Source organism: Mesoflavibacter profundi, assembly GCF_014764305.1.
GTDB lineage: Bacteria > Bacteroidota > Bacteroidia > Flavobacteriales > Flavobacteriaceae > Mesoflavibacter > Mesoflavibacter profundi.
In genome coordinates this window covers 2,625,857-2,683,527 of sequence record NZ_CP061703.1, presented here as the reverse complement: position 1 = coordinate 2,683,527, position 57,671 = coordinate 2,625,857, and the positions used below count along the sequence as shown (strand labels likewise).

Below are 57,671 nucleotides of genomic sequence, written 5' to 3'. Positions count from 1 at the left end.
TGGCAGAATCACAAGCCGAATATGAAACAAATTTTTACGCTTTTGCAAATAAACACAACATTAAAATAGAAGAAAGTGAAAGCGATTTGGGTAAAAAAATGGAAATTTCTAATCAGGTATTTACTCACTATAACGATATGTATTTGGTTTTTTTCAAAGTCTTTATAAACGAAATTTATCTATGGGACGCAATAAAAACCAATAACATTAATGCCATACAGCAAAACTCTAGCGCATTACTAGATGCATCTAAAGAAGGACTTACTCTATTAGAAACAGAAAAAGGGTTTAAAAATGATAACGCAATAATTTTAGCGACAAAACAAACATTTCAATTTTTTATAGACGAAGCTGAAAATGATATACCAGTTATAGTAGATTTTTTGGTACAAGAAGACCAAATGAAAAAAATACAAGAGCAATTAGAAAAAACACCAGAAAGAAAACGCACAAAAGACCAAATAGATAATTACAACAAAAAAGTAAACGCAATAAATAAGGCTGCAAAAAACTATAATAAAACTAATCAAAGTTTAAACACAAAACGTCAAACAGTATTAAACAAATTAGATGCTACAAAAGAAAAGTTTTTAGAGAGACATATCCCTAAAGACTAAAAAATTATTACTTTTTTATAAATTTGCAAACATTAAATAAATATTAATCACTTCGTAAGAAGTACTAAACAATATAAACACTATGGGAAGAGCTTTTGAATTTAGAAAAGCACGTAAAATGAAACGTTGGTCGGCTATGAGTAAAGCCTTTACACGTATTGGTAAAGATATAGTAATGGCTGTAAAAGAAGGTGGACCAGATCCTGATAGTAATTCAAGACTTAGAGCAGTTATACAAAATGCAAAGTCTGTAAATATGCCTAAAGATAACATAGAACGTGCAATAAAACGTGCTAGTGATAAAAGTCAAGGCGATTATAAAGAAGTTGTTTTTGAAGGTTATGCGCCACATGGAATAGCTATTTTAGTAGAAACTGCAACAGATAATAACACCAGAACGGTAGCAAATATTAGAAGTTATTTTAATAAATGTGATGGAAGTTTAGGTACTTCTGGATCTGTTGTATTTATGTTTGATCATACTTGTAATTTTAGAATTAATGCAGAAGGGTTAGATCCTGAAGAATTAGAATTAGAATTAATAGACTTTGGTGCTGAAGAAGTTTTTGTAGATGATGATGGCATATTAATTTACGCACCTTTTGAAAGCTTTGGTGCAATCCAAGCAGAACTTGAGCGTCGCGAAATTGAAATATTATCTTCTGGTTTTGAGCGTATACCACAAGTCACAAAAAAACTAAATGAAGAACAAGTTGCAGATGTAGAAAAACTTTTAGAAAAAATTGAAGAAGATGATGATGTACAAAACGTTTATCATACAATGGAAGAAACTACAGACTAAATTAAGTCATTTAATACAATTAAAAAGGCTATTCATTTAAAATGAATAGCCTTTTCTCTTTCTATAAACTTACGCTATTAATCAATATTATTTAGAAAGATAAACTGCAGATGCCGAAGCTAAATTATAATCTATAACTGGACTTAAATTTCCACCAGAACCAATATTATTAAATGCTAATATTTTTCCGTTTGCCGCTTCTGCAATAAAAACTGTATTAGTAGTAGCATCGTAAGCAACATCTACAGGATTACCTAATAACGTGCTAGAACCTTCTACTCTAACTTGTTCTGATAAAGCTAAAGTACCTCCGTTTGCTGTATTGTTAAATTTACTACTAAAGTCTGAAATTATATGAAATGCACCATCTGTAGCACTAGTTCCTGTACCACTTGCTACACCAATATCTGTTAATACCATTGTATTACCATCTAAAGCTATACCATGCGTTCTTACAATACCTTCAATAGAGATTGTTTTACTAGCCATTAATGTTTGGTCTGTCGTGTTAGATAAAAAGTTATTAAAAACAGCTAATTGATCTGTCGTGTCTACAATAGCATATAAATCTGCTCCAGAAAAAACAATTCCCCATAATTTAAAATTAGTTGTAATTGTGTTTCTTAATACAAAGTTATTGCTAGTTTTTTGGTAAACAAATAACCTTCCATCTGGCGTGTTAGAATCTCCATCTACATCACTGTTGTCTGCTACTACGTAATAATCTCCATTAACTGCAACTTCTCTTGGACTTTCCATATCTGTTGTACTAGAAATGTCTATAGATGCTGTAGTATTATTTAGTAGCATGTCTACATTGTAAAAACCTTCTAAATTTAAATTGGACCTTGATGCTTGAAAAACAGCATCTGTAGACGCGTCGTAATATACACCATCTGCTGCAGTACTTGTTGTTATTAAGGTTTTAGATTGTACATTAGACATATTGGTTACATCTAATATGGAAATATTACCATCACTATTATTAGAAGTGAATAATCTAACAGACGTTTGATCTTCTTCTTCCATAATAGGTTGAGTGTCATCATCACTACAAGATAAAGTTGTGAATGTTAAAGCACAAATGCTTAATAATTTGAATACATTTTTAGTTTTCATGTTTTTTGTTGTTTATGTTAATACACCTGTACTTACGTAGTTGTTTTAGCATAGGTTTTAAAAAACATGAACTTTAACTATTTTTAACAAAAAACAAAAAGCACTTTTAGTTGTCTAAAAGTGCTTTTATGTAGGTTGTAGTTGTAATGTTTCTTTTTAGGGACATTAAAGTTTACTTTATGTTTCATTTAACTACATTTAATTAATAACAAATTAAATGCCAAACTTTACATTTTCAATACATTATATTAAGACTTAGAATGTATTTTACCTTTAACGCCTTTAAAAAAAGATTTCATATACTTAAAATCTTCTTCAATATTATCTGTTGGATAAAATGGTTCTGATATTTTGTTTTGTTTATTTTCAAAGTCTAAAGTAAACATAATAATAGGTACGTTTGCTTGCTTTGCTATGTAATAAAATCCAGTTCGCCACTTTTCTACTTTACTTCTTGTTCCTTCTGGAGCTAGAGTTAATCTAAATTCATCTTTACCTTCAAATAGTTTTGCGATGGTTTCTACTTTATTTTCTTTATTTTTTCGGTCTACAGGAACGCCACCAACAGCTCTAAAATAATATCCAATAGGCCAAACAAAAAGTTCTTTTTTACCTAAATAATTAGATTTTAAATCTACTACTTTTCTTAGTAATAAGCCGATAATAAAATCGAAGTTACTAGTATGTGGCGCAGATATTAGTACAGCTTTTTTTACTGTATCTTTAGAAAAGTTTGTGTTTCCTACAACTTTCCATCCTAAAATTTTAAAATATATAAATTTTGCTAGCCAGCGCATATTACATTTTTTTATAAAGCGCTTTTAGTACTTCTGGAGTTATTTGTTTTTTCCAATGTTTTCCTAATGCATTTTCCCATAATGGTTCTAAACTTAAGGCTACATTTATCATTATATCAAATTGGTCTTCGGTTAGATTTGCACAAATTCCTTTAGGTAAATTAATGTTATGTTTTGCTTTCATTTGTTTAAAAAGCTTAACACCATCAGGATAATAGTCTTCTAGATGATCAAATACAATACAGTTTCCTATACCGTGTTTAATTCCTAATAAATAGCCTAAACCATAACTCATCGCATGTGCTACTCCAACTTGAGAATATGCAATGCTCATTCCACCATGCCAACTAGCCATCATTAACTTGTCTTGAGCTTCTATTTCGGTTAAATGATCTTCTAAGAAAATTTCTTTACATAACTCGTAAGCCTTTTCTCCATACGATTTACTAAACGCATTTAAATACGTACCATTTAAAGATTCTATGCAATGTACAAAACAATCCATACCTGTATAAAACCATTGATCTTTTGGTACTTCTTTAGTTAATTCTGGATCTAGAATTACTTGATCAAAAGGTGTATAATCACTATTTATACCTAATTTACGTTCTGGTCCAGTTAAAATTGTAGTTCTTGACACTTCTGCTCCTGTTCCAGATATTGTTGGAATTCCAACATGATATATAGCAGGATGTTTTACTAAATCCCATCCTTGATAATCTTTAGATTCTCCATCGTTAGTTAACATAATGGCTACTGCTTTTGCTATATCCATTATGCTTCCTCCACCAATGCCTATTATACCAGAAGGACGTTCTTTATAGTTAAGTATAATTTGTTCTACTAAAGTATCTATTTGTGATGTTTTAGGTTCTTCTTTGGTAGATATATAAATCACCTTATCGTCGTATGCAAGTGGTATACGAGATGTTAACCATGCATTTCCTTTAAATACATCGTCTACAAAAAAGATAAATGGTGCTCTGGTATTTAACCTTTTAGGTTCTAAAATTTCGGCTAATTGGTTAAAACTACCACGTCCAAAAATTATTCTGGACACCATTGGAAAATTTTTAAATTGCATTAACTTAATTGTCTTATTTTGTAAATTTATTATTTATTTAGTTGTTTTTGAAATAATTCTGAAAATAAACCTATATGATAGCCATCTACTAATGCATGATTTGCACTTATAGCAACATTTATTTGTAGGCTATCGTTTACTTTAACAGCTTTACCAAATGCTAATTTTGGTACAGATTCTTTATTACCAGAAACAGGCTCTTTATGTCCTGTGAAATTTACCCAAGGTAACGCAGAACAATGTATACAATCCAATCCGTTTTTTGGTGGATATAATTCGCCAGTTGTTTGTATTCTTTGTTTTTCTAATTCTAAATTATTTAAGAAAAATTCAAGATTTTCGTTGTAATCTATAAATGAAAACCCTAACGTTTTATCCTCTTTTAATATAGTAGCTGAAGCATTAATTGTATCATAACATACAACTTGGTCTTCTAGAATTCTATACTTAAGTTGCTCTACATTATTAATAGCTACCATACATGCATGCAAATACACACCAAAAAAACTATAATTATTTGTTTTAGATTTTTTGTAAGCCTTAGTCACATCAAACGGAATAGTTACACCAAAATACGGATCTTGAAACTTTGTAAAATGATCGTAAAGTTGTTTACGTGACCAAGTATTAATATCTATTGTTTTTAACATTGTAATAATTCTGGTAGTTGTTTTAATGTTTTTAAGGTATGAAACTGTTTGTTTTTACTCTCTTCTAATGTAACTTCTTCATGAGCCCAAGTTGTATGAAATGGGACATGAATTGCTTTTGATTTGATATTTAATAATGGTAAAATATCTGATTTTAACGAATTTCCAATCATTAAAAATTCAGTAGGTTTTATATCTAAATGATTTAATAATTTGGAATAGTTAGCTTCTTTTTTATCACTTAATACCTCTATATGATGAAAATAATCTAATAATCCAGATTTTTCTAATTTACGTTCTTGGTCCAGTAAATCACCTTTTGTTGCAACAATTAGCCTATATTTATTTGATAGTTTTTGCAAAACGTCTTCTACACCATCTAAGAGCGCTACATCTTTATTAATCATGCCTTTACCAATATTTAATATTTTGGTTATCACAGAATTTGAAACCGTACCGTTGGATAATTCTATAGCCATTTCAACCATAGATAATACAAATCCTTTTACACCATAACCATAGGTTGGTAAATTTTTCATTTCCATTTTAAATAGCTCTTGGTCTATTTTATTTGGTGTTTCAAATTGACTTAATAGCTTTGCAAATTCTTCTTCGGCATCTCTAAAATAGGTTTCGTTAACCCAAAGAGTATCATCTGCATCAAAACCAATGACTTTGATAGTATCGTAGTTTATTTCCATAATTTATTTGCGCGCTCTAAATCTTCTGGTGTATCTATTTCTACACCTTCTACTGTAGTTTCGACCATTTTAATACGTTTTCCGTATTCTAAATAACGAAGTTGTTCTAATTTTTCGGCTGCTTCTAAGGTTAACATTGGTAAGTGATAAAAATCCATTAACGCTTGTTTTCTAAATGCGTAAACACCTTTATGTTTGTAATATTTAACGTCTACACTTTCATCACGTGGATATGGTATTGGACTTCTAGAAAAGTATAAAGCCACATTGTTATTATCTATTACAACTTTTACCGTATTTGGATTTTTAATTTCGTCTTGATCTGTAATATGAACCATTAAAGATGCTAAATCTATTTGGTGTTGTGTGTCTTCTTTAAATACTTGAATTAATTTTTTTAAAGAATCTACTTCTGTAAATGGCTCGTCACCTTGTACATTTATAACAACATCTACATCTAGATTTTCTACAGCTTCTGCTATTCTATCACTTCCGCATTCATGCGGTTTTTTACTCATCATAACATGTCCGCCAATATTTTGTATTTCGTCAAAAATTATTTGGCTATCTGTGACTACAATTACATCGTCAAAAAGCGATGTATTTACTGTAGCTTGGTAAGTTCTTGTTATTACAGGTTTTCCGCCTAAATCTTGCATTAATTTACCTGGAAATCTAGATGCACTATAACGTGCAGGTATCATGGCTATGATTTTCATTGTTGTTCTGAAATATTACTATTCAAAAATACGGGTAATATGTTAATTTATAATTGAATTTTAGGATTAATTTTCTTCAAAAAAATCGTCTTTAAATCCTATCAAATATAATTTTTCTTTTGCTCTTGTGACTGCTGTGTATAACCAACGTAGATAATCTTTATCTATCCCGTTTGGTAAATACGGTTGTTCGACAAAAACTGTGTTCCATTGTCCTCCTTGAGATTTATGACAAGTAATGGCATAAGAAAACTTTACTTGAAGTGCGTTAAAGTGTTTATTCCCTTTTATTTTTAAAAATTTTTTATAGTTACTTGTTTCGTCTTCAAAATCTTTTTGGACTTCTTGATATAACTTATTGGAATCTTCGTAAGATAAAGATGGTGATTCTGCTGTGATAGTATCTAAAAGTAGTACTGTTTCAAATGGTCTCATTTTAGGGTAATCGACCATTCTTACTTTTACTTCTGCAAATTTAAAACCATATAACTCTTGAAAGCTAAAAATCTCTAAGACTTCTATAATATCTCCGTTAGCAATAAAACCAGCTTCTGTAGTAGGTTTAATCCAAAAGTAGTTGTTTTTAACTACCATAAGATAATCGCCAGTTGCAAGCTCGTTTTCACTAAATAAAATACGACTTCGTATTTGCTGATTATATAGGTTGGCACGCTTGTTACTTCGCACAATTATGCTCGTATCTTCATAACCTAATGTACTGTAAGCATCGTTAATAGCATCCATAATTTCATAACCATCAACCAATCTTACAATGTCTTTAAAAGGTTTTAAATTAAACTGAAACGTATCAAAAAACTCGCTAGCAATTGCTTCTCTTAACAAGGTTGCGTTTTCTAATATACCCGAATCTTCGCCTTGACGTGTGACTTCATCTAGCTCCATTTTTGTAACACTTTTGTTGTAATTAAGGTTTAAAGTGTTTTCATTTAAAGCTGGACTTATGTCTAATTTTACAGGCGGTAATTGGGCTGTATCACCAATTAACAACAGTTTACATTTATGTCCTTGATACACGTATTGCATCAAATCGTCTAGTAAAGATCCATTTTCATATAATTTAGAATCGTTTGGCGTATCTGGTATCATAGACGCTTCATCTACAATAAAAATGGTGTTTTTATGCTTATTTGGTTGTAATACAAAACTAACGCCGCCACCTTTACTCTTTTTTGGAAAATATATTTTTTTATGTATTGTAAAGGCTTCTTTTTTGGAATAATTTGCGATTACTTTTGCTGCTCTACCAGTTGGCGCCATTAAAACAGCACTTTTTTTGGCTTTCCATAAATTGGTAACAATTGTCCCTATAATAGTGGTTTTTCCTGTACCTGCATATCCTTTTAACAAAAAGACACCATTATTGCGATCGTTAAAAATAAATTCAGAAAGTTGTAAAAGTAAAATATCTTGTTTTGTGGTTGGTTTAAACGGAAATTGCTGTTTTATAAGGGAATAAAATTCTGAACTAGTCATTAATAAACAAGATTTAAAAACTTTTTCTCAAATATATAAATCATTTTTAGCTACAATGGTTTTTACGAACAAAAAAAAATTGTAGATTTGTCACTGACCTTAATTTATATTTAATAAAAACACTATGCTAAATTTAATTTTAATTATTATTGGTGCCATTCTTTTAACTGTTGCTATAGTTTGGCTTATTGACAAATTTGTTCCAGCAAAAGCAAAACCTATTATTACAATTGCGCTTTGGGCATTAATTATCTTTTTAGGTTATTTAACTTTTGATTCTGTTTATGGAGAAATTAAATTTAATCAACTTAAAGAAAAGCGTTTCGCTGCTGCAATTGAAAAATTAAAAGATATTAGAGATGCACAGTTAGCACACAGAGAAGTAAAAGGACAATTTACTAAAAGCTATGATTCTTTAATTAAATTTATCGAAAATGGTCAATTTACAATTATAGAAAGACGCGATTCTAGTGTTGTGGATGAAGAAAGAACAAAAGCTTACGGTGGTGTAGAAATGTTTAAAGATATTGTAATTACAGATACTATTGGATTTGTTCCTGTTAAAGATAGTTTATTTAAAAACTCTTCGCGTTACAAAACAATGATGAATGTACCAAACGCTAAAGAAGGTACTAAATTTACCTTAAACGCTGGTGTATTAGAAGATGGAGATAGTAAAATACCTGTTTTTGAAGCTTTTGTTAAAAAAGACGATTTATTATTTGATCAACCTAAAGATTTAGTAAAAAAGGAAAACCAAGTATTATCTGTAGAAGGTGTTAACGGTGATGCGTTACGTGTAGGATCTATGGATGAGGTTAAAACAGTAGGAAACTGGCCAAAAACATATGGCAGTAACGAATAATACAAATACAAGTTTTAATAATAAAGAACTGTCCATTCAACTAAGTTTGAGTGGACTTTCTTTTTGTATCCTAAATACAAATAACAGTACAGTAGAAACATTATTCACGACTACTTACAACAAAAAAAATCCAACTACTGTATTAGATACTGTTGTAGATGTATTTAACACACAAAAAGAACTACAACAATCTTTTGATAAGATAACAGTAATCCATGAAAACGAATGGTCTACGCTAGTGCCAAAACCATTATTTGATAAAGAACATATTGCAGATTATTTAAAGTTTAATACAAAAATTTTAAAAACAGATTTTATCACTTTTGATGAAATCTCGCAGAATGAAAGTATAAATGTTTATGTTCCGTTTACAAACATAAATAATTACCTGTTTGACAAATTTGGAAGCTTTACATACAAGCACTACTCTACTATTTTAATAGAACATATCTTAACCCAAGAAAAGCACAATAAATCACCAAAAGTATATGCAAATATTAATGCAAATACTTTTGAAATAGTTGTAGTTACTAACGGAAAACTAGTTTTATATAATACGTTTAATTATCAATCTAAAGAAGATTTTATCTACTATACCTTGTTTGTATACGAGCAACTACAACTTAATCCTGATGTTATAGAAATTGTATTTTTAGGCGAAATAGATAAAACAAGTCCATTATATACCATAGCCTATAATTACATCAGGCATGTAGGTTTTGGAAAGAGATTTGATAACTTTCAATTTAAAAATCCTATAGAGAATTTACACAGTAATTTTACACTTTTAAAAAGTTTACAATGCGAATAATTTCTGGTCAATATAAAGGAAGAAGACTAACAGCACCTAAAAATTTACCTGTAAGGCCAACTACAGATATGGCTAAAGAAGCTTTATTTAACATCCTTAATAATCAATATTATTTTGATGAAATTTCAGTATTAGATTTATTTGCTGGTACAGGTAATATCAGTTACGAATTTGCATCACGAGGCACAAACAACATTACCTGTGTTGATCAAAATTATGGTTGTATAAAATACATAAATGAAACTGCTGAAAGTTTTGAGATGCCAATTAGCACTATAAAAAGTGATGTGTTTAGCTTTTTAGAAAATCATAAACAACCTTATACTATTATTTTTGCAGATCCACCTTACGACTTTCCTTTAGAAGAATTTGCAAAAATCCCAGAATTAGTCTTTCAGAATAACTTATTAGAAGAAGATGGACTATTAATTATAGAACACTCTAAACATACCGATTTATCAGGTTTAGCGCAGTATTCTCATTCCAAAAGTTATGGCGGAAATATGTTTAGTTTTTTTGAACTAACAGATGAATAAATCATTATCAATTACATTATAAATAAAAAAACCACCTTAAAAAAGGTGGTTTCTTTATAAAATAGTAAATCTATAAGCCGGATTCTGTACGCAAAAGCGTCCTTATCATTTATCTGAATGTGCTGTTACCAACACACTTTAGCTACCTACCCTTTAACATCGCACGTGCAGCACTCAAACGTTAATATACATGGTATTGCACCTTATAGAGTTTACCTGATTTCACTACAGCATGACCTGTACATTCTTTCTGTTGCACTTTTCCTCACCTTTCGGCGGATGGCTGTTAACCACTATAATTGCACTATGGTGTCCGGACTTTCCTCTTTATTACAATAAAGCGATAAGGCGATTTACTTTTGCAAAAATACAATTATCAGTGAACAAATAACTATAACACATGGTAATTAGTTTTTAGTTTTTAGAAAAATTAAATACTCCTTAAACTAAATCATTCATACTTACAAACTTTCAACTTTGAACTTTGAACTTTGAACCAATGTTGTTAATAACTCAAAATAAATTGAAGTATTAAAATTCCTATTTATTAAGCTATTTTTTAAATTTGTAAACAATTTATTGTCTATGGAACATTTTGTAGTATCAGCCAGAAAATACAGACCGCAAACCTTTAAGGATGTTGTTGGTCAGTCTGCTATTACAAACACTTTACTTAACGCCATAGAACATAATCATTTAGCGCAAGCCTTATTATTTACTGGTCCACGTGGTGTTGGTAAAACAACTTGTGCGCGTATTTTGGCAAAAATGATTAATAGTGAAGGCAATGAAAACTCTGAAGAAGATTACGCCTTTAATATTTTTGAGCTAGATGCAGCTTCCAACAACTCGGTTGATGATATAAGAAACTTAACAGATCAAGTTCGTATTCCGCCTCAAGTTGGTAAGTATAAAGTCTATATTATTGATGAGGTACATATGTTATCTCAAGCCGCTTTTAATGCCTTTTTAAAGACTTTAGAAGAGCCACCAAAACATTGTATTTTTATTTTAGCAACTACTGAAAAACATAAAATAATCCCTACTATTTTATCGCGTTGTCAAATTTTTGATTTTAAACGTATTACAGTTAAAGATGCTAAAGAGTATTTAAAATACATTGCAGAAGAGCAAGGTGTAAATGCAGAAGATGATGCGCTACATATCATCGCTCAAAAAGCAGATGGCGCTATGCGTGATGCACTTTCAATTTTTGATCGTGTAGTTAGTTTTTCTGGTAAAGATTTAACAAGACAAGCCGTTACCGAAAATTTAAACGTATTAGATTACGAAACTTACTTTGAAAGTACAGACCTAATTTTGGAGAATAAAATTCCAGAGTTATTACTTCAATTTAATAAAACGTTATCTAAAGGATTTGACGGACATCATTATATCGCTGGTCTTGCGTCGCATTTTAGAGATTTATTGGTTTGTAAAAATCCTGCGACTATAGAACTGTTAGAAGTTGGAGAAGACACTAAAAAGAAGTACGAAAATCAATCTGCAAAAGCAAGTCAGCAGTTTTTAATACAAGCTATTAATCTGGCAAACGACTGTGATTTAAAATATAAAAGCAGTAAAAACCAACGACTTCTGGTCGAACTTACTTTAATGCAACTTGCCTCTATCACTTTTGATGGAGAAAAAAAAAATAGCAGACGTTACATAATTCCGCCAAGTTATTTTAAGAAAAAAGGAATTACGCCAATACCTGTTACAAAACCAAATCCAAAAACTACATCTACAGAAACTGCTTTAAAAGTTAACCCAGAATTTCAGCAAAAAAAAGAGCCTGAAAAACCTAAAATTATTTTAGAAAACGGAATTGCTTCTGGTAAAAAAAGAACTTCTGGACTGTCTTTAAAAAGTATTAGAGCAAAAAAAGAACACGAAATAAAACAACTGGATGTTGTTGTTGATGAAGAAAATCTTCCTAAAGAACCTTTTTCTCAAGAAGAATTATCTGCAACTTGGAATGCTTTTGTAAATATTATTGAAAAAGAAGGTAAATTTAATCTTGCTTCCATTTTATCTATAGATAAACCAACTTTAGCAAATGATGGTGTTACTATACAATTAACTTTTCCTAACTCTACAAATAAGGTAGAAGTTGAAAGGCAATCTTTTGATTTAATGTCTTACTTACGTAAAAATTTAAATAATTACGATATAAATTTAGACATTACTGTAAATGAAGAGATGGAAAAAAAATATGCCTACACGCCTATTGAAAAATATGAAAAGTTGAAAGAAAAAAACCCAAATCTAGAATTACTTCGTAAAACTTTTGATTTAGATATTTAATCTATAACTTTATGATTATGAATAAGTTTACAGCATTAATTTTAGGTATTATTATTTGTTTATTAAGTTGCGACGGACGCGAGAAGGTTAAAAGAAAACCAATAGAAACTTTAAAAGAAAAAAACATGATAGAGTCGTTTTCTACCAGAGAAAGCTACTATCCTAAAACCTACTCTGAAGTTAAAACAGATACCATTTTAAGTAATGGTTACACCGTAAAAGTAAACACTTTTACAGATATGACATCTTCGTTTTTAAAACAATTTAAGCACGATGCTATAAACTATAAGTATCATTATCGAGATTTTAAAGCAGAAATAGTTGCAAGCCATAACTCTATTATTTTTAACGACGTAATAGATAAAGATTATATTTTAAAACACGATAAATCTGTAGCGTATTTTTTAAAATCTTCAATTTTAAAAAGTGTTTGGGTAAATCAAGAACAAACCGTAAAACAAGACAAATTAGTCGTAAATATTCTATTTACACAACCTAATTCTAATACCAATAAAATGTTTGAACTTGTAATAGAACCAAACGGACAATATAAATTGATAAATATCTCAGATTTAAATCAAAATTATTTAACAGCTTAATTAAAAAACATGCTTGGATTAAAATTACCAACAGATCCACGATGGGTTAATATTGTAGAAAAAAATATAGAAGAAATTCTTACAGATCATGCCTTTTGCGAGCAAAAAGCAACAAGTACTGCAATTTCTTTAATTGTAAGTTTTCCTGAATACACAGATCTTGTTCAAGAAATGACAGCTTTAGTAAAAGAAGAAATTAGTCATTTTAAGATGGTACACGATAAAATATTAGAACGAGGTTGGACATTAGGACGAGATAGAAAAGATGATTATGTTATTCAACTTTTAAAGTTTTTTCCAAAAGGCGGAAGTAGAACAGACCAATTAGTACATAGATTACTATATGCTGCATTAATAGAAGCTAGAAGTTGCGAGCGTTTTAGATTATTATCTGAAGAATTACAAGACAAAGAACTTGCAGAGTTCTACAGAAAATTAATGGTAAGTGAAGCCAATCACTACACAATGTTTTTGGGCTTTGCTAGACAATACGGTAATCGTGAAGAAGTAGATAAAAAATGGAAACAACTACTTGATTATGAAGCCGAAATTATGAAAAACTTAGGTACAAAAGAAACTGTACACGGTTAAATAAAAAAAGCCTTTTCTAAAATTTAGAAAAGGCTTTTTAACACTTACTATTTATTGAATATATATTTAGAATTTTACTCCAAATCCTATTTGCATTGTATTTCCTTTAGCTTCTACACCTAATTCATCATCAAATAAATTTACAAATCCATATTTGTATCTAAAGTCTAAGAAAAATTCGTCTGTAATCATAAAATCTACACCAGCTACACCAGAATAAGTAAAGTTTTTTACACCATCTTCATATTCGTGCGCCTTTAAACTAGCTTGTGGACCAACAGCAAAAGCAAAATTATTAGTAATATTAAACTTAAATAATACAGGAAGTTGGATATAGTTAATACGTAATTCTTCTTGTTTAGATCCTTCGGCAGAAAATTGAATTTCTGGAGCTAAATCAATTACGTTAGATAACTTGTATTCTCCAAAAAAACCAATCATAAAACCATTTCTATGTGTGTGAGGTAAATAATCATATTGATCTTCAAAATCTAAATCTGAAATATTAAAACCAGCTCTTACACCATAAACGGAGTTTTGAGAAAATCCATAAAATGAAGCTAAAATAAATGCAAAGAAAAGGATAGTTTTTTTCATATGTTTTAAAAAATTAATAGGTTGGGTTTAGTTTTAAATTCTAATAGTAAATATAGATATTATAATTTAATATGGTATAATAAACAGACGAAGTGTATTATTTTAACTTTGTATGGCTTTTTACAGTCTCATTATATATACTTTTTATAATTCCGTCTGCCAATCCTATTTTTGGCACAAAGATATCTTTTGCGCCGCTCCACTTCATTGCAGATAAATAAATACGTGTTGCTGGAATAATTACATCTGCTCTATCTTGGTTTAAATCTAACTGAGAAATACGTTCTTCGTAAGAATAGGTTTGTAGCATGTTATAATAGGACGTTAAGTAAAAATACGATAACGGTTTACCTAAAGCTTTACCAGAAATTTTGAAAATTTTATTAATGTTTCCTCCAGATCCAATCACATCTATTTTTTCAAATTGTGCTGTTTCTGTTTTAATCCATTGCTCTAATTCTTGCCAAGCTTCTTTTTTAACAACATCGTTTAGTAATCGGACAGTACCAATTTTAAAGGATTTTGACGATATTTTTATACCTTTATCGATTACAGAAAACTCAGTACTTCCGCCACCAACATCTACATATAGATAAGTTTTATTTTCGTCTATATAACTTTGAAGGTCTGTTGCTGCTATTATTGCAGCTTCTTCTTCTCCTCCAATTATATCTATTTTTATACCGGTTTCTTCTAAAACTAAATCTGCAATTTGTTGACCATTTTTTGCTTCTCGCATTGCAGATGTTGCACAGGCTTTATATCTAACCACATTATGCGTTTGCATTAGTAAACTAAACGCTTGCATGGTTTTAAGCATACGGTCTTTATTAGTTTTTGAAATTTTTTCTTTTATAAAAACATCTGCACCTAAACGTATTGGTACACGTACCAACGAACTTTTTTTAAATCTTGCTGGTTTACCTTTTTCTTCTATTATGTTAGATATTAAAAGTCTTACAGCGTTAGATCCTATGTCTATTGCAGCGTATTTTTGTATGGTTAGCATAGTTTAATTTAGTTTGTCTTTAAGATAATCGTAAGTTGCAAATTGTGACCTTAATTTAGGTTGATTGTTTTTACGATAGTGATTTTTTTGTGACTTATCTAATAGCCTTGCTTTTACATTATCATTCCAACAAATATCAAAAAAATCTAACAATTCTTTTTTAATATCGTCTTGGTAAATTGGACATGATACTTCTACTCTATTTTCTATATTTCTGGTCATCCAATCTGCAGATGAGATGTAAACTTTTGTGTCGTTATTATTACAAAACACATAAAGTCTTGTATGTTCTAAAAACTTATCTACAATACTAATAACTTCTATGTTTTCGCTTACGCCTTTTACACCTGGAACTAGACAACAAATACCTCTTACAATCATTTGTATTTTGACACCAGCTTGACTTGCTTCATAAAGTTTATCTACCATTTTATAGCTAGATATACTATTCATCTTTAATTTTATAAACGCTGGCTTACCGTTTTTTACATTTTCAATTTCGGTATCTATTAATTTAAATAGCTTGCTTTTTGTGTAATGCGGTGAAGTAATAATGTGTTTATGTCTGTAAATTTTATAGTTAACTTCAAAAAAGTTAAACACCTTATTTATATCTTTTAATATTTTTTGATTAGCAGTAAATAAGGTGAAATCTGTATAGACTCTTGCTGTAGATTCGTTAAAATTACCTGTACTAATAAACCCATAACGTTTTAATTTTTTATCTTCTTCTCGTTCTATCACACACATTTTACTGTGTACTTTTAGTCCTTGAACTCCAAAAATTAAATTTACACCTTCGCGCTGCATTTGTTCAGCATAAGCAATATTAGCTTCTTCATCAAAACGTGCTTGTATCTCCATAGAAACAGTAACACGTTTACCATTTTTTGCAGCATTTATTAAAGAACTTGCCACGTGCGAAATTTGCGCTAATCTATAAATTGTAATTTTTATGGTTTTTACTTTAGGATCTAAAGCAGCTTCACGTAAAAACTTTACTACGTAAGAAAACGTATGATATGGTGCGTATTGTAAATAATCTTTTTCTGCAATAGATTTAAAGATACTTCCTTGAAGACTTAATCCTTTTACTTGTAAAGGTGTGATTTTATCATAAAGCAAATCTTGTCTTCCTAGACTAGGAAAATCCATGTAATCTCTTCTATTGTGATATCTTCCACCAGGAATTTTACTATCTGTATTATCAATACCCATTTTAGACATTAAAAACTCTAAAGTTTGCTTATCGATTGTCTTGTCGTAGACAAATCTAACTGGTTCTCCTACTTGTCTATCTTTAACACTATCACTAATTTTTTCCATGAAACTTTTTGACAAATCGCTGTCTAAATCAAGCTCTGCATCTCTTGTAATTTTTATCATATGTGCAGAAATATGCTTATAGTTAAAGATATTAAATATATCATCTAAAAACAGCCTTAACATATCGTCTAACATGATAATATAGTGCTTGTTATCTTCTTTAGGAAGCACAATAAAACGCTGCATATTTTTAGAAATTTCTATCAATGCATACTGGTTAGTTTCATCTTCCATTTGCATATTTATCGCTAAATATGCTGCACTATCTTTTAAGTTAGGTAATTCTATATCTGGATCTAAGACTATAGTTACAAGTGCTGGACTTACCTTTTCTAAGAAATATTGTTTTAAAAATTGCTTTTGGGCTTTGTTTACTTTATTTTCTTTTATAATAAAGATGTTTTCTGCCTCTAACTGCTTTTGAATTTTATTTAAAATCTTAAGACTTTCGGTTTGATGGTCTATTACTGTTTTAGTAATTATATCTAGTAAATCTGCTGCTTTTATACCGCCTAATTGACTTTTACCTGCTTTTCCTACATAATCTATACGCTTTACAGTAGCATATCTTACTTTAAAAAACTCGTCTAAATTATTAGAAAAAATCCCAAGAAATCTTAATCTTTCGATTAAAGGAACAGACTCGTCTGCTGCTTCTTGTAATACACGATGATTAAATTGTAACCAGCTTAACTCTCTATTAATATACTTATTATCAATAATATGATTATTCATCTTTAGCTTTATTTTACACAAATATATTTATAGATTGTCTATTTTAACAGTTTAGGGAATACTATTTTTTGGGTTTTACCATTTTTAACTTTTTGCCAACAATTTTGCTCAAATTCTATTTGAACAAATCCAGAAGTAGTTACATTTTCTATATACTTATCACCTAAGATGTTAGATAATTCTGTGATTGCAAAATTATGTCCAAAAATCGTTAATACATTAACAGAATTATTACAATTTTTTATTTGATTTAAAACAGATTCTCCAGAAAAATCATAGAGCTCTTTTTTTAAACAGAATGAAACTTCGGTTAACTGTAAATTTTCGATAAAAAGTTGTGCTGTTGTCTTTGCTCTATTTGCTGTACTTGATAAAATTAAATCTGGAATTAAAAAATTAGTTTTCAAATAATTAGACATTAATTTTACATCATTAATTCCGCGCTGTTTTAATGGACGATCATGATCAGGTAAATTATGTTTCCAAGACGACTTTGCGTGCCTAAAAAACTGAATGGTTTTGTTCGTTTTCATCGTTAAAGTGTATATTTTTTAGATTAATAGAAATACAGTTTCCGTTTATCGATTTTAATCGTGCTATATCATATTTATTTGATTATAAAGTAATTTCATATTTCATTTGTATAGCTATTAATTATGTATCCTGAATCTAAAACAATTTAAACTAAGAACCTACTAAGCCTTTCCCTTAAGCTTGACTGTAGCACATTAAAATGTAATTTTTAATATAAAATTAAAAAATGAAACAGTAAACATGTTATGAGAACTTTATTCCAAGTAATACTTTCTCAGGTCGTTTTAAAATTAATTCTAATGGATTTATTTTCTGTTTTAAATATAAATGAATTTGCTATAAACTAATTTTCAATATTTTGAAAAATTTGAAACTAACTATAAATTATAAAAAAGCTATAATCTTTTTAGCTTTAATTTTAAGTGCAACCTTTAGTTTTGCACAGGTAAAAAAAAGTTTTTCACTTAGATACCAAAGTAGTATTAACGGAGATGTAATTGTTGTTGGTAACAACACTATTTCTAGAACTGCTACAGGTAATTACAATGGTGAAGATGGTAACCACGACTTTGCAGACAATGTTTATGTAGATATTGATAACGACAATACAACATTTAACTCTAGTAGTGCAAATATTGTTAATCCAAAACCAGACGATCCTTGTTTAGCAGTAGACAAAGTACTTTTATATTGGGCTGCAGCAGATAAAGGAAATATTAATAATAACGTTGAAGCAGATAACCAACCAAACTGGAACTATAACCAAGTTAAATTAATGCTTCCAGGACAAACTACTTATTCTACAATAACTGCAGATCAAGTAATTTTTAGAGGAAGAAATGAAAATCCGCATTTTATAAACGATGCATATATCTGCGTTAAAGACATTACTTCTAGTGTTTTAAATAACAACAATTCTTTTGGTAAATATCAAGTTGCTAATGTAGAAGGTAAACAGGGTTATTTAGTTAGTCATGATGGTAATAATACAGGTACTTCTGGTGGTTGGCAAATTGTTTTAGTTTATAAAAGTGATAATTTAAAAAGAAAGAATATTTCTTTATTTGATGGTTATGCTAACGTAACTAGTACAAACAATAATTTTGATATTAATTTTAATGGATTTTTAACTGTACCTAATGGTGCAGTTCGATCAGATATAATTATCGGTGCTTTAGAAGGTGACCGTGATCTTGCTGGTGATAGACTACAGATGAGAAACACATCTAATGTCTTTGTAGATTTAGATGCGCCTCTAAGAGACGCAAATAATTTTTTTAATAGTAGAATTACTTTAGGACCAAGTAACGGTAGTAATAACTTTACAGATCGTAATCCTGCAAGTTTAAATACTTTAGGATTTGACTCAGCAATATTTCCTTTAAAAAATCAAGGCAACTCTCTTTTAGACAATAACCAGACATCTACAACATTAAGACTAACCTCTAATCAAGAGACTTATGGTTTATATTTATTAGGATTAGCTGTAGAAGTATACGAGCCTAAACTAGATCCAATATTTTTTAATGCTACTCCAAATAGTGTAATACCAGGAACTACTCCAGAAACAATAACTTATACAGCAACTACAAGTAATACAGGTAACGATAACGCTACAAATATTACTTTTACAACTACTGTTCCTGTTGGATCAGAATTAGTTCAACCTATTGTTGGCTTACCAACAGGTATGACATACACTTATAACAACACAACAAGACAGCTTACTTTTTACGCTGCTAATGGATTACTTGATGTTGGCGATACTTTAAATTTTAACTTTCAAACTACTGTCAATGATCAATGTTATTATTTAGAAAATGGATGTTCTACTGTTTTAAATTCTCAATTAGAAGCTACATATAATGGCGAATTAAACGGAACTTTATTTAATATAGTAAGTTCTAATAGTCTGGATACATGTAATCAAGGTAATAACCTTTTAACAACTGTTGTTGTTAATCCGCCATTACCTGCTACATGGGTAACTGCTCCGTTTGCTCTAGACAGAGTTGTAGATTGTGATGATACAACTGCTTTAAATAATGCCCAAGCATTAAGTCCTATGGCTAGTTGCAGCAATTTAACACCTGTAAAAACATCAGGTAATTTTGTTCCTACAGATGCTAACTGTAATTATACAGGAACTTATACAAATACATGGACTTTTACAGATTCCTGCGGAAACACTATTGCAGATTACACACAAGTTATAACAGTTGTAGATAATACTCCACCAACTTTTACTGCACCTTCAGATATTGAAATTTTTGTTGATAATGCATGTAATTATGATCCTTCTATTTCAAATACTGGAGATGTTACCGATGAAAATGATAATTGTTCTTCAAATAATTTAGAAGCTACATATTCAGATACAATTACAAATGGATCTTGTGAAGGAACTTACACTATTACAAGAACATGGTCTTTAGTTGATAACTGCGGAAATCCTGCTCCAGATCAAACACAAATTATAACTGTTTCTGACAACATATCGCCTGACTTATCGGCGTGTACATCTGTGGTAGATACTAATGTTGACTGTACAGCTAATGATAATCAAACTATCGCTGATCAATGGAATAGTGATAATATTGCTGCGCTTCAAGCTTGTGCTTCGGATAACTGCTCGTCTACTATTTCTGTAACCTCTGATTATGACTTTAATAACTTAAATACCGTTTGTGGTCCTTGTGGTAATATTGCGGTTACTTATACCGTTACTGATGATTGTAACAACACTTCTTCCATTACCGTAACTCTTACTTTTGGTGATGCGTCTGGTCCTGATTTATCGACATGTAATGTTAATGATGCGACTTTAGAATGTAATGGTAACGATAATCAATTAATTGCTGATCAATGGAATAATGATAATATCGCTATGCTACAAGCTTGTGCTAATGATATTGCTGTTACTATTTCTTCTAATTACGACTTTAATAATTTTGATACTACTGCTGTTTGTGGACTTGGTGGTACATTACCTGTAACTTATACGGCTACCGATGCATGTGGTAACACAACCTCGCTTACTGCTACATTAACCCTTTCAGATACAACCGGTCCTGATGTATCGGCGTGTACGTCTGTGGTAGATGCTACTTTAGAATGTGATGGTGCTAACAACAATACCTTAGCTTCTGATTGGAATGCGGCTAATATCGCTGCGCTTGAGACTTGTGCTTCGGATGCTTGTGATGCTGATAATACTTTTACTGTAACCTCTGATTTCGACTTTAATAATTTTGTAAGTTCTTGTGGTTTAGGTGGTACCATTACTGTTAACTATACGGTTAGTGATGATTGTGGTAATAGTTCATCTACTTCGGCTACGTTAACCCTTTCGGATACGACTGGTCCTGATGTATCAGCGTGTACATCTGTTGTGGATGCTACTTTAGAATGTGATGGTGCTAATAACAATACCTTAGCTTCTGATTGGAATGCGGCTAATATCGCTGCGCTTGAGACTTGTGCTTCGGATGCGTGTGATGCTGATAATATCTTTACAGTAACCTCTGATTTCGACTTTAATAATTTTGTAAGTTCTTGTGGTCTTGGTGGTACGATTACTGTTAACTATACGGTTAGTGATGATTGTGGTAATAGTTCGTCTACTTCGGCGACATTAACACTTTCGGATACGACTGGTCCTGATGTATCAGCGTGTACATCTGTTGTGGATACTAATGTTGACTGTACAGCGAATGATAATCAAACTATCGCTGATCAATGGAATAGTGATAATATCGCTGCGCTTCAAGCTTGTGCTTCAGATAACTGCTCGTCTACTATTTCTGTAACCTCTGATTATGACTTTAATAACTTAAATACCGTTTGTGGTCCTTGTGGTAATATTACGGTTACTTATACCGTTACTGACGATTGTAATAACACTTCTTCTATTACTGTAACGCTTACTTTTGGTGATGCGTCTGGTCCTGATTTATCGACATGTAATGTTAATGATGCGACTTTAGAATGTAATGGTAACGATAATCAATTAATTGCTGATCAATGGAATAATGATAATATCGCTATGTTACAAGCTTGTGCTAATGATATTGCTGTTAATATTTCTTCTAATTACGACTTTAATAATTTTGATTCTACTGCTGTTTGTGGACTTGGTGGTATCTTACCTGTAACTTATACGGCTACCGATGCATGTGGTAACACAACCTCGCTTACTGCAACATTAACGCTTTCGGATACGACTGGTCCTGATGTATCAGCGTGTACGTCTGTTGTAGATGCTACTTTAGAATGTGATGGTGCTAACAACAATACCTTAGCTTCTGATTGGAATGCGGCTAATATCGCTGCACTTGAGACTTGTGCTTCGGATGCGTGTGATGCTGATAATATCTTTACAGTAACCTCTGATTTCGACTTTAATAATTTTGTAAGTTCTTGTGGTCTTGGTGGTACCATTACTGTTAACTATACGGTTAGTGATGATTGTGGTAATAGCTCGTCTACTTCGGCAACATTAACACTTTCGGATACAACTGGTCCTGATTTATCAGCGTGTACATCTGTTGTGGATACTAATGTTGACTGTACAGCTAATGATAATCAAACTATCGCTGATCAATGGAATAGTGATAATATCGCTGCGCTTCAAGCTTGTGCTTCAGATAACTGCTCGTCTACTATTTCTGTAACCTCTGATTATGACTTTAATAACTTAAATACCGTTTGTGGTCCTTGTGGTAATATTACGGTTACTTATACCGTTACTGACGATTGTAACAACGCTTCTTCTATTACCGTAACGCTTGCTTTTGGTGATGCATCTGGTCCTGATTTATCGACATGTAATGTTAATGATGCGACTTTAGAATGTAATGGTAACGATAATCAATTAATTGCTGATCAATGGAATAATGATAATATCGCTATGTTACAAGCTTGTGCTAATGATATTGCTGTTACTATTTCTTCTAATTACGACTTTAATAATTTTGATTCTACTGCTGTTTGTGGACTTGGTGGTACATTACCTGTAACTTATACGGCTACCGATGCGTGTGGTAACACAACCTCGCTTACTGCAACATTAACGCTTTCGGATACGACTGGTCCTGATGTATCAGCGTGTACGTCTGTTGTAGATGCTACTTTAGAATGTGATGGAACTAACAACAATACCTTAGCTTCTAATTGGAATGCGGCTAATATCGCTGCGCTTGAGACTTGTGCTTCGGATGCGTGTGATGCTGATAATATCTTTACAGTAACCTCTGATTTCGACTTTAATAATTTTGTAAGTTCTTGTGGACTTGGTGGTACCATTACTGTTAACTATACGGTTAGTGATGATTGTGGAAATAGTTCGTCTACTTCGGCGACGTTAACACTTTCGGATACAACTGGTCCTGAATTATCGGCGTGTACATCTGTTGTGGATGCGACTTTAGAATGTGATGGAACTAACAACAGTACCTTAGCTTCTGATTGGAATGCAGCTAATATCGCTGCGCTTGAGACTTGTGCTTCGGATAACTGCTCGTCTACTATTTCTGTGACGTCTGATTTCGATTTTAATAATTTTGTGAGTTCTTGTGGTCTTGGTGGTACTATTACTGTTAACTATATGGTTAGTGATGATTGTGGGAATAGTTCATCTACTTCGGCGACGTTAACACTTTCGGATACAACTGGTCCTGATGTATCGGCGTGTACGTCTGTTGTGGATGCGACTTTAGAATGTGATGGTGCTAATAATAGTACGCTAGCTTCTGATTGGAATGCGGCTAATATCGCTGCGCTTGAGACTTGTGCTTCGGATGCATGTGATGCTGATAATACCTTTACCGTAACCTCTGATTTCGACTTTAATAATTTTGTGAGTGCTTGTGGTTTAGGTGGTACCATTACTGTTAACTATACGATTAGTGATGATTGTGGTAATAGTTCGTCTACTTCGGCAACATTAACCCTTTCGGATACAACTGGTCCTGACTTATCAGCGTGTACGTCTGTTGTGGATACTAATGTTGACTGTACAGCGAATGATAATCAAACTATCGCTGATCAATGGAATAGTGATAATATTGCTGCGCTTCAAGCTTGTGCTTCGGATAACTGCTCGTCTGCTATTTCTGTGACCTCTGATTATGACTTTAATAACTTAAATACCGTTTGTGGTCCTTGTGGTAATATTGCGGTTACTTATACCGTTACTGACGATTGTAACAACGCTTCTTCTATTACTGTAACGCTTACTTTTGGTGATGCATCTGGTCCTGATTTATCGACATGTAATGTTAATGATGCGACTTTAGAATGTAATGGTAACGATAATCAATTAATTGCTGATCAATGGAATAATGATAATATCGCTATGCTACAAGCTTGTGCTAATGATATTGCTGTTACTATTTCTTCTAATTACGACTTTAATAATTTTGATACTACTGCTGTTTGTGGACTTGGTGGTATATTACCTGTAACTTATACGGCTACCGATGCATGTGGTAACACAACCTCGCTTACTGCTACATTAACCCTTTCGGATACAACTGGTCCTGATGTATCGGCGTGTACGTCTGTTGTGGATGCGACTTTAGAATGTGATGGTGCTAATAATAGTACCTTAGCTTCTGATTGGAATGCAACTAATATCGCTGCGCTTGAGACTTGTGCTTCGGATGCGTGTGATGCTGATAATACCTTTACTGTAACCTCTGATTTCGACTTTAATAATTTTGTGAGTTCTTGTGGTCTTGGTGGTACAATTACTGTTAACTATACGGTTAGTGATGATTGTGGTAATAGCTCGTCTACTTCGGCGACGTTAACGCTTTCGGATACAACTGGTCCTGATGTATCGGCGTGTACGTCTGTTGTGGATGCGACTTTAGAATGTGATGGAACTAACAACAGTACCTTAGCTTCTGATTGGAATGCGGCTAATATCGCTGCGCTTGAGACTTGTGCTTCCGATGCATGTGATGCTGATAATACCTTTACCGTAACCTCTGATTTCGACTTTAATAATTTTGTGAGTTCTTGTGGTTTAGGCGGTACGATTACTGTTAACTATACGATTAGTGATGATTGTGGGAATAGTTCATCTACTTCGGCGACGTTAACACTTTCGGATACAACTGGTCCTGAATTATCGGCGTGTACGTCTGTTGTGGATGCTACTTTAGAATGTGATGGGACTAATAACAGTACCTTAGCTTCTGATTGGAATGCGGCTAATATCGCTGCGCTTGAGACTTGTGCTTCCGATGCATGTGATGCTGATAATACCTTTACCGTAACCTCTGATTTCGACTTTAATAATTTTGTGAGTTCTTGTGGTCTTGGTGGTACGATTACTGTTAACTATACGGTTAGTGATGATTGTGGTAATAGCTCGTCTACTTCGGCTACGTTAACGCTTTCGGATACAACTGGTCCTGAATTATCGGCGTGTACATCTGTTGTGGATACGACTTTAGAATGTGATGGAACTAACAACAGTACCTTAGCTTCTGATTGGAATGCGGCTAATATCGCTGCGCTTGAGACTTGTGCTTCGGATAACTGCTCGTCTACTATTTCTGTGACGTCTGATTTCGATTTTAATAATTTTGTAAGTGCTTGTGGTCTTGGTGGTACAATTACTGTTAACTATACGGTTAGTGATGATTGTGGTAATAGCTCGTCTACTTCGGCGACGTTAACACTTTCGGATACAACTGGTCCTGATGTATCGGCGTGTACGTCTGTGGTAGATGCTACTTTAGAATGTGATGGGACTAACAACAGTACCTTAGCTTCTGATTGGAATGCGGCTAATATCGCTGCGCTTGAGACTTGTGCTTCGGATAACTGCTCGTCTGCTATTTCTGTGACGTCTGATTTTGATTTTAATAATTTTGTGAGTTCTTGTGGTCTTGGTGGTACTATTACTGTTAACTATATGGTTAGTGATGATTGTGGTAATAGTTCGTCTACTTCGGCAACATTAACCCTTTCGGATACAACTGGTCCTGATTTATCAGCGTGTACGTCTGTTGTGGATGCTAATGTTGACTGTACAGCTAATGATAATCAAACTATCGCTGATCAATGGAATAGTGATAATATTGCTGCGCTTCAAGCTTGTGCTTCGGATAACTGCTCGTCTGCTATTTCTGTGACCTCTGATTATGACTTTAATAACTTAAATACCGTTTGTGGTCCTTGTGGTAATATTACGGTTACTTATACCGTTACTGACGATTGTAACAACGCTTCTTCTATTACTGTAACGCTTACTTTTGGTGATGCATCTGGTCCTGATTTATCGACATGTAATGTTAATGATGCGACTTTAGAATGTAATGGTAACGATAATCAATTAATTGCTGATCAATGGAATAATGATAATATCGCTATGCTACAAGCTTGTGCTAATGATATTGCTGTGGTTATTTCTTCTAATTACGACTTTAATAATTTTGATACTACTGCTGTTTGTGGACTTGGTGGTATATTACCTGTAACTTATACGGCTACCGATGCATGTGGTAACACAACCTCGCTTACTGCTACATTAACCCTTTCGGATACAACTGGTCCTGATGTATCGGCGTGTACGTCTGTTGTGGATGCGACTTTAGAATGTGATGGTGCTAATAATAGTACGCTAGCTTCTGATTGGAATGCGGCTAATATCGCTGCGCTTGAGACTTGTGCTTCGGATGCATGTGATGCTGATAATACCTTTACCGTAACCTCTGATTTCGACTTTAATAATTTTGTGAGTTCTTGTGGTCTTGGTGGTACGATTACTGTTAACTATACGGTTAGTGATGATTGTGGTAATAGCTCGTCTACTTCGGCTACGTTAACGCTTTCGGATACAACTGGTCCTGATGTATCGGCGTGTACGTCTGTGGTAGATACTACTTTAGAATGTGATGGGACTAACAACAGTACATTAGCTTCTGATTGGAATGCAACTAATATCGCTGCGCTTGAGACTTGTACTTCGGATAACTGCTCGTCTGCTATTTCTGTAACCTCTGATTTCGATTTTAATAATTTTGTGAGTTCTTGTGGTCTTGGTGGTACCATTACTGTTAACTATACGGTTAGTGATGATTGTGGTAATAGTTCGTCTACTTCGGCAACATTAACGCTTTCGGATACAACTGGTCCTGATGTATCGGCGTGTACATCTGTTGTTGATGCTACTTTAGAATGTGATGGGACTAACAACAGTACATTAGCTTCTGATTGGAATGCAACTAATATCGCTGCGCTTGAGACTTGTTCTTCGGATGCGTGTGATGCTGATAATACCTTTACTGTAACCTCTGATTTCGACTTTAATAATTTTGTGAGTGCTTGTGGTCTTGGTGGTACAATTACTGTTAACTATACGATTAGTGATGATTGTGGTAATAGTTCGTCTACTTCGGCTACATTAACACTTTCGGATACGACTGGTCCTGATGTATCGGCGTGTACGTCTGTGGTAGATGCTACTTTAGAATGTGATGGTGCTAATAACAGTACCTTAGCTTCTGATTGGAATGCGGCTAATATCGCTGCGCTTGAGACTTGTGCTTCGGATGCGTGTGATGCTGATAATACTTTTACTGTAACCTCTGATTTCGATTTTAATAATTTTGTAAGTGCTTGTGGTCTTGGTGGTACAATTACTGTTAACTATACGGTTAGTGATGATTGTGGTAATAGCTCGTCTACTTCGGCAACATTAACCCTTTCGGATACAACTGGTCCTGATGTATCGGCGTGTACGTCTGTGGTAGATGCTACTTTAGAATGTGATGGTGCTAACAACAATACCTTAGCTTCTGATTGGAATGCAGCTAATATCGCTGCGCTTGAGACTTGTGCTTCGGATGCGTGTGATGCTGATAATACCTTTACTGTAACCTCTGATTTTGACTTAAATAATTTTGTGAGTTCTTGTGGTTTAGGTGGTACCATTACTGTTAACTATACGATTAGTGATGATTGTGGTAATAGTTCGTCTACTTCGGCAACATTAACCCTTTCGGATACAACTGGTCCTGACTTATCAGCGTGTACGTCTGTTGTGGATACTAATGTTGACTGTACAGCGAATGATAATCAAACTATCGCTGATCAATGGAATAGTGATAATATTGCTGCGCTTCAAGCTTGTGCTTCGGATAACTGCTCGTCTGCTATTTCTGTGACCTCTGATTATGACTTTAATAACTTAAATACCGTTTGTGGTCCTTGTGGTAATATTGCGGTTACTTATACCGTTACTGACGATTGTAACAACGCTTCTTCTATTACTGTAACGCTTACTTTTGGTGATGCATCTGGTCCTGATTTATCGACATGTAATGTTAATGATGCGACTTTAGAATGTAATGGTAACGATAATCAATTAATTGCTGATCAATGGAATAATGATAATATCGCTATGCTACAAGCTTGTGCTAATGATATTGCTGTTACTATTTCTTCTAATTACGACTTTAATAATTTTGATTCTACTGCTGTTTGTGGACTTGGTGGTATATTACCTGTAACTTATACGGCTACCGATGCGTGTGGTAACACAACCTCGCTTACTGCAACATTAACGCTTTCGGATACGACTGGTCCTGATTTATCAGCGTGTACGTCTGTTGTGGATGCGACTTTAGAATGTGATGGTGCTAATAATAGTACCTTAGCGTCTGATTGGAATGCAACTAATATCGCTGCGCTTGAGACTTGTGCTTCGGATGCGTGTGATGCTGATAATACCTTTACTGTAACCTCTGATTTCGACTTTAATAATTTTGTGAGTTCTTGTGGTCTTGGTGGTACAATTACTGTTAACTATACGGTTAGTGATGATTGTGGTAATAGCTCGTCTACTTCGGCTACGTTAACGCTTTCGGATACAACTGGTCCTGATGTATCGGCGTGTACGTCTGTTGTGGATGCGACTTTAGAATGTGATGGAACTAACAACAGTACCTTAGCTTCTGATTGGAATGCGGCTAATATCGCTGCGCTTGAGACTTGTGCTTCGGATAACTGCTCGTCTGCTATTTCTGTGACGTCTGATTTCGATTTTAATAATTTTGTGAGTTCTTGTGGTCTTGGTGGTACCATTACTGTTAACTATACGGTTAGTGATGATTGTGGTAATAGTTCGTCTACTTCGGCAACATTAACGCTTTCGGATACAACTGGTCCTGATGTATCGGCGTGTACGTCTGTTGTGGATGCGACTTTAGAATGTGATGGAACTAACAACAGTACCTTAGCTTCTGATTGGAATGCGGCTAATATCGCTGCGCTTGAGACTTGTGCTTCGGATAACTGTTCATCTGCTATTTCTGTAACCTCTGATTTCGACTTTAATAATTTTGTAAGTACTTGTGGTCTTGGTGGTACCATAACTGTTAACTATACGGTTAGTGATGATTGTGGAAATAGTTCGTCTACTTCGGCGACATTAACGCTTTCGGATACGACTGGTCCTGATGTATCAGCGTGTACATCTGTTGTGGATGCTACTTTAGAATGTGATGGTGCTAATAACAATACCTTAGCTTCTGATTGGAATGCGGCTAATATTGCTGCGCTTGAGACTTGTGCTTCGGATGCGTGTGATGCTGATAATATCTTTACTGTAACCTCTGATTTCGACTTTAATAATTTTGTAAGTACTTGTGGTCTTGGTGGTACCATTACTGTTAACTATACGGTTAGTGATGATTGTGGAAATAGCTCGTCTACTTCGGCGACATTAACGCTTTCGGATACGACTGGTCCTGATGTATCAGCGTGTACATCTGTTGTGGATGCTACTTTAGAATGTGATGGTGCTAATAACAATACCTTAGCTTCTGATTGGAATGCGGCTAATATTGCTGCGCTTGAGACTTGTGCTTCGGATGCGTGTGATGCTGATAATATCTTTACTGTAACCTCTGATTTCGATTTTAATAATTTTGTAAGTACTTGTGGTCTTGGTGGTACCATTACTGTTAACTATATCGTAAGTGATGATTGTGGAAATAGCTCGTCTACTTCGGCAACATTAACACTTTCAGATACAACTGGTCCTGATGTATCGGCGTGTACGTCTGTTGTGGATGCTACTTTAGAATGTGATGGAACTAACAACAGTACCTTAGCTTCTGATTGGAATGCGGCTAATATCGCTGCGCTTGAGACTTGTGCTTCGGATAACTGTTCATCTGCTATTTCTGTAACCTCTGATTTCGACTTTAATAATTTTGTAAGTACTTGTGGTCTTGGTGGTACCATTACTGTTAACTATACGGTTAGTGATGATTGTGGTAATAGTTCGTCTACTTCGGCGACATTAACGCTTTCGGATACGACTGGTCCTGATGTATCAGCGTGTACATCTGTTGTGGATGCTACTTTAGAATGTGATGGTGCTAATAACAATACCTTAGCTTCTGATTGGAATGCGGCTAATATTGCTGCGCTTGAGACTTGTGCTTCGGATGCGTGTGATGCTGATAATATCTTTACTGTAACCTCTGATTTCGACTTTAATAATTTTGTAAGTACTTGTGGTCTTGGTGGTACCATTACTGTTAACTATATCGTTAGTGATGATTGTGGTAATAGTTCATCTACTTCGGCGACGTTAACACTTTCGGATACGACTGGTCCTGAATTAAGTTCTCAATTAAACTTACCAAATTCAGTAACATGTTCTGAAATTCCTGAAATTCCGACACTTGATTTTATTGACAACTGTTCTGCTCAAGATATTTCTATTTCGTTTGAAGAAATTTCAACTTTTACTGGAAATGAAGATAATTATACAATTACCTGGAATTGGGTTGCGATAGACGACTGTGGAAATGAAACTCAAATTTCTCATACTATAAATGTAACTACAGAAAATTACATTGAAGAAATTTATGAAACTAGATGTTTTGAAGATGGAGAAATTGACTTATACCAATTTTTACCAGCAGGTATTGATGATACTTTAGAATGGAATGTTGTAACCGATGGTATAGAAATAGTAAATGGAATATTTGATCCTTTAGAAGTAGAATTAGGTGATTATTTATTTACTTATACAACAGTAAATGAAAATGGATGTTACAATACGATAGAATTGACTTTAAACATTAATGACGAATGTGTTGTATTACCTTGCGGATTAGATAGAATAAAAATATCTAAAGCGGTAACACCAAATGGAGATGGATTTAACGAGACATTTAGAGTAACCGGAGCTGTAGATTGCGGTTATATTGTTGAACTCAAATTATTTAATAGATTTGGAGACATAGTTTACCAATCTAACGATTATCAAAATGATTGGAGCGGTATATCACCAAACTCATCTATAGGTAATGCTGGTAGATTACCTAACGGAACCTATTATTATGTAGTAGTACTTAAAAACAGTGGATTAAAACCAATTGCTGGTCCAATTTATTTAGGTACAAAATAATTAGATTTTAAATGAAAAAAATATCAAAATATTGTATTGTTCTATTGCTACTACTTAATTTTTTACAAGTTGAAGCACAACAATTACCACAATTTACACAGTATATGTTTAATACAATTTCTATAAATCCAGCATATGCAGGAAGTAGAGAAACATTAAGTGTAGTTGGTTTACATAGAAGTCAATGGGTTGGATTAGCTGGTGCGCCAACAACTTCTACGCTATCTGTACATTCGCCTTTAAGAAATGAAAAAATTGGATTAGGAGCAACTGTGATTAATGATGAATTGGGTTATGAAAACTTTGTCTATTTAAATGGTGCTTTTTCTTACACAATACAAGTTTCTGAAAAAACTAAACTTGGTTTAGGTTTAAGCGCTGGATTTATTCATTATAATTTAGATAGAGAAGGCTTTTTAAATGATGAAAGTGTTGCTGAAGATCCGTTTTTTAGTAATTTCACAAATAGATGGAATCCTAATTTTGGTGTTGGAGCTTACTTACATCAAAACAAATGGTACGTTGGTTTATCTGCTCCAAGAATCTTAAAAACAGATTATAACGAATCTGCTTTAGATCCAAATATAGAATATAAAGCGTTAGAACGTGTAGCCTATTACTTTACTGCTGGTTACGTTGTAGACTTAGGAGAAAACACAAAGCTTAAACCTTCCACAGTTGTAAAATTTACAAATGGTGCACCAATAACATTTGACCTTAGTGCTCATTTATTATTCTATGAAAAGTTTTGGATTGGTGGAAGTTATAGATACAACGAAGATACTTCTACAATAGGCGCATTGGCAGATTTTCAAATTTCACCTCAAATGAGAATTGGTTATGCCTACGAGCATTACATTACAGATTTAAGACCTTACACTGGAGGAACGCACGAAATAGTGTTAATGTTTGAAGTTTTTAAACCTACAAGACGTGTTAAATCACCTAGATATTTCTAAACATGAAACTAAATTATTTACCATATATTTTAATATTATTTTTAATTCAAAATATATCTGCACAAACTAAAGTTGCCGATAATTTTTTTAGAGATTATAATTACGAAAAAGCAGCCGAATTATATAAAGAAGCACTTAAAAAAGAAGATAGTACACTACATATTTTATCAAGATTAGGTGACTGCTACTTTAATGTTAGTAAAATAGATCAAGCAGCACTTTGGTATAATAAAGCGATAAATAAATATCCAGAAATAGACTCAGAATACATTTATAAGTACATTCAAACGTTACGAAATCAAAAAAAATATGAAGAGGCTAACGCTTACCTAAAACAATTTAACGCTAAGAATAAAAAAGATAAGAGAATTAAAGATATAGACAACTTTAATTTAGATACTTATAATTCCCTTACAAATACAGAAAAAGTTTATGTGAATGTAAAAAACATACCATTAAACACTAAATATTCAGATTTTGGTGGTTATGCATTTAAAGATAAGCTTTACTTCTACTCTACTTGGGTAAAAGATTCGATTACTGATAAAAAAGAACTTTACGAGTGGAACCAAGAACCGTTTTTAAACATTTTTGAATCTACAACAACTAGAGATAACGATAGCTTATTATATAGTAAAGCCGAAAAATTAAATTCTGATATTAATACACCAAACGACCACGAAGGTTTAGTAACAATAACTAACGATGGTCAAACCATGTATTTTACAAGGAATAACGTTAATAAAAAAGATAAGCGTAGATATAATAAAGAAGGTACATCTAACTTAAAAATTTACCGAGCAACAAAAAAGGAAAATAAGTGGACCAATATTACTGAATTACCTTTTAATAACGATGGATATTCTTGTGGTGCACCAGCTTTAAGTCCAGATAATAAAACTTTGTTTTTTGTATCTGATATGGAAGGTGGTTATGGACAAACAGACCTGTATAAAGTTTCTATAAATGAAGATGGAACTTTTGGTGAACCAAAAAATTTAGGACCAAAGATAAATACAGAAGGTAATGAAAAATTCCCGTTTATTGCTAAAGATTCAACCTTATATTTTTCTAGTGATGCCAATATAAACTTAGGTTTATTAGACATTTTTGAAAGTAACATTTTAAAGAAAAATCAAGATAAAATTGAAGTCAAAAATTTAGGAGCGCCTTACAACAGTCCGTTTGATGATTTTTGTTTTTTTATTGATACTGAAACAAATACAGGCTATTTTTCTTCAAACAGAGAAGGCGGACAAGGCGGAGACGATATTTATGCATTTGGAAAATTTATTTGTGAGCAAACCGTAAAGGGTATTGTAAGAGACGAATTAACTAATGAAACATTATCTAAAGTTAATGTGGTAGTTATTGACGAGAATGGTAAAGTTTTAGAACGTTACCTAACAGATACAGATGGATATTATGAATTTAAAATAGGCTGTGATAAAACCTATACTGTTTTAGCCGAAAGAGTTGTTTATAGACCTGATAAAAAAGAATTTAAGACAACACCAAATAATAACGATACCACAGAAATTAATTTATTTTTAAAACCTTTAATTATAGATAACGAAATTGTAATTAATCCAATTTATTTTGATTACGACAAATCTAACATTAGACCAGATGCTGCTTACGAGTTAGAAAATATAGTAGCTGTAATGAGAGAACATCCAAGAATGATAATTAAAATAGAATCTCATACAGATAGTCGTGGTAGAGATGCTTATAACCTAAAACTATCGGATAGAAGAGCAAAATCTACAAGAGATTATTTATTCTCTAGAGGAATAGCTACAGAACGTGTTCAAAGCGCAATTGGTTATGGTGAAACTCAAATACTAAATAAATGTACAAACGGTGTTAAATGTACAGACCAAGAACACGAAGAAAATAGGAGATCTAAATTTATAATAACTAACGCATATCATTAAAATAAAAAAGCCTTTCAAAAAATATGAAAGGCTTTTTTAGTTGAGTTTAGTTAAGTTATTTTTTTATAAAGATATTTGTAAAATACCATTTATTATTTTCGTCTTTTTCTGCTGAAATTTCAAAATGTGTAAAATCTCCTTCTATGTTTTGCTTATGTCCACTACTATTAAGCCAAGCATTAACTACAGATTGTGCGTTTGTAAAACCATAAGCAACATTCTCTGAAACACTAATTGCATTTGCATTTGCTTCTAAATACGCTTTTCTGCTATGAAAGTAATCGTGATTAACATCGTTTACTTCTATCATATAACCAGTATGAGAATAAGCTTGTCCTTTAATTACATCTATGCTTCCTAACGCATTTAAACCTTCGCTTATACGATATTGATTAATAAGCTCAAGTATTTCAATTTCAATAGCTTTTGCTTCAGGAATTATAACATTTTCGTTAGAAACATTAACATCTTCATCTATAGTATCTGTACTACAAGAAGTAAATGATACAGTAAAAAAAAGTATCGCTAGTAGGTTGATTGTCAGCTTCATATTATAGGACTTATGATTTGGTGTCACTAAAATATAAAGTGTTATTCGGCTTATATGTTAAAGAAATGTTAAAATCGATTAAAAACACGCATTTTAACGTTTCATTTTACACTTTATCGATGAAATGCAAAAATATATTGTATTTCGTCGATGTTTTTATGGCGATAAACGGTTTTTATCCCAGTTTAAATCTTCTTCTAAAGTATACAATATTCTATCATGTAATCTATTAGGTCTTCCTTGCCAAAATTCTATTGAAATTGGTTTAACCATATATCCGCCCCAAAATTCTGGTCGTACAATTTCTTTAGACGTATACTCTTTTTCTAAAGCTTTTAATTTATCTTCTAGAAATTGCCTGTTTGGTATCACTTCACTTTGGTTAGATGCAATTGCTCCTAACTGGCTTCCTTTTGGTCTAGACTCAAAATAACCATCACTTAAATTTGCAGCTATTTTTTCGGCTTTTCCTTTAATAATAATCTGTCGTTCTGCGCCATGCCAGAAGAAGGATAAACAAACGTTAGGATTATGTTCTATTGCTTTACCTTTTTCACTTAAATAATTAGTGTAAAAAATAAAGCCTTCAAAAGTGAATTTTTTAAGTAGTACTACTCTATTTTTAGGAAATCCATCTATTCCAATTGTAGAAATTGTCATTGCATTGGTCTCATCCTCTGGAAAGTGTTGATCTACTTCATTAAACCAGTTTCTAAATAATTCTAATGGATTTTCTGGTGTTTGTTCTAATAGTAATTCTCCTTTTTCGTAGGATTTACGGTAGTTGCTTAAATCTTTTTCCATAAATTTAATTTAAGTGTAAATTTAAGGTTTAAATATGAAATTTTAAGCGGATGTATTTTATTTAAAATTGAAATACTTTACCATCTTTAGCTAAATGTACATTTTCAAAGATAGTTTCTGCTTCTATTTTAAATTGATTTAAATCATGATATCTGGTAGAGTAATGCCCTAAAATAAGTTGTTGCACATTGGCTAGCTTTGCTATGGTTGCTGCTTGTTTTGCAGTACTATGCTTTGTTGGATTTGCTAATTTACTGTGTTGTTCTAAAAAAGTAGACTCGTGATATAATGTTGTAGCATTATTTATTATTGGTAAAATGGCTTCTGTATATGCAGTGTCGCTACAAAAAGCATAGCTTTTTGGTGATTCTGGCGGTAATGTAACTGTTGTATTTTGTATTAATTGCCCGTTACTATTAGGCACATCAAAGCCTTGTTTTAATTTACGATAATAAGCTACATCTATGTTTGCATTTAGTACGGCATTCATATCCAACTTGCGTTCTCCTGGTTTTTCTTTAAACAGAAATCCGTTAGTGTAAATACGATGGTCTAATGGTATTGTGTGTACTTCTACTTTATCATCTTCAAAAATAAGTTGACTTGTAGTCGCTGTTAATTCATGAAAAAATAAATTGTAGTTAGTCCAAGACTCGGATAACTTCATTTGTAACACAATGACTTCTTTTAAGCCTTTTGGGGCGTGAATGTGTAGATCTGCTTCACGACCTAATAATCTAAATGTTGAAATTAATCCTACTAATCCAAAAAAATGATCGCCATGTAAATGAGAGATAAATATATGTTTTATACGATTAAATTTTATTTTGTGTTTTCGTAGTAAGACTTGTGTGCCTTCACCGCAATCTATTAAAAATAAGTGGTTTTTTATTTCTAATACTTGAGATGTAGAATTAGTATTTACTCGTGGTGTAGCACTGTAACAGCCTAAAATGTTTAATTTCATTTAAAGGAATTTAAAAGCCTAAATCTCTTTCCATTTCTTCCATATCAATAATATCGTAAGCTTCTTGTAACGTTGGTACTATAACAATTTCTTCTGGTGTTTTATCTACATCTATACCTTCATTAACGATTACAAAAGAATGTTTTGCTGCACGATGTTGATTAGAAATTCTTAAAAACTCTATTATTTGTTCTAAAGAAATTGGTTTAAGTGTATTTAAATTAACAATGACATTGCTGTTTTTAAATTTTGGGTAAAGCGTTTCTATTTTTTTAACCAATTCTTTAACCGAAGCGTTTTCTTGGGTTATTATTGTTGTATTTTCGTTTTGATCTATTATCATAACTATTGCTTTATTTTTGATGCTAGTAAATAGATAACTGCCATTCTAACTGCAACTCCATTTTGCACTTGATCTAAAATTATTGCTTGTTTAGAATCTGCAACATCACTTGTAATCTCTACACCTCTATTTATTGGTCCTGGATGCATTATTGTAATGTCTTTATCTAAACTATCAAGTAATTGTTTATTAACACCAAATTGTTGTGTATATTCTCTTGTTGATGGAAAATAACTAATATCCATTCTTTCGTTTTGGACACGTAACATATTTGCTACATCACACCAATTTAAGGCCTTTCTTAAATTAGTTTCTACAGTAACACCTAATTTTTCAATGTGTTTTGGTATTAAAGTTTTTGGTCCACAAACCATTACATTTGCGCCTTGTAATTTTAAGGCATAAATGTTAGATAAGGCAACACGACTGTGTAAAATATCTCCAACAATTACTACATTTTTACCTTCTACACTTCCTAATTTTTCTCTAATAGAAAACGAATCTAATAGTGCTTGTGTTGGATGTTCATGTGCGCCATCTCCAGCATTAACTATTGCAGCTTTAACGTGCTTGGATAAAAATACGCCAGCTCCAGGATTTGGATGACGCATTACAACCATATCAACTTTCATTGATAAGATATTATTTACTGTATCTATTAAGGTTTCTCCTTTTTTTACTGAAGATTGTCCGGCTGAAAAATTAATAACATCTGCAGATAAGCGTTTTTCGGCTAATTCAAAAGATAATTTAGTTCTTGTAGAATTTTCAAAAAATAAATTAGCTATTGTAATGTCTCTTAACGAAGGTACTTTTTTAATAGGTCTATTTATAACTTCTTTAAAATGATCGGCAGTTTTAAAAATAAGCTCTATATCTTCTTTTTTAAGATATTTAATTCCTAGTAAGTGATTAACACTTAATTCGCTCATAGTTTAATTATTTATAAGATATACAGTGTCTTCGTCTGCGTTTTCTATCCAGTTAACTTTAACTTTTTCGTTATTTATAGCATCTACTTGTCTACCTCTATAGTTGGGTTGAATTGGTAGATGTCTGCTAAATCTTCTATCTATTAAGGTAAGTAATTCTATTTCTGAAGGTCTTCCAAAACTTTGAATTGCTGTTAATGCTGCTCTAATGCTTCGTCCAGTATATAATACATCATCGATAAACACTACATTTTTGTCTTCGACTACAAAATTAATTTCTGTTTTATTAGCTTCTAAAGGTTTATCGCTTCGTCTAAAGTCGTCTCTATAAAATGTGATATCTAAATGTCCTAATTGAAGGTCAGCTATGTTATAATCTTCTCTTAGAAGTTTTGCTAAACGATTGGCTAAAAATTTGCCTCTTGGTTGTATTCCTATTAATACTGTATTTGAAAAATCGTTATGATTTTCGATAAGTTGACAAGCCAGCCTATGAAGTATAATGTTTATTTCGGTTGCATTAAGAAGCACTCTTTGACTCATAGTATTCCAAACATGTTTGGTAAACAAAGGTAAAGTAAAATATTAGAAGTTAAAAGGTGTTTTTTGTGATATATAAAAAAAGGAGCTTTATTTCTAAAACTCCTTTCTTATTATTAAGAATCGCTATCACTTCTTAATAAATTTATGTTTATGTATTGATGTATCATTTTCTAACACTAAAACGTATAAACCTCTACTTAAATTAGATATATCTACTTTATCTATAACGGTGTTGGATTTAGTTTGTACTTGTCTACCATCTATTGTATAGATTGTAGAATTTTCAAAAGTTGTATTACCTACGATTTCTAGTTCTTGATCTTTATTGATTATTTTAGTTTTAGTTGTTTCAAAATTTGCCGTACTTAAAGTTGGATCAAATTCGCTATCCATAGTGATGGAAGTACTTCCTAATAAACTTGACAAGTTTATTCCAGAATCTGAATTTTTATAAACTCTTAAATAATAGGTATTGGCTGTACCAATATCATCTATTACAAATTGAAAACTACCTCCAACCAAAACAAAAACTGTATAAGCATCGCAGTCTAATTCTTGGAGTTGTCCTATATCACCTTCTGGTGCTAAGAAAATTTGATATTCGACATCTGTCACAAGTGCTAATCCTGCACTTGCCATACCAATGGTCATTTTATTGTTACCTACATTAACTGTGTGTTTATAAAACACATCTTCTGCAGATATACAGGCTGGAACTAATCCGGAATTTGATGCAGAGTTGTAGTCTAAAACGTCTACGTTAGTTAACGTTCCGTCAACTTCTATAGCATCGTTAATAGTATCTCCACTTTGAGCGTAAATAAAATTAAGAGATACAAGTAATACAAGTGTAAATAGTAATTTGTTTTTCATAACATAAAAATTAGGTTAATAAATATTACTATCAATCTATTTAGGGAAACAATACTTTAATTATAAAACCCTAATTGTGCACATATTACAAGTGTATAATTATCATATTTATCTTGAAGTTAATTGATTAGGAAGAGATACAAAAACTAATTTCGATAAAATACATTAAACTTTAACGTTTCTTAACAGAATTTTGATTGAATAATCGGTTTAACAATATAATTCTTACACATATCTGTTTATCAACACTTTATACAACGCTTAAAAACAACATCTAATTAATATCATTTTAATAACTAATAACTTTAATTGATTAAGAGTTGTCTAAATCGGTTAAAATACACGTATAAAAAAAGCCTTTCAAAATTAATTGAAAGGCTGATTTTATATAAAATTAAGTAAGATTATTTCTTACCGTCCATTTTATCTTTTAATGCTTGTAAAGCTTCGTTAGCATCACCTAAAGTTGGTTTAGCTTCAGCAGCTTGAGCTTCTGCTTTTTTAGCAGCAGCTTTTACGTTAGCAATTTCTTCTGCTTTAAATATAGCAGTATGAGATGCTACAACACGCTTAAATTCTTTATTGAATTCAATAATTTTAAATTCAGCAGTGTCTCCTTTTTTAAGCATTTTACCGTCTTCTTTTTCCATATGACGAGAAGGTACAAAAGCAACGATATCTTCGTTAAACTCTATTGTAGCTCCTTTGTCTACTACGTCTGCGATTTCGGCAGTATGAGTTGTTCCAATAGCAAAGTCTGCTTCGTACTTATCCCATGGGTTTTCTGTAGTTTGTTTGTGACCTAAAGATAATTTACGTCCTTCTACATCTAACTCTAATACTACAACGTCTAATTTATCTCCAACGTTACAGAACTCAGATGGATGCTTAATTTTCTTAGTCCAAGATAAATCAGAGATGTAAATTAATCCATCAATACCTTCTTCTAATTCTACAAATACACCAAAGTTAGTGAAGTTACGTACAGTTCCTGTGTGTTTAGAACCTACAGGATATTTAGTTGTAATATCTGTCCATGGATCTGGTGTTAATTGCTTAATACCTAAAGACATTTTACGATCTTCTCTATCTAATGTTAAGATAACTGCTTCTACTTCGTCACCAACGCTTACAAAGTCGTTAGCAGAACGTAAGTGAGTAGACCAAGACATTTCAGATACGTGTACTAATCCTTCTACACCTTCTGCAACTTCGATAAATGCACCGTAATCTGCGATTACAACTACTTTACCTTTTACTTTGTCTCCTACTGCAACTTCTTCTCCTAATGCATCCCAAGGATGTTTAGATAATTGTTTAAGACCTAATTGGATTCTTGACTTATCTTCATCAAAGTCTAAGATTACAACGTTTAATTTTTGGTCTAATTCAACGATTTCGTTTGGATGGTTAATACGAGACCATGATAAGTCTGTAATGTGGATTAATCCATCTACACCACCAAGATCAATAAATACACCGTAAGATGTGATGTTTTTAACAACACCTTCTAATACTTGACCTTTTTCTAATTGACCAATAATTTCTTTCTTTTGCTCTTCGATATCTGCTTCGATAAGCGCTTTATGAGAAACAACAACGTTTTTAAATTCATGGTTAATTTTAACAACCTTAAATTCCATTGTTTTGTTTACGTACTGATCGTAATCTCTAATTGGTTTAACATCAATTTGAGATCCTGGTAAGAATGCTTCGATACCAAATACGTCTACAATCATACCTCCTTTTGTACGACACTTTACAAAACCGTTTACGATTTCTCCAGTTTCGTGAGCCTTGTTAACTCTATCCCAAGCTTTGATTACACGAGCTTTACGGTGAGATAATACTAATTGTCCTGTTGCGTCTTCACGAACATCTATTAATACTTCTACCTTGTCTCCTACTGCTAAGTTTGGGTTGTATCTAAATTCGTTTAAAGAAATAACACCTTCAGATTTTGCGTTAATGTCAATAATAGCATCACGATCTGTAATGTGAATAACTTCTCCTTCTACAACTTCGTCATCTAAAGTATCTACGAAGTTTTCAGATACTAATTTTTCAAATTCTTTTAATTGAGAATCTTCAACCTCATCAATACCTTCTTGGTAGTTGTGCCAGTTAAACTCTTTTAAGAATTTTTCAGGATTTTTTTGAGCTTCAGAAACTTCTGGAGCATTGTTTTGTTTTGCTTCGGTTGCTTCAACCTGAGCGTCTTGTGCTTTTTCAGCCATTTAATTTAATGCAATGTTTATTTTCGCTTTCGCGGAAATTTAAACACTGTGTTTGTATTCTGTGATTTTGTGGATTATTTAAGCGATAAATCTACAGAAGCGTTATAATTATTTTTATATCTATTCCTTTTAAAATCCATTTCTCGCTAAAAGGAGTGCAAAAATAGTACATTTTAACAATATTGCCTAATTTATTTTAAATTTTTAATGTCCTGAAAATCAGAATAATTATAAATTTGAAAATCTTAGAATTTTATCACATTATATCGGTGAAAAATTACACTTTATCGATATAAGTGATTTAGTTAACTTTAATTTTAAATTAATTGATGTTCTATTATTTATCTTTATAGTAGAATTAACAATAAAACTTATTTACTTATGGCAGTTAAAGCAAAATACCAAAGCGTTTTAGATTTAGGAGAAAAATTAAATATTCAAAATGGAGACGTTTGGGAAGAAAACGGAATTTTAAAAGTTAAAGGTACAGCTGCTACGCAGTACGAAAAAAACTTAATTTGGGATGAGATTAAAGCAGTAGCTGGAACTGAATCTCCTGAAGATATAAAAGCTAATATCACTGTTGCAGATGAGAGTATTTATGCAAAACACACTGTAAAAAGTGGTGATACTTTAGGTAAAATAGCTAAGCATTATTACGGAAATGCAGGAAAATACACTGCAATTTTTGAAGCTAACAAGGACATTTTAAATAATCCTGATGTGATACATCCTGATCAAGAACTTAAAATTCCTAATTTATAAGATTTTTGAAATTACTAAAAAGCGAACTTAATAGTTCGCTTTTTTTATTTATCAATTGCTTTATTAACTAAGCTTAGTATTTTTTCAAATTGTTGTTCTAACGTTAAATTAGAATTGTCAATTTCTATAGCATCTTCAGCTTTTGTAAGCGGAGAATTTTCGCGGTTAGAGTCTATATAATCTCTTTCTCTTACATTTTTTAAGACATCTTCGTAATTTACTTGATCGCCTCTATTTATTAGTTCGTCATAACGTCTTTGTGCTCTAGTTTCGGCAGATGCAGTCATAAACAATTTTAATTCTGCATTAGGAAAAACCACTGTTCCAATATCACGACCATCCATAACAACACCTTTATCTTTTCCCATTTGGTGTTGTTGCTTAACTAATTGGTATCGTACTTCTGGTATTGCTGCAACTTTGCTTACATAACTAGAGACTTCTAATGTTCTAATTTGTTTTTCTACGTTTTCTCCATTTAAGTAAACTTCAGCAAAACCTAATTGATCATTAAATTTAAAACTAATAGTTATTTTATCTAAATTGGTAACTAATGCTATCACATCAAAATGGTCTTTATCTATCCATCCGTTTTGCATTGTATATAAGGTTACAGCTCTATACATTGCGCCAGAATCTACATAAATATATCCTAAATGTTTTGCTAATTGTTTGGCAACAGTACTTTTTCCAGTAGAAGAAAATCCGTCTATTGCGATAGTTATTTTTTGCACGTTTTAAACTTTAGATTGCAAAAGTAAGATAAAATTTAGTTTTTAAAATAATTTAAATTACTGCAAATCTATATGCAATCCAAAAAAGTTGGCATTTGCTGCTGCAGTATATTTTGCATGCGTGTAACTAAAACGAAGTTTGTTTAGTTTTACTGCAAATCCAGCCGATAATCCAGAAAAATTTCTTTGGTCTACAATCCTTAATTCTTCGGCTCTTCTAAAATTATATCCTAAGCGAATATTAAATCCTTTATCTGGAAAAAGTTCTGCTCCAATAATTGTATGGCGCATTACATTATTTAAAAAGCCAACGTTTTCTTGAGTTTGATTACCTTCTAAATCTGTTGTTGCTCTTGCTGGATTTGAAACGCCAATTGGCCATTCTTGAAGATTTTCAAAAGTTAAGTGCCAACGTAAAGGAATGTTTTCTAAAGTCTGACTTAATCCAATATTAATCTCCAATGGTAAGGATTCTTGTCTGCCAGCATAGGTAGTAATTTGTGTTCCTAAATTACGTACAACTAAGGTTGCTTGAAATTCTAAATCTTCGTCTACATAAAGTAAACCTAAATCTGTTGCTATTCCTAAAGAATTATATTGCTCTAAACTTGATGAAATAAACTTAACGTTTGTTCCAAAATAAAAATCGCTGTAGCCAATTTGTAGAGCATAACCAAGAGATAAAGCTGCTTCATTACCTGTAAAACTTCCGGTAGGATTTCCTTGCTCGTCATAACCATCAAAATCACCATAATTAATATAGGTTACTCCAGCATGAAAGGTTTGCGTACGTCTGTCCCAAGTATAGGCATATGCAGCAGTACCGTAGTTTATTCCGCCTAAATAGCTACTGTAGTTTAATGCAAATTGGTTATCCATATTTACATTAATAGTAGAAGGGTTATATAATGCTTGTGTCACATCATAGTCTACATTGGTTAAGACTTTACCACCAAGCGCTGCTTGACGCGGCGAAGCAACTAAATTTAAAAATTGATATGTAGATTGTCCACCTAATTGCGAAAAACAATACGTGCTAAAAAAGAATAGTACTAGTGGGACAATTTTTTTATACATAAACGCTGCAAAATAAATAAATCTCTTTTAAAACGATATTATAGTTGATTTATTTTTTTAACGTAATTTAATCTTTTGTCCTATTTTAAGGTTATTAATATCTACTTTATTTAATTGCTTTAACTCTTGAACTGTTAAATTGTATTGTTTAGCTATACTATAAAAGGTTTCGTTCTTTTTTATGGTATGATATTCTGGTAGTTGATTTTCTTTAGAAGCTTTAAGCTTTGCCTCTTCCAACTTCTTTTGCGCTTCTAACAATTCTAATTTTGCTTTTTTTACCTCATCAGTTTCATTATTTTCTGAAGTGTTAGGTATCAAAATTGGTTTTGACAAAGTGTTTTGTGCGCTTTTATTTGTTGTCGCATTTGGTTTATTATTTACTGGTGGCGGCGATAAGGTAGATGGTGATTGTCCCGGTTGTAGTCTTGCTACAATTCTTTCGTCACCAGAATAACTAATAGTTGGACTACTTGAAGGAATTAATTTTTTAATTATAATTTTTAGCTTTTGGTTTAAATCTAATTTTTTAGAAGACAAGTCATTATCTTCCATTAATTGATTTACATCTACATTGTATTGTTTGGCTATTTTACTTAAGGTTTCACCTTTTTTAATTTCATGAATTTTTATATCGTTATAAACAACACCACTTGCTGTAGTTTTTAACTCTTTTGGGTTGGTATTATCATGATCTAAAAGTACATATTCGCCTGTTTTTGTAGATAAAAAAGCATCTTGACCTTCTATCACGATTGGTAAAAACTCTTCATTTTCTTGACTGAAACTGAATTGAAAAATTAATAAAAATGAGATAAGTATTAAGCGTTTCATATGAAATAATTAAAGTTTGCCAAAGCAAATATAAAGCATTGATTTTAATTACTTTAACAACAACACCTGATCTATTTTTATAATGTTGTTTTGTAAATTATTTATTCGTTTTATTACATCTACCGACAAACCTGTTTGCCTAGCAATTGCATATAAAGTATCTCCTTTTTTTACTTTCCAATAGTTTTTAATTTCTCTTGAACTATCATAACCAATTTTTAAAGTTTGGTTTACATTTATAATATTATTGGATAGATTGTTTACTGCTTTTAATTGTGCAATACTAATTCCATACGTTTTAGAAATACTGTAAAGCGTTTCGCCTTTTAAAACAGCATGTATTGTTATAATATTTTCTGAATCACCTTTGGATACTACTACTCCTTCCTTAATAGTTTGTCCATTTAGCAACTTAGTTTCGCCTGTTTTAACATTTAAAACAGCTGGTTGACCATCAAGAATTATATTTATCTGATCACTATTTTGTCCTTTAACAGAAAAGGTTGCCATACTTATGGCAACCAATAGAAAATATTTCATTTTTATATAAAAATTATAATGTTTTAGCGTTTTTAACTTTTGTATTAGTTATCGCTATATCTATTACATCTTTCATATCTGTTACATAGTGAAATGTAAGACCTTTTAAATACTCTGGCTTGATTTCTTCTATGTCACGTCTATTGTCTTCGCAAAGTAATATTTCTTTAATTCTTGCGCGTTTTGCAGCTAGAATTTTTTCTTTTATTCCACCAACTGGCAAAACTTTCCCACGAAGTGTAATTTCTCCAGTCATTGCTATGCTCTTTTTTACTTTCTTTTGAGTAAATAATGACACTAAAGACGTTAACATAGTTACTCCTGCGCTTGGTCCATCTTTTGGAGTTGCGCCTTCTGGTACGTGAATATGAACGTTATAATTATTAAAGACATCTGATTTTATTCCTAAAATTTCGGCATTTGCTTTAATATATTCCATAGCAATTGTCGCAGACTCTTTCATGACTTTACCTAAATTACCGGTAATTGTCATTGCTCCTTTTCCTTTAGACAAAATAGATTCTATAAATAATATATCACCGCCAACACGTGTCCAAGCCAATCCTGTAACTACACCTGCAACGTTATTATTCTCGTATTTATCACGCTCTAATTTTGGTCCGCCAAGTACATCTATTACATCTTGGTTAGTTACCTTAATGTTGTACTCTTCTTCCATAGCAATATTTTTTGCTGCGTGACGCACCATTTTTGCTATTTGTTTTTCTAATCCACGTACACCAGATTCGCGTGTGTAACCTTCAACTATTTTTTCTAACTGAGCTTTACCAATTTTTAAATCTTTATCACTTAAACCGTGTTCTTTTAACTGTTTAGGTAGTAAGTGACGCTTAGCTATTTCAACTTTTTCTTCGATAGTATAACCTGTAACATTAATGATTTCCATACGGTCTCTTAATGCTGGCTGAATGGTATTTAAACTATTTGAAGTGGCAATAAACATTACTTTTGATAGGTCGTAACCCATTTCTAAGAAGTTATCATGAAACTCGCTATTTTGCTCTGGATCTAACACTTCTAATAATGCTGAAGAAGGATCACCTTGATGCGAATTTGACAACTTATCAATTTCATCTAATACAAAAACCGGATTTGAAGTTCCTGCTTTTTTAAGACTTTGTATAATACGACCTGGCATTGCACCAATGTATGTTTTACGGTGACCTCTAATTTCTGCCTCATCACGTAATCCTCCTAAACTAATACGCACGTATTCTCTACCTAAAGCTTCTGCAATAGATTTTCCTAAAGATGTTTTACCAACTCCTGGTGGACCGTATAGACAGATAATTGGCGATTTCATATCATTTCGCAATTTTAAAACTGCTAAATGCTCTATGATACGTTTTTTAACATCGTCTAAACCATAATGATCACGATCTAATATTTTTTGTGCGCGTTTTAAATCAAATTTATCTTCGCTAAACTCGTTCCACGGTAAGTCTAAAAATAAATCTAAATAGTTACGTTGAATAGAATACTCGGCAACTTGCGGATTCATTCTTTGCATTTTAGATAATTCCTTTTCAAAATGCTTTGCCACTTTTTCGTCCCAGTTTTTAGATTTGGCACGAGTTTTCATTTCTTCAATTTCTTCAGCATTTCCGCCACCTAATTCTTCTTGAATGGTTTTTAATTGCTGATTTAAGAAATACTCACGTTGTTGCTGATTTAAGTCACTTTGTACTTTGGATTGTATATCGTTTTTTAACTCCAGTTTTTGAAGTTCGATATTCATGTAACGTAACGTTTCTAATGCTCTATCTTGAAGATCATCTATTTCTAATAACTTTTGTTTTTCTTCTACTGTTAAATTCATATTAGAAGACACAAAGTTGATTAAAAACGATTCGCTTTCTATATTTTTTATAGCAAACGTCGCTTCTGTAGGTATGTTTGGACTATCCTTGATAATTTGCACAGCTAAGTCTTTAATACTATCTATAATTGCATTAAATTCTTCTGTTTTTGGCGCAGGCGTTGCTTTTGCTACTTCGGTAATTGTTGCTTGTATATAAGGATCTTCTGTAATAACTTGATCTATCTTAAAGCGTTTTTTACCTTGAATAATCACGGTTGTGTTACCATCAGGCATTTTTAATACCTTTAAAATTCTTGCAACAGTACCAACTTGATTGATATCTGCAGCTTTTGGATCTTCTACGTCTTCATCTTTTTGTGCTACAACACCAATTACTTTTCCGCCTTTATTGGCGTCGTTAATTAGTTTTATAGATTTATCTCTTCCTGCAGTAATAGGAATAACTACACCTGGAAATAACACCGTATTACGTAAAGATAAAATTGGTAAACTTGCTGGTAATTCTTCTTTGTTTATTTTTTCTTCATCTTCAGGTGTCATTAATGGAATTAATTCTGAATTTTCGTCAAAATCCTGTAATGACAAACTGTCAAGTGATATAAAATTAGATTTTTTCATAGATATGTTTTAGGTCAAAATGTCACAGATTTATAACATTTTCACCTTTTTACTTTTAATAGTTATTTACAAAACACAACCTAAACCATTGATAATGTTTACTATAACATGATTTAAAGATTATGTATATGCTAATAAAATTCAATTAACGTGCCATATTAACCGTAATTTAAAACATTACTATTTACTAAGCTTTTTAAATAATTTTAAAAAAAAATCTAAAAAGTGTAACAATGATTATTAATTTAACTCTTAATAACAAACCATCAATTATTTGTCACTAACTAATCACAATACAAAACAGCTTGTTATGCTATGTATAACTGGTAATCAAAAAGCTCAAATTGAGCTTTACAATAGATATTACCATGCTATGTATAACACGTCTTTTAGGATTGTAAATAATAGTTTTGAAGCTGAAGATATTATGCAAGACTCTTTTATTACAGCGTTTTCAAAACTAGATACGCTAAAAGATAAAAGTACTTTTGGTGGTTGGTTAAAACGAATAGTAATTAACAATAGCATACATGCATTTAATAAAAACAAGCATTTAGATGTAAACTTAGATCATGTAATGTATAAAGTAGAAGACCATCAAGGTGTAGATAATCAAACAGATTTTACATCTATAAAAGCGCAACAAGTACTTGAAACTTTAAACCATTTAAAACCAAATTATAAAGTCGTACTTACATTAAATTTAATTGAAGGTTACGATTACGAAGAAATTGGTGATGTACTAAACATTAGCTATGCTAATTGTAGAACAATGATTTCTAGAGCAAAAAATAGCTTAAGAAAAAAACTAGAACAGTTATACTAATTATTATGAGCAAAGATAATTTAGATCAACTATTTGATAGATTAAATAACCAATGGGATACACAAAATCCTACAATTGGTCATCAAGATAGATTTTTAAACAAACTAAATAACCAACAACAAGTTGCTAAGACAACTAAAAGTTATTTAAAACCTCTATTGGCTGTTGCTGCAACAATTGTTTTAATAGTAACCATAAGTTTTGCTTTAAAAACAGAACAACCTGTATACGATTTAGCAAGTGTTTCTCCAGAAATGGCAGAAACCCAACATTTTTTTACAAGTACAATTGCTTTTGAATTAAATAAACTTAAAAACGTACAAACTGAAGATACAAAAGCAATTATAAAAGATGCTATGTTTAGATTAGAAGAACTAGAAAAAGAATACGAACAACTTAAAATTAGCCTTAATGAAAGTGGTGAAGATCAGCTTGTGATTTTTGCAATGATTACCAACTTTCAAAACCGAATAGATATTTTAAAAACCACTTTACAATACATAGAAGACCAAAAAGAACTTAAACAAAATAATTATGAAACTACTATATAACCTAACTCTACTTCTCTTATTTCCTGTATTAATTACAGCAAATAATTTGACCAATTGGGAAGGCAAACACACCAAGAAAAAAACAATTAATAAATCTTACGATGTTAGCAGCAACGCAACACTAAAAATTGATAACAAATATGGCAATCTTGATATTGTTACTTGGGATCAAAACAAAATTGTTTTTGAAATAATAATTTCTACAAACGGTAACGATCTTGAAGATGTTCAAGAAAAACTAGATGATATTACAGTAGATTTTTCTGCAAACGATACTTATGTTTCTGCGCAAACAAGAATAGGTACTTCTAAAAAAAGTTCTTGGTGGAATTGGAATAGTAAAAACAACGTAAATATTAAAATTAACTATTTAGTTAAAATGCCAAAAACCAATAATGTAGACCTAACCAACGATTATGGCAGCATAAATTTAGGAACTTTAGAAGGTAACGCCACTATTAACTGTGATTATGGTAAAATAACTACTAAAGAGTTATTAGGCACAACTAACAACCTTACTTTTGACTATACAAATAACAGCTATTTTGAATACATAAATAAAGGACGAATTAATGCTGATTACAGCGGTTATACAGTAGCAAAAGCTAAACAATTGGATATTATTGCAGATTACACAAATTCTTTAATAGAAATTGCCGAAAACGTTAATTACAATTGCGATTACGGAAGTTTAAGAGTTAACAATATCAATAATTTAAAAGGAAACGGTGATTACCTGACTGTTGTTGTTGGTGATGTTTATAAAAACATTTCTATTGAAGCTGATTATGGCTCTATAAAAATTGAAAAAATGACCAAAAACGCTAGAAATGTGTTTATAGATTCTGATTACGTTGGTATTAAAATTGGAATAGATAGCCAATATGCATTTGATTTTGAAATCGATTTAGACTATGGCGGACTTAGTGGTGATGACGATTTTGAATTTAATTTAAGAGATGTAAAATCTACAAGCAAACACTATAAAGGGTATAACTTAAAAAGTAGCTCTGGAAACCTGATTAGAATAAACTCCGATTACGGTAGTGTGACTTTTGACAATAAATAAACTATTAATCTATAAATATCTAAACAAATGAAAACGTTTAAAATCTCTTTAATTACAGTAATTACTGTGTTAAGCTTTAATTGTAGTTACGCACAATGGGGAAACAAAAAAATAAAAGGAAACGGTAATGTTACTACAATAACAAAAACTACATCTAGCTATGATCAAATAAAATTAGCTGGTTGGATGGACTTTAATTTAGTAAATGGTAAAGAAGGTAACATTACTCTTGAAGGAGAAAGTAATCTATTGGATTATATCATTACAGAAACACAAGGCAGTACATTAATTATTAAAATTGAAAACAATATTAACCTAAGACCTAGTTTTAATAAAACAATAAAAATTATAATTCCTTATCAAGATATAGATGAAGTTAGTTTATCCGGATCTGGAGATGTAACTACAAATACAACTATAAAATCTAGAAATTTTAAGTCTAAAATATCAGGATCTGGTGATATTACTTTAGATGTAGAAGCAAGCGATATAGAAGCAACAGTTACAGGATCTGGAGATTTAACTTTAACAGGTGTAACAAATCTATTAGATGTTACAGTTACAGGATCTGGAGATTTTCACGGAGCTAGATTAGAGGCAAATCATACTAAAGCTAAAGTTACAGGATCTGGTGACATAGAAGTAATTGCAAAAAAAGAATTAGATGCAAAAGTTACTGGATCTGGTGATATTGAATACAAAGGACATCCAGAAAAAGTAAATAAAAAAGTAACTGGTTCTGGAGATATAAGTAACTAGTAAAATTTTAATTACATAAAAAAAGCCACTATTTAAATAGTGGCTTTTTTTTATTATGCTATACTTATTGTTTGGTATAAACAAAAGTTAAATCTTCGGTCACTGTTGTAGTAAAGTCTTCACTAAAAGCCATAAAACCTTCAGGAATTAAAATAGATAATTGATTATTGGTTAAGGTCCAGTTAGTTGTTACTCCGCCAGTAACACTTATTGCTACATTATTACCAGATTGTATCCATGTAAAAGGTGATATTTCTGTCTCTTGTATACAGTCTACAGAGTAAATATAACTATCTGTTGTTCCCACTTCAATTTCAAAAGAAAAATCTGCATAAGACGTACTGTTTGCACTTCCCATTCCATTAGAAGTAAAAACTAAAGTTTCATTATTATAGCAATTAAATTCTGCTAATAAATTTGTACTAGCTGTACCATCATTATTAATATCTACAGGATTATCACTATTCCATGCTGTTAATAACCAAGTTCCTTCTAATGCTACGTTATTAGGATTGTTTGTATTTCCGTCATTAGATTCTTCTACAACAAAATCACCTTCTAAAGGTTCATTTTCACAAGTAAAAGCTGTTAGTAGAATAAATAGTGCTAAAAAAGTAAGAGTAGATAGTTTCATAATTATGTTCTTTGTGATTACAAACATAAAGATTTATTCTAATTTTTGTTGCTTTAATACTCTAAAAAGTAAGAATATGCCAATTAAGAAAAAGATAAATAAGAATAAAATAGAATTTCTCATACTTCCTGTAACTTGATCTATTGTTCCGTAAATTAACATACCTATTACAATTCCTATTTTTTCAGCAACATCAAAAAAGCTAAAGTAAGAGGTCGTATCTTTAGTTTCTGGCAAAAATTTAGAGTATGTAGATCGTGCTAAACTTTGTATTCCTCCCATAACAAATCCAACTGAAGCTGCAGCAATATAAAATTGCATAGGCGATTCCATGAAATAAGCATAAAAACATAAACTCATCCATATAAAATTAATCGCAATTAATGTTTTTATATTTCCAAATTTAGATGATGCTCTAGATGTTAAAATTGCACCTAAAATAGCTATTAATTGTATGATTAAAATACTTACAATTAAACCCATTGTTTTAGCATCGTCACTTCCCCAATTAATTTCTTCTTCACCAAAATATACTGCTACCAACATAATAGTTTGAACAGCCATACTAAACACAAAAAACGATTGTAAATATTTTTTAAGAACTATGTTTTGTTTTAATGCTCTCCAAACTATTTTAAGTTCTTTAAAACCGTTTAAAACCACATCTTTAGTAACTTTTTGTCCTGTAGAAGTTCCTTTAGGTAACCAATAAAAACTATATTGACTAAATCCAATCCACCAAATACCAACCATTACAAAAGAGTAACGCATTGCCACTTGAGATGCTGATTGAACAATTTGTCCGTTTTCTAAAACTTCATCAGCGATAAAAAAAACATTAGGATACATAACCATTACCAAATTAATAACTAGTAGTGTTACACTACCAATATATCCCATACTAAATCCTTTTGCACTAATACTATCTTGCTGTTCTGGATAAGCTATATCTGGTAAGTATGAGTTGTAAAATACCAAACTTCCCCAATATCCTATTAATCCCATAAAATAGAATAACAGACTGATATAAATATTTTCTAAACTGAAAAAATATAATCCTATACAACCAAAACCACCAACGTAACAGAAAAATTTCAGAAAGTTTTTTTTATTCCCTACATAATCTGCAATACCCGATAATATTGGAGAGGTAAATGCTACAACTAAAAACGTAAAAGCTGTAATAAACGTTATTAACGCAGTACTTTTAAAATCAAATCCAAACGCTGGTACTATTTTTTCTGTTTGATTTATAAATAATGCCGAATAAAAAATAGGAAATATTGAAGATGCAATAGTTAACGTGTAAACTGAATTTGCCCAATCGTAAAATGCCCAAGCATTTAATAGTTTTTTACTTCCTTTTTGAAGGTTTTCCATAGGTTAGAATTGGTTAGTTGCCATAAAAATAACAAAGCTGCTCTAATTAAAGAACAGCTTCGAAATTAATTAATTATTTTTTAATAATACTAATAATTACCAATTGGTCTAAAAGCACTTACTCCAAACTTTTTTGCTTCAGCTTTTGCTTGAGGCGACAGTGCTGTAAGGTTATTTATTCTTGTTTGATTTGCCGGATGCGTACTTAAAATTTCTGGTGGCGCTTGTCCTCCACTTGCTTGTGCCATTCGCTTCCATAATTCTGCACCTTCATCTGGATTATATCCTGCTATTGCTGTAAGATACAATCCTATTCTATCTGCCTCTGTCTCATGGCTTCTACTAAATGGTAACATTACACCAACTTGTGATCCAATACCGTAATATTGATTAAATGCATTTCTAGATTTTTCATCTTTAATGGCAATATTTCCTGCTACAGCTAATCCTTGTTGTAACATACCAGCACTCATACGTTGTTGACCATGGTTTGCTAACGCATGTGCTACTTCATGTCCCATAATTACTGCTATTGCAGTTTCGTTTTGAGCAACTGGTAATATTCCTGTGTAAAATGCTATTTTACCACCTGGCATACACCAAGCATTTACCACATCTTCTTGTATTAGGTTATATTCCCATTTATAATCGTTTAAATAACCTGTTTTTCCGTTTGCATTTAACCAACGTTCTGCAGCTACAGCAATACGTTGACCAACACGTTTAATCATTTCGGACTCTTGTGTTCCTGTAATTACTTTTCCTTCAGATAATACTTGATTGTATTGTGAAAATGAAGTTGGAAATAATTGAGAATTTGGTATTAATGCTAATGTTTTTTTACCTGTAAATGGATTTGTAGAACATGACAAAAACATTAACAATGTAAAGGCTATAATTATTGGATTTTTATATTTCATAAATAGTATTTTTAGCTATTGTCATAAATTTACAAAAAGTTAAACAATTTTATCTCTATTTAGATAGGATTGACACGTACTTATTTCGATAAAATACAAATTTCATCTATAATCGGTTAAAATTTACTTTTAATGTCCAATTAAATGAATTTCTGAAAAGTTTTTATCTACAGTCATAACTGTTGTACCATTTTCTTTTAAATGTGATAATTCTATTTTTTCGTTATCAATTTGTATTTCGTTTATAGTAAATGGCAAACCGTGTAAATTTAGTTTAAAAGTTTGATAAGGCGCTTCGTATTTACCTTCTTTATGTTGCTGTATTATTAACTCGTTAGACTTACCTGTTAATTTAAAAGTCCTATAACTATATCTTCCTTTTGTGTAATCGTAACCATCGTGAGCATCATCGTATAATTCTGATTGCTCTTTGCCTTCTTTATAATATACATCTAAGGTGACTTGATCTATTTGTTTTTCTTTTACGTGTTGCTGTATTGGGTATTTAGGGATTATTGCACCTTCTTTTACAAAAATTGGCATACTATCTATCTCTGCATCTACCCATTTTTCTTTTCCTCCTTCTACCACTTCTTCGGTCCAAAAGTTATACCATTTTCCTCTAGGAATATACATTCTTCTACCTTTAGCATTTGGTTCTTGTACTGGACAAACTAAGATTTTATTACCATAAATAAATTCGTCTGTTCTGTAATGTGTTTGCGGATCTTCTTGATCAAAAAGTACTAACGATTTTAATAAAGGTGTACCTTGCTCTACTAATTTCCAAAAAGCAGTATATAGATATGGTAATAGCTGATAGCGTAATTCTATAAATTTTCTAACAATATTGGTTACATCTTCGTCAAAAGCCCAAGGTTCTTGATTACCATGATCACCAGAAGAATGAACACGACAAAACGGATGAAAAACACCTAACTGTATCCAGCGTGTAAAAAGTTCGCTTTGAGGCTGTTCTGCAAAACCACCAATATCACTTCCAACAAAACTAAATCCAGACATTGCCATTCTTTGTGCTTGAATATTTGCAATATTTAAATGTTCCCAAGTTGCAACATTATCGCCTGTCCAAGTAGATGTATATCTTTGTGTCCCAGAATAAGCAGATCTAGTAATTACAAACGGACGTTTTGGATAATTAAACTTTTTTAATCCATGGTACGTTGCTCTTGCCATTTGCATACCATAAATATTATGTGCTTTACGATGACTGCAAGGATTACCGTCGTAATCATGTCTTACATCATCCGGAAATGTTTTATTTGGAACTTCCATTACTGCTGGTTCGTTCATGTCATTCCAAACACCTTTTACACCAATATCTTCTATTAATTCTTTAAATAATCCTGACCACCAATCTCTAACTTCTGGTTTTGTAAAATCTGGAAAATAACACTCACCTGGCCAAACTTTTCCTTTCATGTAAGGTCCATCTGCTCTTTTGCAAAAATAATCGTTGTCTAAAGCCTCTTTAAACACCGAATATTCTTTATCTATTTTAATTCCTGGATCTATAATGGCAACGGTTTTAAATCCTTCTGCAGCCAACTCGGCAACCATTCGTTTTGGATCAGGAAAATATTCTTTATTCCATGTAAAACATCTAAATCCATCCATATAATCTATATCTAAATAAATAGCATCACATGGGATTTGTAATTTTCTAAAAGTAGATGTTATCTCTTTTACTTCACTTTCTGGGTAATAACTCCATTTACATTGATGAAATCCTAAAGCCCATAACGGTGGTAATTGATGTGGTTTTCCTGTTAAATCTGTGTAACTTTCTATGACATCATTCATTTTAGGACCGTAAATGAAATAATAATTCATTTCTCCACCTTGTGCCCAAAAGCTTGTAACGTGTCTTCGTTCCTGACCAAAATCAAAATATGATCTAAACGAATTATCAAAAAATATCCCGTAAGATTTATTATGATGTAATCCAGTGTAAAACGGAATGGCTTTATAAATTGGATCTGTATGTTTACCAAACGCATAACTATCTGTAACCCAATTTTCAAAACGCTTTCCTTTTAAGTTTAAATGTTCTGGTTTATCACCTAATCCATAATAGCTTTCTTTATCGTTAATGGTTTTACTCATTTTAACAATATTACCGCCATAATGGTAACTTTCTTCCCAATGAAAACCAAGCTCGTCTTCATTAATTAATGTACCATCTAAACTATCATAAATAGAAATTTTTAAATTTTCTTTAGAAATATTACAGATAAGTTTTGAAGTTCTAACTATGTAAAATTTTTCATTTTCAGAAATTTCTAAATGATTGTATCCTGTACTTGCATATTTTGTAATTGCATAGGAAAAATCATTTTCAAAATTACCTGTTGTAGTATATCTAAAACGAAGTACGCTATCTCTTAACACTGTAAGTTGTAAAACAACATCATTTTCTGTATAAAAGTAAAGTGTATCTACATCTTTACTAAAGTTGATTATTTTTGAAGGAAATAAATTTCCTTTTTGTTCTAATTCGGTATTTGTAATCATAGCAGTAAAGTTTACATACAAAAAAACGCAAAAGTTTGATTAAAATTTACAATAGCTTCTAGTAGTTATTAACTATAACGATTGCGTAATTTACTTTTTTAACTTATTGATAATTAAAAACTAACACTGCTAAAGGCGGTAAATTTATTTGTACCGATTCTTTTTTATAATGCCAGCTTTTGGATTGTGTTTTTATAGTTAAATTTGAATAATTTCCTGTACCATCATATATTTTATCATCACTATTAAATAGTTGTTTTAATACACCTTTTTTAGGTACACCTAATCTATAATCTAGTCTTGGTACAGGCGTCATATTACAAATTACAATTAGCGAGTCTTTATTTGATTTTCCTTTTCTTATGTAGCTAATAACAGAGTTTTCGGCATCGTTATAATCTATCCATTCAAAACCTTTGGCATCAAATTGTAATTCGTGTAACGCTTTTTCTTGTTTATATAATGTGTTTAAATCTGCAATTAGCTTTTGTATGCCATTATGCGAATTAAATTGAGTAAGATGCCAATCTAAACTTTTACTGTAATTCCACTCGTCATGTTGTGCAAATTCACCACCTTGAAATAATAATTTTGCTCCAGGATGAGTATACATATAGCTGTATAATAACCTTAGATTTGCAAATTTTTGCCAGTCGTCTCCAGGCATTTTACTTACTAAAGATTTTTTACCATAGACGACTTCATCGTGACTTAATGGTAAGGTAAAATTTTCTGTAAACGCATAGGTTAAAGAAAAAGTAATTTCGTTTTGATGGTGTTTTCTATAAATTGGTGCTTTAGAAAAATATTGTAGCGTATCGTGCATCCAACCCATCATCCATTTCATTCCAAAACCTAATCCGCCTAAAAACACTGGTTTAGAAACACCAGGAAATGCAGTAGACTCTTCTGCAATTGTTTGTACGTCAGGAAATTCCTTATAAATTGCTTGATTTAATTCTTTAATAAATTGTATAGCTTCTAAATTTTCTCTTCCACCAAATTGATTAGGATTCCATTCGCCTTCATTTCTACTATAATCTAAATAAAGCATGGACGCTACAGCATCTACTCTTAATCCATCTACATGAAATTGATCTAACCAAA

General features: G+C 31.7%; 45 protein-coding genes and 1 other RNA gene (2 of these 46 running past the window's edge). 16 read left to right on the top strand and 30 right to left on the bottom strand.

Annotation, left to right across the window (positions count from 1 at the left end):
* Both IFB02_RS12055 and IFB02_RS12050 read left to right on the top strand, forming a co-directional pair.
* A protein-coding gene (locus IFB02_RS12055; protein WP_106688603.1) for a hypothetical protein crosses the window boundary here: on the top strand, positions 1-617 show its 3' portion. 418 nt of this gene lie to the left of the window's left edge; 617 of the gene's 1,035 nt are visible here — the last part of the coding sequence; its start codon lies beyond the left edge, outside the window; the stop codon is at positions 615-617.
* A gap of 82 nt (positions 618-699) precedes the next feature.
* Complete coding sequence (locus tag IFB02_RS12050; RefSeq protein WP_106688602.1) at positions 700-1,419, top strand: YebC/PmpR family DNA-binding transcriptional regulator; 720 nt, start codon at positions 700-702, stop codon at positions 1,417-1,419.
* Between the two features lie 87 nt (positions 1,420-1,506).
* Here IFB02_RS12050 and IFB02_RS12045 read toward each other — a convergent pair whose 3' ends face one another.
* The 7 genes from IFB02_RS12045 to IFB02_RS12015 form a co-directional block, all read right to left on the bottom strand.
* Positions 1,507-2,538, bottom strand: coding sequence for a hypothetical protein (locus tag IFB02_RS12045; protein ID WP_106688601.1), 1,032 nt, complete (start codon positions 2,536-2,538; stop codon positions 1,507-1,509).
* A 248-nt stretch (positions 2,539-2,786) separates the two neighbouring features.
* Positions 2,787-3,335 (bottom strand): 1-acyl-sn-glycerol-3-phosphate acyltransferase, encoded by a 549-nt coding sequence (locus IFB02_RS12040; protein WP_106688600.1) that lies wholly within the window; start codon positions 3,333-3,335, stop codon positions 2,787-2,789.
* A 1-nt stretch (position 3,336) separates the two neighbouring features.
* Complete coding sequence (locus IFB02_RS12035; RefSeq protein ID WP_223878845.1) at positions 3,337-4,419, bottom strand: iron-containing alcohol dehydrogenase family protein; 1,083 nt, start codon at positions 4,417-4,419, stop codon at positions 3,337-3,339.
* Between the two features lie 29 nt (positions 4,420-4,448).
* Positions 4,449-5,069 carry a CatA-like O-acetyltransferase gene (locus IFB02_RS12030; protein WP_106688599.1) on the bottom strand — a complete coding sequence of 207 codons (621 nt, stop codon included), beginning with the start codon at positions 5,067-5,069 and terminating at the stop codon, positions 4,449-4,451.
* Positions 5,063-5,770, bottom strand: a complete 708-nt coding sequence (locus IFB02_RS12025) for an HAD family hydrolase (protein WP_106688598.1) — start codon at positions 5,768-5,770, stop codon at positions 5,063-5,065. The genes IFB02_RS12030 and IFB02_RS12025 overlap by 7 nt, the downstream gene beginning before the upstream one ends.
* Positions 5,761-6,489 (bottom strand): 3-deoxy-manno-octulosonate cytidylyltransferase, encoded by a 729-nt coding sequence (gene kdsB, locus IFB02_RS12020; protein ID WP_223878844.1) that lies wholly within the window; start codon positions 6,487-6,489, stop codon positions 5,761-5,763. The genes IFB02_RS12025 and kdsB overlap by 10 nt, the downstream gene beginning before the upstream one ends.
* Before the next feature lie 66 nt (positions 6,490-6,555).
* Positions 6,556-7,983: an ATP-dependent DNA helicase gene (locus IFB02_RS12015; RefSeq protein WP_191072811.1), complete on the bottom strand. Its 1,428-nt coding sequence runs from the start codon at positions 7,981-7,983 to the stop codon at positions 6,556-6,558.
* Between the two features lie 124 nt (positions 7,984-8,107).
* Here IFB02_RS12015 and IFB02_RS12010 point away from each other — a divergent pair, with 124 nt between their 5' ends.
* From IFB02_RS12010 to rsmD, 3 genes are read left to right on the top strand one after another with little or no spacing between them, the layout of a single operon-like run.
* Positions 8,108-8,848: a hypothetical protein gene (locus tag IFB02_RS12010; RefSeq protein ID WP_106688595.1), complete on the top strand. Its 741-nt coding sequence runs from the start codon at positions 8,108-8,110 to the stop codon at positions 8,846-8,848.
* Positions 8,832-9,659: a DUF3822 family protein gene (locus IFB02_RS12005; RefSeq protein WP_191072810.1), complete on the top strand. Its 828-nt coding sequence runs from the start codon at positions 8,832-8,834 to the stop codon at positions 9,657-9,659. The genes IFB02_RS12010 and IFB02_RS12005 overlap by 17 nt, the downstream gene beginning before the upstream one ends.
* The gene (gene rsmD, locus IFB02_RS12000) at positions 9,650-10,195 is read left to right on the top strand and encodes a 16S rRNA (guanine(966)-N(2))-methyltransferase RsmD (RefSeq protein ID WP_191072809.1); all 546 of its coding nucleotides are present in this window, start codon (positions 9,650-9,652) and stop codon (positions 10,193-10,195) included. Before IFB02_RS12005 ends, rsmD begins: the two co-directional genes overlap by 10 nt.
* 57 nt (positions 10,196-10,252) lie before the next feature.
* Here the strand turns inward: rsmD and rnpB are convergent.
* An RNA gene (gene rnpB, locus IFB02_RS11995) (RNase P RNA component class A) lies at positions 10,253-10,555 on the bottom strand.
* A gap of 225 nt (positions 10,556-10,780) precedes the next feature.
* Here rnpB and dnaX point away from each other — a divergent pair.
* The 3 genes from dnaX to miaE are packed head-to-tail and all read left to right on the top strand — an operon-like array spanning position 10,781 to position 13,692.
* Complete coding sequence (gene dnaX, locus IFB02_RS11990; protein WP_106688592.1) at positions 10,781-12,502, top strand: DNA polymerase III subunit gamma/tau; 1,722 nt, start codon at positions 10,781-10,783, stop codon at positions 12,500-12,502.
* 17 nt (positions 12,503-12,519) lie between these two features.
* Positions 12,520-13,101 (top strand): hypothetical protein, encoded by a 582-nt coding sequence (locus tag IFB02_RS11985; RefSeq protein WP_106688591.1) that lies wholly within the window; start codon positions 12,520-12,522, stop codon positions 13,099-13,101.
* 9 nt (positions 13,102-13,110) lie between these two features.
* Positions 13,111-13,692, top strand: coding sequence for a tRNA-(ms[2]io[6]A)-hydroxylase (gene miaE / locus IFB02_RS11980; protein WP_191072808.1), 582 nt, complete (start codon positions 13,111-13,113; stop codon positions 13,690-13,692).
* Between the two features lie 66 nt (positions 13,693-13,758).
* Here miaE and IFB02_RS11975 read toward each other — a convergent pair whose 3' ends face one another.
* From IFB02_RS11975 to IFB02_RS11960, 4 genes are all read right to left on the bottom strand, one after another.
* Positions 13,759-14,289 (bottom strand): porin family protein, encoded by a 531-nt coding sequence (locus tag IFB02_RS11975; RefSeq protein WP_191072807.1) that lies wholly within the window; start codon positions 14,287-14,289, stop codon positions 13,759-13,761.
* Between the two features lie 97 nt (positions 14,290-14,386).
* Entirely contained in the window at positions 14,387-15,298 is a 912-nt protein-coding gene (locus tag IFB02_RS11970) for a Ppx/GppA phosphatase family protein (RefSeq protein ID WP_191072806.1), read from the bottom strand.
* A 3-nt stretch (positions 15,299-15,301) separates the two neighbouring features.
* Complete coding sequence (gene ppk1, locus IFB02_RS11965; protein ID WP_191072805.1) at positions 15,302-17,359, bottom strand: polyphosphate kinase 1; 2,058 nt, start codon at positions 17,357-17,359, stop codon at positions 15,302-15,304.
* Positions 17,360-17,397: 38 nt separating this feature from the next.
* Entirely contained in the window at positions 17,398-17,892 is a 495-nt protein-coding gene (locus IFB02_RS11960; protein WP_191072804.1) for a SixA phosphatase family protein, read from the bottom strand.
* A gap of 368 nt (positions 17,893-18,260) precedes the next feature.
* Here IFB02_RS11960 and IFB02_RS11955 point away from each other — a divergent pair, with 368 nt between their 5' ends.
* The 3 genes from IFB02_RS11955 to IFB02_RS11945 are packed head-to-tail and all read left to right on the top strand — an operon-like array spanning position 18,261 to position 34,230.
* Positions 18,261-31,334, top strand: a complete 13,074-nt coding sequence (locus IFB02_RS11955; RefSeq protein WP_191072803.1) for a gliding motility-associated C-terminal domain-containing protein — start codon at positions 18,261-18,263, stop codon at positions 31,332-31,334.
* Positions 31,335-31,345: 11 nt separating this feature from the next.
* Complete coding sequence (locus tag IFB02_RS11950) at positions 31,346-32,293, top strand: PorP/SprF family type IX secretion system membrane protein (protein ID WP_106688572.1); 948 nt, start codon at positions 31,346-31,348, stop codon at positions 32,291-32,293.
* A 2-nt stretch (positions 32,294-32,295) separates the two neighbouring features.
* Positions 32,296-34,230 (top strand): OmpA family protein, encoded by a 1,935-nt coding sequence (locus IFB02_RS11945; RefSeq protein ID WP_106688571.1) that lies wholly within the window; start codon positions 32,296-32,298, stop codon positions 34,228-34,230.
* A gap of 55 nt (positions 34,231-34,285) precedes the next feature.
* Here the strand turns inward: IFB02_RS11945 and IFB02_RS11940 are convergent, their stop codons facing one another.
* The 8 genes from IFB02_RS11940 to rpsA form a co-directional block, all read right to left on the bottom strand.
* On the bottom strand, positions 34,286-34,780 hold the full coding sequence (locus IFB02_RS11940; protein WP_106688570.1) for a CAP domain-containing protein: 495 nt from the start codon (positions 34,778-34,780) through the stop codon (positions 34,286-34,288).
* 156 nt (positions 34,781-34,936) lie between these two features.
* Complete coding sequence (gene pdxH, locus IFB02_RS11935; RefSeq protein WP_106688569.1) at positions 34,937-35,584, bottom strand: pyridoxamine 5'-phosphate oxidase; 648 nt, start codon at positions 35,582-35,584, stop codon at positions 34,937-34,939.
* 61 nt (positions 35,585-35,645) lie between these two features.
* Entirely contained in the window at positions 35,646-36,551 is a 906-nt protein-coding gene (locus IFB02_RS11930) for a ribonuclease Z (protein ID WP_191072802.1), read from the bottom strand.
* A 10-nt stretch (positions 36,552-36,561) separates the two neighbouring features.
* On the bottom strand, positions 36,562-36,894 hold the full coding sequence (locus IFB02_RS11925; RefSeq protein ID WP_191072801.1) for a ribonuclease Z: 333 nt from the start codon (positions 36,892-36,894) through the stop codon (positions 36,562-36,564).
* Between the two features lie 2 nt (positions 36,895-36,896).
* Entirely contained in the window at positions 36,897-37,826 is a 930-nt protein-coding gene (locus IFB02_RS11920) for an aspartate carbamoyltransferase catalytic subunit (protein WP_106688566.1), read from the bottom strand.
* Between the two features lie 3 nt (positions 37,827-37,829).
* The gene (pyrR, locus tag IFB02_RS11915; RefSeq protein ID WP_106688565.1) at positions 37,830-38,369 is read right to left on the bottom strand and encodes a bifunctional pyr operon transcriptional regulator/uracil phosphoribosyltransferase PyrR; all 540 of its coding nucleotides are present in this window, start codon (positions 38,367-38,369) and stop codon (positions 37,830-37,832) included.
* A 126-nt stretch (positions 38,370-38,495) separates the two neighbouring features.
* Positions 38,496-39,242, bottom strand: a complete 747-nt coding sequence (locus IFB02_RS11910) for a T9SS type A sorting domain-containing protein (RefSeq protein ID WP_191072800.1) — start codon at positions 39,240-39,242, stop codon at positions 38,496-38,498.
* A 404-nt stretch (positions 39,243-39,646) separates the two neighbouring features.
* Positions 39,647-41,479: a 30S ribosomal protein S1 gene (rpsA, locus tag IFB02_RS11905; protein ID WP_106688563.1), complete on the bottom strand. Its 1,833-nt coding sequence runs from the start codon at positions 41,477-41,479 to the stop codon at positions 39,647-39,649.
* A 381-nt stretch (positions 41,480-41,860) separates the two neighbouring features.
* On the opposite strand from rpsA, the gene IFB02_RS11900 reads away from it, so the two are divergent.
* The gene (locus IFB02_RS11900; RefSeq protein ID WP_106688562.1) at positions 41,861-42,244 is read left to right on the top strand and encodes a LysM peptidoglycan-binding domain-containing protein; all 384 of its coding nucleotides are present in this window, start codon (positions 41,861-41,863) and stop codon (positions 42,242-42,244) included.
* Positions 42,245-42,288: 44 nt separating this feature from the next.
* Here IFB02_RS11900 and cmk read toward each other — a convergent pair whose 3' ends face one another.
* From cmk to lon, 5 genes are read right to left on the bottom strand one after another with little or no spacing between them, the layout of a single operon-like run.
* Positions 42,289-42,978 (bottom strand): (d)CMP kinase, encoded by a 690-nt coding sequence (gene cmk / locus IFB02_RS11895; protein WP_106688561.1) that lies wholly within the window; start codon positions 42,976-42,978, stop codon positions 42,289-42,291.
* 57 nt (positions 42,979-43,035) lie between these two features.
* Positions 43,036-44,055 carry a type IX secretion system protein PorQ gene (porQ, locus tag IFB02_RS11890; protein WP_106688560.1) on the bottom strand — a complete coding sequence of 340 codons (1,020 nt, stop codon included), beginning with the start codon at positions 44,053-44,055 and terminating at the stop codon, positions 43,036-43,038.
* 57 nt (positions 44,056-44,112) lie between these two features.
* Positions 44,113-44,889, bottom strand: a complete 777-nt coding sequence (locus tag IFB02_RS11885) for a LysM peptidoglycan-binding domain-containing protein (protein WP_106688559.1) — start codon at positions 44,887-44,889, stop codon at positions 44,113-44,115.
* A 48-nt stretch (positions 44,890-44,937) separates the two neighbouring features.
* Positions 44,938-45,429, bottom strand: coding sequence for a LysM peptidoglycan-binding domain-containing protein (locus IFB02_RS11880; protein WP_106688558.1), 492 nt, complete (start codon positions 45,427-45,429; stop codon positions 44,938-44,940).
* 13 nt (positions 45,430-45,442) lie between these two features.
* Positions 45,443-47,890 (bottom strand): endopeptidase La, encoded by a 2,448-nt coding sequence (gene lon / locus IFB02_RS11875; RefSeq protein WP_106688557.1) that lies wholly within the window; start codon positions 47,888-47,890, stop codon positions 45,443-45,445.
* Positions 47,891-48,200: 310 nt separating this feature from the next.
* Here lon and IFB02_RS11870 point away from each other — a divergent pair, with 310 nt between their 5' ends.
* From IFB02_RS11870 to IFB02_RS11855, 4 genes are read left to right on the top strand one after another with little or no spacing between them, the layout of a single operon-like run.
* Positions 48,201-48,716, top strand: coding sequence for an RNA polymerase sigma factor (locus IFB02_RS11870; protein WP_106688556.1), 516 nt, complete (start codon positions 48,201-48,203; stop codon positions 48,714-48,716).
* 5 nt (positions 48,717-48,721) lie between these two features.
* Complete coding sequence (locus IFB02_RS11865; RefSeq protein WP_106688555.1) at positions 48,722-49,267, top strand: hypothetical protein; 546 nt, start codon at positions 48,722-48,724, stop codon at positions 49,265-49,267.
* Positions 49,251-50,336, top strand: coding sequence for a hypothetical protein (locus IFB02_RS11860; protein ID WP_106688554.1), 1,086 nt, complete (start codon positions 49,251-49,253; stop codon positions 50,334-50,336). The genes IFB02_RS11865 and IFB02_RS11860 overlap by 17 nt, the downstream gene beginning before the upstream one ends.
* 27 nt (positions 50,337-50,363) lie before the next feature.
* On the top strand, positions 50,364-51,095 hold the full coding sequence (locus IFB02_RS11855; protein WP_106688553.1) for a head GIN domain-containing protein: 732 nt from the start codon (positions 50,364-50,366) through the stop codon (positions 51,093-51,095).
* Between the two features lie 64 nt (positions 51,096-51,159).
* Here the strand turns inward: IFB02_RS11855 and IFB02_RS11850 are convergent, their stop codons facing one another.
* From IFB02_RS11850 to glgB, 5 genes are all read right to left on the bottom strand, one after another.
* Positions 51,160-51,729 carry a lipocalin family protein gene (locus IFB02_RS11850; RefSeq protein ID WP_106688552.1) on the bottom strand — a complete coding sequence of 190 codons (570 nt, stop codon included), beginning with the start codon at positions 51,727-51,729 and terminating at the stop codon, positions 51,160-51,162.
* 33 nt (positions 51,730-51,762) lie between these two features.
* Positions 51,763-53,109 (bottom strand): MFS transporter, encoded by a 1,347-nt coding sequence (locus IFB02_RS11845; RefSeq protein ID WP_106688551.1) that lies wholly within the window; start codon positions 53,107-53,109, stop codon positions 51,763-51,765.
* A gap of 89 nt (positions 53,110-53,198) precedes the next feature.
* Positions 53,199-54,029 (bottom strand): M48 family metallopeptidase, encoded by an 831-nt coding sequence (locus tag IFB02_RS11840; protein WP_106688550.1) that lies wholly within the window; start codon positions 54,027-54,029, stop codon positions 53,199-53,201.
* A gap of 129 nt (positions 54,030-54,158) precedes the next feature.
* On the bottom strand, positions 54,159-56,564 hold the full coding sequence (locus tag IFB02_RS11835) for a glycoside hydrolase family 31 protein (protein ID WP_106688549.1): 2,406 nt from the start codon (positions 56,562-56,564) through the stop codon (positions 54,159-54,161).
* Positions 56,565-56,667: 103 nt separating this feature from the next.
* Positions 56,668-57,671, bottom strand: the 3' portion of a protein-coding gene (gene glgB / locus IFB02_RS11830; protein WP_106688548.1) for a 1,4-alpha-glucan branching protein GlgB. Its footprint extends 904 nt past the window's final position; 1,004 of the gene's 1,908 nt are visible here — the last part of the coding sequence; its start codon lies beyond the right edge, outside the window; the stop codon is at positions 56,668-56,670.

Coding starts and splice junctions, on each gene's coding strand:
- pyrR (WP_106688565.1), bottom strand. CDS start 38,369: ATGAGTCAAAGAGTGCTTCTTAATGCAACCGAAATAAACATTATACTT.
- IFB02_RS11920 (WP_106688566.1), bottom strand. CDS start 37,826: ATGAGCGAATTAAGTGTTAATCACTTACTAGGAATTAAATATCTTAAA.
- IFB02_RS12045 (WP_106688601.1), bottom strand. CDS start 2,538: ATGAAAACTAAAAATGTATTCAAATTATTAAGCATTTGTGCTTTAACA.
- IFB02_RS12010 (WP_106688595.1), top strand. CDS start 8,108: ATGCTAAATTTAATTTTAATTATTATTGGTGCCATTCTTTTAACTGTT.
- IFB02_RS11850 (WP_106688552.1), bottom strand. CDS start 51,729: ATGAAACTATCTACTCTTACTTTTTTAGCACTATTTATTCTACTAACA.
- IFB02_RS11940 (WP_106688570.1), bottom strand. CDS start 34,780: ATGAAGCTGACAATCAACCTACTAGCGATACTTTTTTTTACTGTATCA.
- IFB02_RS11960 (WP_191072804.1), bottom strand. CDS start 17,892: ATGAAAACGAACAAAACCATTCAGTTTTTTAGGCACGCAAAGTCGTCT.
- IFB02_RS11970 (WP_191072806.1), bottom strand. CDS start 15,298: ATGCTAACCATACAAAAATACGCTGCAATAGACATAGGATCTAACGCT.
- dnaX (WP_106688592.1), top strand. CDS start 10,781: ATGGAACATTTTGTAGTATCAGCCAGAAAATACAGACCGCAAACCTTT.
- ppk1 (WP_191072805.1), bottom strand. CDS start 17,359: ATGAATAATCATATTATTGATAATAAGTATATTAATAGAGAGTTAAGC.
- IFB02_RS12030 (WP_106688599.1), bottom strand. CDS start 5,069: ATGTTAAAAACAATAGATATTAATACTTGGTCACGTAAACAACTTTAC.
- porQ (WP_106688560.1), bottom strand. CDS start 44,055: ATGTATAAAAAAATTGTCCCACTAGTACTATTCTTTTTTAGCACGTAT.
- IFB02_RS11885 (WP_106688559.1), bottom strand. CDS start 44,889: ATGAAACGCTTAATACTTATCTCATTTTTATTAATTTTTCAATTCAGT.
- IFB02_RS11865 (WP_106688555.1), top strand. CDS start 48,722: ATGAGCAAAGATAATTTAGATCAACTATTTGATAGATTAAATAACCAA.
- IFB02_RS11945 (WP_106688571.1), top strand. CDS start 32,296: ATGAAACTAAATTATTTACCATATATTTTAATATTATTTTTAATTCAA.
- IFB02_RS11950 (WP_106688572.1), top strand. CDS start 31,346: ATGAAAAAAATATCAAAATATTGTATTGTTCTATTGCTACTACTTAAT.
- miaE (WP_191072808.1), top strand. CDS start 13,111: ATGCTTGGATTAAAATTACCAACAGATCCACGATGGGTTAATATTGTA.
- IFB02_RS11855 (WP_106688553.1), top strand. CDS start 50,364: ATGAAAACGTTTAAAATCTCTTTAATTACAGTAATTACTGTGTTAAGC.
- IFB02_RS12035 (WP_223878845.1), bottom strand. CDS start 4,419: ATGCAATTTAAAAATTTTCCAATGGTGTCCAGAATAATTTTTGGACGT.
- IFB02_RS11860 (WP_106688554.1), top strand. CDS start 49,251: ATGAAACTACTATATAACCTAACTCTACTTCTCTTATTTCCTGTATTA.
- IFB02_RS12040 (WP_106688600.1), bottom strand. CDS start 3,335: ATGCGCTGGCTAGCAAAATTTATATATTTTAAAATTTTAGGATGGAAA.
- IFB02_RS11930 (WP_191072802.1), bottom strand. CDS start 36,551: ATGAAATTAAACATTTTAGGCTGTTACAGTGCTACACCACGAGTAAAT.
- IFB02_RS11835 (WP_106688549.1), bottom strand. CDS start 56,564: ATGATTACAAATACCGAATTAGAACAAAAAGGAAATTTATTTCCTTCA.
- IFB02_RS11870 (WP_106688556.1), top strand. CDS start 48,201: ATGCTATGTATAACTGGTAATCAAAAAGCTCAAATTGAGCTTTACAAT.
- kdsB (WP_223878844.1), bottom strand. CDS start 6,489: ATGAAAATCATAGCCATGATACCTGCACGTTATAGTGCATCTAGATTT.
- IFB02_RS12005 (WP_191072810.1), top strand. CDS start 8,832: ATGGCAGTAACGAATAATACAAATACAAGTTTTAATAATAAAGAACTG.
- lon (WP_106688557.1), bottom strand. CDS start 47,890: ATGAAAAAATCTAATTTTATATCACTTGACAGTTTGTCATTACAGGAT.
- IFB02_RS12050 (WP_106688602.1), top strand. CDS start 700: ATGGGAAGAGCTTTTGAATTTAGAAAAGCACGTAAAATGAAACGTTGG.
- IFB02_RS11975 (WP_191072807.1), bottom strand. CDS start 14,289: ATGAAAAAAACTATCCTTTTCTTTGCATTTATTTTAGCTTCATTTTAT.
- IFB02_RS11840 (WP_106688550.1), bottom strand. CDS start 54,029: ATGAAATATAAAAATCCAATAATTATAGCCTTTACATTGTTAATGTTT.
- IFB02_RS12025 (WP_106688598.1), bottom strand. CDS start 5,770: ATGGAAATAAACTACGATACTATCAAAGTCATTGGTTTTGATGCAGAT.
- rsmD (WP_191072809.1), top strand. CDS start 9,650: ATGCGAATAATTTCTGGTCAATATAAAGGAAGAAGACTAACAGCACCT.
- IFB02_RS11925 (WP_191072801.1), bottom strand. CDS start 36,894: ATGATAATAGATCAAAACGAAAATACAACAATAATAACCCAAGAAAAC.
- pdxH (WP_106688569.1), bottom strand. CDS start 35,584: ATGGAAAAAGATTTAAGCAACTACCGTAAATCCTACGAAAAAGGAGAA.
- IFB02_RS11845 (WP_106688551.1), bottom strand. CDS start 53,109: ATGGAAAACCTTCAAAAAGGAAGTAAAAAACTATTAAATGCTTGGGCA.
- IFB02_RS12015 (WP_191072811.1), bottom strand. CDS start 7,983: ATGACTAGTTCAGAATTTTATTCCCTTATAAAACAGCAATTTCCGTTT.
- IFB02_RS11910 (WP_191072800.1), bottom strand. CDS start 39,242: ATGAAAAACAAATTACTATTTACACTTGTATTACTTGTATCTCTTAAT.
- IFB02_RS11880 (WP_106688558.1), bottom strand. CDS start 45,429: ATGAAATATTTTCTATTGGTTGCCATAAGTATGGCAACCTTTTCTGTT.
- IFB02_RS11985 (WP_106688591.1), top strand. CDS start 12,520: ATGAATAAGTTTACAGCATTAATTTTAGGTATTATTATTTGTTTATTA.
- rpsA (WP_106688563.1), bottom strand. CDS start 41,479: ATGGCTGAAAAAGCACAAGACGCTCAGGTTGAAGCAACCGAAGCAAAA.
- IFB02_RS11900 (WP_106688562.1), top strand. CDS start 41,861: ATGGCAGTTAAAGCAAAATACCAAAGCGTTTTAGATTTAGGAGAAAAA.